The sequence below is a fragment of the Streptomyces sp. HUAS CB01 genome, assembly GCF_030406905.1.
Classification (GTDB): domain Bacteria; phylum Actinomycetota; class Actinomycetes; order Streptomycetales; family Streptomycetaceae; genus Streptomyces; species Streptomyces chengbuensis.
Genome location: NZ_CP129137.1, coordinates 1 through 56,059 on the forward strand (window position 1 = coordinate 1; position 56,059 = coordinate 56,059).

The window sequence follows — 56,059 nt, forward strand, 5'->3', positions numbered from 1 at the left end:
TGGAGGCCGCACGCATAACTGGGTGGTGCTGCGCCACCGTTTCGTAGCAGCAGCGCCACCGAACAGCGCCGTAGGATAATGACGTATCCATGAGGGAATCGGCTGGTTGTGCAGGGAAGGTCGCGCAGGAGCAACCACTGGGGAACGATCACGCGGGACGTGGCGGGGAATGGAGACGCGCTGGTACCGGCCTTGGAGGAGACGGCGACAACGCTGGTCGGCAGAGCTGACGAGCTGAGACGGCTCAGCTCGGTGATCGGCAGTCTAGGTCAGGACGGTGTTCCCTCAGTCGTGGACATCGCCGCAGACGCCGGTATGGGGAAGAGTCGGCTGCTGAGCGAGCTCTGTGCGTGGGCGCGGCGGGGCAGGTTGACCGTGCTGCGCGGCAGGGCCACAGAGTACGAGCAGCACACTCCCTTCCAGACGTTCACCGACGCGTTCGCCGACCTCGATCATGCTTTTCTCGGCCCGGATGCCGTGCCCGGGGTTGCGGAACCGGTGCTGCGCGGAGCCGACAGTGTGCAGGGCTCGGCGTGGGGTTCGGCCCGCGACCGGTTTGGCCTCTACAGGGCCGTCGCAGAAGTGCTGACCAGGCTCGGGGAGCGCAGCGGGGTGGTGATGGCCCTGGACGACCTGCACTGGGCGGATCCGGCGTCTTTGGAACTGTTGGACCATCTGATCCGTCACCCGGTGGGCGGCCGGGTGCTTCTGGTCGTGGCCCGACGACAACGGCAGACGCCGCACTCCCTTGCCGCCGCTCTGACCCGCGGCATCGACAGTGGGTCCGTACTTCGCATGGCGCTGCGACCGTTGCCCGAGCAGGCGTCGATCGAGGCGCTCGCCCCCGACCTGCCGCCCGGCGACGCGAAGGAGATCTATGAATCCAGCGAGGGTAACCCGCTGTACCTCCACTGCCTTCTGCACGCCTATCGTCATGGCGCGCCGTCGCGCGGCACCACCGTCCGGACCCACGACAACGCCTCGTCCGGAGTGCCGAGCGGACTGGGGTCCCTGCTCCTGGACGAGCTAACCGCGCTGACCACGACGCAGCGCCGTACCGTCGAAGCGGTGGCGGTCCTCGGCGACCATGCCACGCCGGTAATGCTGAACGTGACGACCGGACACACCACGCCCGAGGAACTCGACGACTGCGTCAGTGCACTGGCGCGGCGCGATCTGCTGCGCAAGGGGGCCGACGGCCGGTGGGCACTGCGCCACCCGCTGCTGCGGGCGATGGTGTACGAGAACACCGCCGAACCACGCCGCACCGAGATCCACCGCAGCGCAGCGGAGGAACTGGCCCGCGCAGGTGCCTCCGCCGCCGAGCGCGCTCATCACGTCGAGCGGTCGCTGGTCGGCTGGGATCCCGAATCGGCGGCCGTGCTGAGCGAGGCGGCCGCCCAGTTCGCCCACACGGCGCCCGCGACGGCCGCTCATCTGCTGGACGTCGTCCTGAGACTCATGCCTCAGACGCCCGCTTGCGCACAGCAGCGTAGAGAGTTGACACTGGCGCGCGCCAGAGCACTCGGTGTGGGCGGAAGCCTGCGGGAAAGCCGTGACCTGCTCCACACCCTGATCAGTAGTCCCGGGCGGAACGACGCATCGCTCTACAGCGATGCGATAGCGCTCTGCGCCATGATGGAACGCCATCTCGGACACTCCCCGGAAGCGACAGCCCTGCTTCAGCGGGAACTGACCCGCAGTCCCGGCCCTGAGCCCCGCCAGGCGGTCTCCTTAGGACTCGCGCTGGGCATGGCCGCCCTGAACACCGTCTCCTATCCCGACGTACGTGACGAGATCGAGCGAACACTCGCGGTGGCTCGCTCAAACGGCGACCTCATGGGAGAGATGGGGGCCTTGGCGCTGGGGTCGTTGGGAGAGGCGTACGAAGGCGAGACTGCGGCGGCCCGCCGGTTCGCCGATCTCGCCGCCGGCCTCGCAGACGGACTCACCGACCCCAACCTCACGGAACTGTGCGAGTCGCTGGTGTGGCTCGCCTGGGCGGAAGCCCTGCTCGAGCGCTATGCCGACGCGGAGCGGCATGCCGAACGGGGTCTGGACATCGCCCGCCGCAGCGGTCAGGTCCACGTCCTGCCCCACCTGCTGAGCAGCAAGGCCTTCGTGCACCTCAGCACCTGTCGGATGCCGTCCGCCCTGGAGTCTGCCGAGGAAGCGGAATCCATCGCACGAGCCATCGGCAGCAGTGATCTCCTGACCTTCACGCTGTGCTTCAAGGCGCTGATCCTGCTCGTCCGCCGCCCCCTGGGCGACACCAGCGCCCTGGCGACCGCCGAGGAAGCCGTGGCCGCGGCCGGAACAAGCAGGCACTGGTGGGCATCGCTGGCCGGGTGCATGCTCGGCCACACGGCGCTCGTGAGCGGCGACCCGAACCGGGCGCGGGAAGCGATCATGAAAGCGGGGGGTCCCGAACTGCTCAGGCTGCAACCCTCCATACGCCCCGGTCAACTAGACACCCTCGTCAGCACCGCCCTCGCGGTCGGCGACGTCGAACAGGCCGCGAGGTGGGCCGCACGAGCCGTTGAGGAAGCCGACCGAATGGGTCTCCACGGTCAGCGCGGGGCGGCTCTGCGCGCCGAGGCGGCGCTCGCCCAGCACCGCGGCGACGGCCGCGCGGCCGCAGACCTCTTCGAGCGCGCCGCGCAGGCGTATGCGCCGTCCGGTGCGACGCTCTGGGAGGCTTACTCCCTGCTGCTGGCGACCGTCCAGGCGCAGGCGACAGGCGACCATCCGCGCGCCGCCGCAATGTGGGAGCGCGCCCGCCGTATCGCCGATGCAGGCGGCGCGCGCCTGCTGTCCGACCTGGCCGAGCTCGTGCACCCCCAGCTCGAGGAACCCTTGCGCACACCCACCGAGCTCGACCAACTGACCGCACGGGAACGGGAAATCGCCGAACTCGTCGCCGAAGGACTGAGCAACCAGGCCATCGCGACGAAGCTGTACCTCAGCCGGCGTACGGTCGAAACTCACCTGTCGGCCGTCTACCGGAAGACCTCCGTGTCCTCCCGCTCGGCGCTGGCAGGCCTCATGACGCGTGCGGCCCTCGACCGCCGCACATGAACAACCCACCATGGTCGAGGTACGACACGTGGTTTGGCCGTGGCCTCCCGGGCTCAGGCCGTGGCCTCCTGGTAGTCGCCGAGGCAGCGGAAGACGCCCCCGGCCGCCCGGAACAGGTACATAGCGTCGGTGCAGCGGTCGGTGGACGCGTCGTAGCGCAGCCGCTCACCACGCCATGCTGCGCGTCGCCCGCCGATACGACCCACGCCAGCCGGGCAACGGGTAAACGAGCAGGCCGACAGGCGTGACCGAGCCTACTGACGGGACAAGGCGCCGGGCCTTCATTTGGATCACGAGGCTTCGGGGCTGCGGCGCCTGCCGGCGGAGCTCCGACGGGGCTTCATGAGGGTGAACGCACACCTACGTAGTCGGATTAAGTGGATTCACCGATACGCTCGGCCGTTGCTCTGCGAAAGGGTGAAGGCGTTGTGGGGGGCGGGTGATGCCGAGGCTCTCGTCGTGTGACGCTGGAGCCGGAGCCTTCGCGCTTCCCGCCGAAGTCAATCGAGCAAGTGAAATTTCCTCAACTAGCTTCGGGGAGACGGAATATGCGCATACCTGCCCTGTCTGTCGCTGTCGCGGTGGTGGCCGCGACGATAGCGGGAGGAGCGGCTCCGGCCGCTGCCGACACGTTGGTCAGCACGGTCAACCTGGAGGCCGGTGCCGGCCTCCACCACAATTCCGCGACTGTGACATACGAGCGTGTCGACGGCGCGGTGAACTCGGTCAAGATCATCTCGCTGCTTGCCTTCTCGAGCGAGCGCGACTGCGTCTGGGTGGAGTGGAACGACCCGAATGACGTGGGGGACGGTTGGGCCGCCCTCAACTCAGAGCCTCCGTGTTACGGCGGCAACTTGGGGGAGACGCTCAACAGGATCATCAAGGCGCCCAAGGGCCATCAACTCAAGGTGCGCCTGGCCGCCTACCATGACGGCGGGATCGAAGTGATCCACAAGGACATCGCAAAGCTTTAGCCGAACCGTGGCGACACCGGATGCGGAGGGCGTTCCGGTGTCGCCACGCCCGGACAACACATCTACAGTAGCCAACCCGATCAAGCTCGTACCTGCCACCGAGCAGGCGTCACCGTTTCGCTGGACGTCCTATTGATCCGAAACTCAAAGGGGTCTATTCGAGGGTGTAGCGGACGTGTGGGCCGCCGAAGTAGCCGCGGACGATGTGCGGCTGGCGTTGACGGCGGTGGAAGAACCGGCGGGTCTCGGCGGCGAGCTGGGCCTGGTCACGGGCTCGGCTGCGCATGGGCAGCCTGCGCTTGAGGTCGGCGTTGACCAGCTCGTCGGGGTTGAGCTCGGGCGAGTACGCGGGCAGGAAATGCAGTTCGATCCGGTCGGGGTGGTCGGCGAGCCAGGCGCGGACCTTGCGGGAGCGGTGAGCGGAGTGGCCGTCCACGACGAGGTGCACCTTGTGGTCGAAGTGGCCGACGAGCCGGTCCAGGAAGCGGCACATGACGTCGGCGTCGAAGGTCTCGGTGAACACCATGAAGTGCATCCGGCCCTTCGTGCCGATCGCGGACATCGCGTTCACCGAGAAGCGGTTGCCCGAGCGGCGCACGACCGGGGTGCACCCTTTGGCGCCCCAGGTGCGGCCGGTGACCTGGTCGGAACGGATGCCGACCTGGTCGGCGAAGAGGACCTCGCCGCCCTCGGCCTTCGCCTTCGCGCGGATCGCTGGCCACGTCTCCTCATGCCAGACCCGCACAGCCTCGGGATCCTGCTCGACGGCCCGCTTGTCCGGGCGCTGGAACCACAGGCCCCAGCGGCGCAGGTACTTGCCCACGCCCTGCTCGGTCAGCCGCACCCGGTACGGCTTCGCGATCAGATCCCCTACCCCGGCCCGCGTCCACAGCTGCCCCGCCAGCCCCAGATCACAGGGCCGGTGATCCAGTACGGCCTGCCGGACCGCCTGCTGCTCGACCGCTTTGAGAACCTGATACTCGCCGACCCGGCGCCCACGCGGCTGGGCCACGAGCGCCTCGCGCCCGCCGGCCAGCCACTTCGCCCACCAGTTGTCCACCACCTTGAGCGAGACCCGGAACACCGCCGCGACGTCCTCGCGAGTCCGGCCCGCCACCAAGGCGGCCACCGCCCGCAACCGAAGGGCCTCCTGCGCCGACGGAGACAACTGCCGGGCGTCCCCGACCAGTTCACTTACGCAGGGACCAACGACCCAGAACAGCTACCGTTTCGGATCAATAACTGGCGAATCGTCCGCTACGCGGACGATCTCGTGCTTCTGGTCGACGGCACACACGACGTTGAGGCGCTGCTCGAAGTCATCAGGTGATGTGTGCTCGGTCCCGGCGGTCGAAGAGGGAAGGTTGATAAGCCACCCCGACAGCCTCCCACCCACACGGCCACCACACCCACCGAACTTACGAAGAGATCAGTACTGCGAGTGGCCCGACTACGGGGCTGCTGCGCGGGAACGTTCGCGGGCGCCCCAGCACCCCGGGCCGTCCAGCGAGCTCGCCGCTCTGGGGAACGGTTCCCCGGCGAGTGCGGTCGGCCCGGAGCTGTCTGCGGGCGTGTATCAGCCGGAGGAATGTCAGCGCACTCGGATGCCTGCTCGGAAGACGGCCCGTACGTCCAGCAGGGCGGCGGGGTCTTTGACGGGATCGCCGTTGACGGCCAAAAGGTCGGCGTCAGCACCGCCGATGATCCGTCCCTTGCGGCCTTCGACGCGGCACAGTTGGGCGGCCAGGCTGGTCGCGGAGATCAGTGCGTCGATGGGGGTCACGCCCTCGCGGACCAGATCGGCGACGCCGTGCGGGAGGACGTTGTGGGGCTTGACGGGCCCGATGCCGGCGTCCGAGCCGATGACGACCTTGGCACCCACCTTCTGCAAGGTGCCGTAAGTACTGAAGATGGTCTGGCCCCGTGCGCCCATTCCCTTGGACCGATCGATGGGCACACTGGGGTCCAGGCCCGCTGTGACGCTCGCGAAGGTATTGCTCTCCACGATGGCCTCGATCAGAGCGGGGTCGGCCTTGACGCCGTCGGCGCTGAGGAAGGAGACGTGCTCGAGGCTGTCGACGCCCGCTTCGAGGGCGTCCCGGATGGCCTGGACGCCGTGGGCGTGGGCGGCCACGGGCAGCCCGAGGCGGTGTGCCTCGTCCACTACCGTACGCAGGTCTTCCAGGCCGTACTGCGAGGCGTGCGGCGGCACGGATTCAGGAGTCATCATGCCGCCACTGGCCATGATCTTGATGACTGCGCACCCGCGGGCGTGGCGTTCCCGCACGGCCGCACGCAACGCCTCGGTGCCTTCGACCTCTCCGCCGAAAAAGTGGCAATGCCCGCGCGGGGTGGTGAGCGGGGGACCGGCGGCCAGGATCTCGGGGCCCTGCTCCGGGTGCTCGGCCAATTCCTCCACGAGGGTCAGCGAGAGATAGTTGCGGTCGCCGAGATCGCGCACGGTGGTGATTCCGGCGTGCAGTGCGCTCCGGGCCGCGGCTCGCATTTGGGCCAGCAGGTCTGCGTCACTGGTTGCGGCCAGGGACGTCACGGGGTTCGGGCCGGCGTCGAAGGCGAGGTGGATGTGGGTGTCGATGAGGCCGGGCAGCAGGCAGGCCCGGGAGCCGAGATCGATGACCTCAGTGTTGTCGGCAGGCAGGGCGCCGCTGCGGTCCACGCGGACGATGCGGTCGCCTCTGACGTACACCGTGACAGGTCCGGACGAGGCGAACCCGTCGAACATCGAACCGGCGTGTATGGCAAAGGAATTCATCAGTAATTCTCCGATCGGAAAGCGTGTGTCACGCGGGACACCGAGATCTGGCCTGCTCAGGGCAGGTGCGGAAGATGCGTGTCGGCAGGGGCTGGTGGACTCCGGCCAGGCACCGGGGCGCCGGACACTGTCAGCGGTGCAGCAGCGAGTGGGGTGCACTCTCAGGACGGTGCCGGCGTCGGGTGCAGAGCCGTCGGGGCCTGGCTGCCGAGTGATGTGCTGGGATGCCGTGGGCGGCGGAGATGTCGTTCTGGCTGCGGGCGTCAAAAGGTGCGGCTCTGCAGGCCGTCACGGTTGCGGCGTCCGGGGGTGGCCCCGCGGCCGTCCGGGTCAGTCCATCGGGCTGTGGGCGGCGAGGGCCTGCGCGCGGGCGGCCGTGCCGTCACGACGGGTACGCCGCAGCTCGTACTGGGCCAGCAGGCGCTTCGAGGCCGTCAGGAAGGTCTTGTACGGTGGCGCAGCCAGGCCCGTGGACGTGTGGGGGCGTAGCGGGAGTCTTCGTCGGTGACGGTCAGCCGTCCGGTGAGCGTGCGCATGCCCAGCCGGACGCGCTGAGGCCGGAAGGCTTGGGCGAGGAACCCGGCTCTGCGCCCGCCCGGCGGCAACAGTCCAGGGGCCACGTCGAGCCGTAGCCTCGCGGCGTCGTGCCCGGGGACCGCCACCGGGACAATCACAGGGAGGCCGTCTGCACCGCGGTAGGCCGGCAGCCGGTGCGGCAGCCCGCCGATCTGCCGTGCGACCGCGGCGAGGCCGACGCGCGGGCCCATACCGTTCTTCGGGGGACTTCTGCTCGTTCGGTTCCTCGGGCCAGGCGGCGCCGGTGGCCGTCATCGGTCCGTGGGCCGCCGGATCGGGCCAGACGGCGACGCGCTCGACCTCGACGTCGATGAAGACGCGCTCCTGGTGGTTCTCGCGCAGCAGCCAGTCCCGTATCGGCCCGCGCCTTGTCTCCCCGAGGAAGGGCTCCGAGGCCCACATCAGCTCTGCCAGGCGCTCCGGTGACGGGCGCAGATCAACCGACGCGGTGCCCTGCGCGACCACGTACGAGCCACTTGCGGCGAAGCCGTGATCACGCGTGTGGTGGGCGACCGACACGTGCGGGTCCCGCAGAATGCGTTCCGGTTCCTTCGGGAGGCCGAGCGAGGTGGTGAAGCCGACCCGGCCCGCCTCCCGGTCCGCGAGGCCCACCGGCGCGACGCTGGTGACCACGGCGCCGTCGGCCGGGGTGACATTGGCGGCCGCGACCGTGAGGTCGCCCCTGATCACGGCGTCCGCCGCGTCCGGCCACCCAGGCGAGGCGGAGGTCATCAGTCGGCGACGCGCAGGATCCGCAGGTCGTCCGTCGCCTGACGGCGCATGACGGGGAGGAGCGGGCGTACCGGCTCCGGCATGCCTGCGAGCACCAGTTCCACCTCCGCGGGCGTCCCCACCTCGTCGAGGAAGCCGATCATCAGGTGTCCGGCCACGGGCGGCGTGGTCGCGATCACCCGCTGCGCGAAGTCCTGCCAGTCATCGGCGCTGATGTGGTCGCGGAGCGCGGGGAAGAGGATCGGCTCCTCGCGGTCCAGGTGGTCGTGCACCGTGTCGCGCACGGCGACGGCCGCGTCCTGCAGCGCGGCCCGGACTCCGTCCGTCACGCCGCCGACACCGAGGCCGGTACCGCCAGCTTCACCGGCCCCGTCCCCGACCTCGTCGCCGCTCATGTTCACCGCGGCAAGCTGGTCGAGCGCGGCGTCCAGGCGCTCGTGCTCGTCGCTCAGCGCGTCGAGGGCGTGTTCCGTGGCCGGCGCCGCCGCGACGATCCGCGGCCACAGGTCCTTGTCCTCGGTCTCGTGGTGATGGCGCAGGTTCGCGACGAGGAAGTCGCGCAGCTGCGCCAGTGCGGCGAGTGGCACCGAGGGGCGGGTGGCGGCCTCGGCCAGCAGGGTGGTGGCGACGCGGTGGACCTCATGGGCGAGCCGGGTCTCGATGACCGACGCAGATTCTGAAGCAGACTCCATATGCATGGAGACAACCATATTCATTGAAGTCCATTATCGTCAATATGGTGACTCCTTGTGCAGGAGGTACGATGCGCGGGTGACCACTCGGAAGTACCACTCCCCGCGCCGCACCGACGCGGCTGCTGCCACGCGCGAGGCCGTCCTGAGCAGCGCGCACACGCTCTTCCTGGCCCGCGGGTACGCCGGGGTCACCATCGGGGAGATCGCGGAGGCGGCGAAGGTCGCCGTCCCGACCGTGTACAGCAGCGTGGGGAACAAGCCGGGCATCCTGACGGCCCTCCTCGAGCCGGCCCTGACCGACCCGGCCATCGCCGACAACCTCGCCGCCGTCGAGGCCAGCGACGACCCGCGTACCGTGATCGAGCTGACCGCCGAGGGCACCCGGCTCACCCACGAACGCCACTGGGACCTCGTGTACGGGCTCTTCTATCGCAGCCCGCCGGGCGAACCCGCCGTGAAAGCGGTCCTGGACAGGGGGGCCGACGACTACGTCCAGGCGCTGACCCGCGTGGCCGACCGCCTCGTGGCTCTCGACGCACTCCGTTCCGACGTCTCCCACGCGGAGGCCGTCGACATCCTCTGGTTCCACCTCGGCCCGCACGCCTGGATGACACTCGTCGGCGAACGCGCCTGGCCGTTCGACCGCGCCCAGACCTGGACCGCCCACTCCGCCTGCTGGGCGCTGCTGAAGGACTACGGCTAAGGCCGGCCCTCAAGGCCATGAGAGGTACGGCGGCGACCGACTGGAGACCACCTCCACCGCGGCCGGATCGACCATCGGCGGAACCTAGGGCCGGTCGGGCGGCACCGCCGTTCCGGCCGGCCCGGCAATCGGCCGTCAGCGCTTGAGATGGACGGTGAAGTGCCGCTCCGTCTCACCGGCGGGAACGGTGCGAACGAAGCCCCGGGCGGTGCTGTAGTCACCCGAGCCACCGGTGATGCCGACATCGACATAGGACGGGGCAGGCAGATGAAGCAGAGCCTGTGCGGCGAACTGCCCCTCGGGCAGGGAGAAGGTGCCCAGACACTGCAGCGCGGCCGGGTCGACACTGGTGTATGTGCAGATCACACTGTGATCGCCGACCTTCTTGCCGTCACGGTAGAGGTCTTCGTGGATGACGCGCTGGTCTCCCGGGCTGATTCCGGTTTGCCCCAGATCGAGATCTGCGATCGACGTCTGCTTGCCGACCAGTTCGAAGACCTGTGTGCGCTTCTCGGCCGCGGGCGTACTGACGGGATTCGCCGTGTCGGCGGAAGCCAACGGGGCGATGGCGACCCCACAGACGAGTGCCGCGGACATTCCGGCGGCCGCACTCAGATAGCGCACCTTCGCGTTCTTGAGCTTATTCGTCACTCTTCTTCTCCGTTTCTTGGTATGTCGGTTCCGTGGCCAGTAAGGCGGGGAATTTGAATTCGGACATTGACACGCTCATCATCAGCCGAGCCGTGGCCTATGGAGGGTGTCCGTCGCAGGCGTGGCCCGCTTGACGGGTGGTGCGACGAGCGCCCCTTCCTCGGTGGCGCAGGTCAGAATCGGTCGACGTCGAGTACGGCCTGGGCGAATGCCCCAGGCGCTTCCTGCGGCACGTTGTGGCCGATGCCCTTGAGGGTCCGGTGGTCATAGGGACCCGTGAACTTGTCTCGGTATGCCACACCCTCGCCGGCCGGGGTGAAGGGGTCGACCTCCCCGTCGAGGGTGATGGTGGGCACCGCGATGTCGGGCGCGGTCGCGAGGCGCGCCTCGAGCTTGTCGTAGCGGGGGTCGCCCTGGGCCAGACCCAGCCGCCAGCGGTAGTTGTGAATCACGATGGGGACATAGTCGGGGTTGTCGAATGCCTCCGCTGTGCGGACGAAGGTGGCGTCGTCGAACTCCCATGTCGGGGAGACGTTGCGCCAGATGAGCTTCGTGAAATCGCGCCGGAACTTCTCAAAGCCCTGCACACCGCGTTCGGTCGCGAAGTAGTACTGGTACCACCATGCCCACTCGGCCGCCGGGGGCAGCGGAAGCTTGTTGTTCTCCCGGTTGGTGATGAGGTAGCCGGTCACGGACACCAGAGCCTTGCACCGGTGTGGCCAGAGCGCGGCGATGATGTCGGCGGTCCGCGACCCCCAGTCGAAGCCTCCGAACACGGCCTTCTTGATCCTCAGAGCGTCCATCAGGGCGATGATGTCGAGGGCAACCACCGACTGCTGCGCGTTGCGGAAGGTGTGGGGTGAGAGAAAGCTCGTGGTGCCGTGTCCGCGCAGGTAGGGAACGATGACTCGGTAGCCCTGGTCCGCAAGCAAGGGTGCGACGCCAACGTAGCTGTGGATGTCGTACGGCCATCCGTGCAGGAGGATGACGACCGGTCCGTGGGCCGGGCCGGCTTCGGCATATCCGATGGTCAGTTCGCCGGCCTTGACCTGCTTCACCGCCGGGAAGGTCCCGTCACCGGTACCGGGTGTCAGCAAGGTTGCCGCACTTTCGGCGCCCTTCCCGGATGGAAAGGCCGCCGCCGGGGGGCGGCCCAGCCCGATCAGTGACGCCGCAGCCGTTCCCGCTACGCCCGTGCCGATGACCTTGCCGAGAGTACGTCTATCGATCATCTGTGAACCGTTCTGTCCGTATCGGCTGACCGGGCGCTCCGCACCCGACCGAGGGCTCTCTGAGAGCCATCGTGGTGCTCTGACGCGTTCGCAGCCTCGGTGTCCGTCCGCAGGAATCCTGCGGGTTTCCCGCACCCCGGCTTCGGCACCCGCTCTTCAGCCCAAGCTGCCTCAGGACCCGACGGCGGCCAGTAGAGACTCCCCCCGTACGGATGACGTCACACTGAGTACACAAGTCGGCCGCCAGCGGGGAATCGAACTGGCCACGGTGGGGAGCCGCGGTGGCCGCCGGCGGGAAAACCAACCGGCCACTGCCACCGGATCGCTCCACCGATGCCCCGGGGGCACGACGGACGCGCCTCACGCAGTAGCTTTGCTTCCATGAATGCCGAGGGCGCTGTACAGCGTGTCGAGACCGTGTCACGCATCAGCGTGGTGATCGCTGACGATCACCCCGTCGTCCGAGCGGGCATGCGAGCACTGTTGTCCCAAGACGAGGCGTTCGAGATCGTCGCCGAAAGCTCCACCGTCCCGGACACCCTGCGAGCCGTGGCCCAGCACCAGCCATCCGTGCTGGTACTGGACCTCACCATGGCCGACCGAACCAGCCTGCCCTCGATCCCCGACCTGCTCGCGGCGTCACCCGGTACCCGGATCCTGATCCTCACAATGCAGGAGGATCCCGCGTTCGCCCGCGCGGCCCTGCGGATCGGGGCGGCCGGATATCTGCTGAAGGAAGCGGCGACGGAAGAACTGGTCGGTGCGGCACGCCAGGTCGCGAATGGGGCCACCTACCTCCAACCTGCGATGGGCGCCCGACTGGCGATCGCGGACGCCGCTGCTCCCGGCGCCGACGCAGATGCCACTTTGACGGCGCGCGAGCTTCAGGTTCTCTCGCTGCTCGCCCTGGGTCACACCAATCAGGAGATCGCGCGGCGCCTCCACGTCTCCATTCGGACAGTGGAGTCCCACCGCGCCAGGATTCGGGACAAGCTCGGGACCGAGACACGGGCGGAACTCACCGCCGCTGCTCGCGAGCGAGGGTTGCTGGGATGAACAACACACCGCGAGCCAACCCCGGCCCGGTCATGGAGGCCGCCGGAGCCGCTCTGCTCGCCATCGCCTTCGCGCTCGAGGTCCTCCAGCAGCAGCCTCACTGGGTAATGAGGTTCTCGCTCGGCGCAGCCGTCGTCCTGATCATCGCAGCGGCACTGAGCACTGCCGTCCGGCGGGCATGGCTGGCGGCCCTGAGCGGGCTCGCACTCATACTCGCCGTGGCGCAACTCGTTCGCATGACCAACGAGCCGCTCCTCAACGGCTTGAACATCGTGCCTCTCCTGCTGATCGGCTCCGCCGCCATGCTGGGCCGCAGTGCGGTATCGCGCCGCCACCGTCTCGCAAGGGAGCGAGTTCAAGCCCGCAGCGACGGCGAAGAACGAGAACGTCGGCGGTGGGCCCGGGAGTTGCACGACGAGACCCTTCAAGAACTGGTCGCCGTCCAGCTCGTTCTCTCCGCCGGCGCCAGCACTGGCCAGTCCAGCGCAATGAAAGAGGCCATCGACCAGGCACAGGGCCTGATCACGAACCAGATCACGTCCTTGCGGCATCTGATCGTGGAAATGCGGCCTCTCGCCCTCGACCAGCTCGGCCTCGCGGCGGCTCTTGAGACCCTGTGTCGACGCGCGAAGGAAACCTTCGGAATCGAAGCGGAACTGCGCGTCGGAGCGGACTGGAACCGACTCGAGGACGAAGCGTCGCCAGACGCCCAGGCCCATATTTACCGCATCGTGCAGGAAGCGGTGAACAACACGGTCAAGCACGCCCATGCCAGGCACCTTCTCGTGGAACTGGCCAGCGACGACCGCACGCTCCGCGTGACGATCAGGGACGACGGCCGGGGAATGGCCGAGAAGCCTTCCCGTCCCGTCAACCGATCCGCGCATCGTACGGTGGTCTCCACAGGCACCGGGCTGTCGGCCATGCGCGAGCGTGGCCACCTGTTGAACGGACACCTCAGCGTTGGCTCGATCCCCGGCGAGGGGACCTGCGTCACACTTCTGGTTCCCCGTCATACTCCGCGACGCTCCAGGCACTGGTGGCCCGGTCACCAGGACGCGTGACTCAGGAGGGTGCCAGGCGGTCGGCGAGGGGGCTACGTCGTCATGGAAGGTCGTCTCCCAGGGGAGGGTCTGTACGGTGAGCGGCCCTGTCTCACATTCGGTGGTGACGGAGAGTGCTGCTATCCGAGGAGGATGCGGTGGCGGAGCAGGGTGAAGCCTGCTCGTCCGTGCATCTGACGCGCGATCCGCTTGGTCTTGGTGTTGACGCCCTCGGTGGGGCCGTTGCTGTACGGAAGCGTGAGTGCGGCGTTGACGGCGTCACGGTCTCGTTCCAGCCCCCGTGTGAAGGCATGCAGATGGGGCAGGTCGGCTGCTCGGACTTGAGCGATCCAGCGTGTGAGCGCGTCGGCATTGTCGACGTGCGGCGTGAGGAGCGGGGCGAAGTCTTCGATGCCGGTGGCCAGTTGGGTCATTTCGGGGCAGGCGGCGGTGAGCTTGGCCAGGAGCTCGTGTTGCTCGACCTTGAGGTTGTCGAGCCTGGTCAGCACCATCCGGGCGAGCCTGCGCGGGGAGACGTGGCTGCGGTCGGCGTCCGCACGGCCCTGGTTGATGTACTTGTGCAGGAGATTCAGGCAGCCCGTGAAGCCGAGGGCCTTGATCTCCTCGGAGAGGTGCTTCACGGGGACGGAGGGGTCCTCGGCACGGCGTTTACGCAGGTGTTCACGGTAGGGGTCGACGAGGCTGGCACGGTACTTCGGGACGCGGAGCATGCGCTCGGGCCGATCGGCGCGGGCGTAGCGTTTGACGGTGTTCAGGGCCAGTTGCAGGCGGCGGGCGCATTCGAGCAGGCCCACGCCCTTCTTGAGCAGGCCGTGGACCTGGTGCCAGCGTTCGAGGGTGGTCTGGGCGCGGGGCCCGTCGTAGATCGGCGCGTCCAGCACGGTGGCCCAGCAGGTGCTGTGCGCCTTGACCTCGCTCAGGGCGGCTTCGCACAGGTTCTTCCACACATGCCACCGGTCCGCGACCTGCACCGCGTCGGGCAGGGCGCGCCGGATCGCCTCGGCGTAGGTCGCGGAGCCGTCACGGCACACGACCTCGACGCCTGGATGTTCGCGCAGCCATACTTCCAGAGTGTCGGCGGTGCGGTCGGGCAGCACATCGATCCGCTCGTGGGTCTCGGCGTCGATGATCACGGTGGCATAGCGGTGGCGCCGGCGCAGAGCGAAGTCGTCGACGCCGATCACCCGGGGCACCCGGCCGGTTGGCAGCGGGATCCGCGGCAGGGTGCGCAGGGCCGTGTGACGCGACAGGCTCACCGCGAGTATCGCCAGCAAACGTGTCCCCGCCCGGCCCGCTAACTCCTTGACCACGGCCTTGACTTGTCTGGTCAGGCGGACGGTTCGCCGCTGATATCGGTCCAGCACTCCGCACACTTGCTCGCGGAAGGTGTGGCGGCAGCCGCGCGTGGGACACACCAGACGCCGCACCCGCACACGGACCACCACCCGTCGTTCATCGACCGGCACGTCGGCCACCATCCTCCAGTGATAGCCGTGCACGCGTTCCGACGGGGCCCCGCACACCGGGCAGGCCGCAGTGTCCCGCGGTGTCCGTGCCCGCACCAGGATCCGCTCACCTTCGTCAGCCACATCCTCGATGACCAGCGGCGACAAGCCCGAAAACACCGTCTGGACAAGCTCGTTGAAATCCTTCACGTGAATGTCAACGAGCCCTCACGACGCTCCGTCACCACCGAATGTGAGACAGGGCCGCTCGTTTGACAGACCCGAGCGCCCGCGTTCCGTTTGAATTCTCCCGTGTACCGCCTGCTGCGGTTGCTCTTGCTTCCCACCTGGCACTACTTCCTCTGGAACCTCACGACCCAGTCTCCAGGTGTCCGCGATCAAGGGGAAGCTTCAGTGGGCCCTTCCAGCTCTACTGGTCCGGGTGTCGAGCGTCCGCCTGCTCCGTGCGGCCTGATGGGGTCACTGGAAGCTGAGACGGTGTGGGTGGGTGGGGTCGGTCGGGCAGGTGTGGATGCGCATCTGGCCACGGCCGAGATAGACCCCGACGGGATCGATGACTCCCGGGTCGTCGGCGGCGGCGCGGTCCTCGATGGGCAGCCAGCTCCGTGAGCTGCCGTCGCACTCCCATTTGTCGACGGTGAGCAGCGGCGGCATCGCCGTCCCGCACTGGGCGCAGTCGACGGGCGCTGGGTCGGTCAGGTGCCAGGAGGCGTAGCCGCCGACTTTCCAGCCGGGGGCGATGGAGAGATCGCTCATGTAGTCGATCTCGTCCGGTTGCTCAGCGCGGGCGGCGCTCATGGCCGCTTCGTACTCCTCGTAGGTGGCGTAGCTCGCCGGAGCTGAGGAGTCGTAGGCGTCCTCGCCGTCTTCCTCATCGAGGAGGCCCTCTTCCCACTCGGCGATCTCGTCCTGGAGGTCCTCACCCAACAGGCCGAGGTACTCGTGCTCCACGACCTGTTCCGGGTGGACGGCGCACGTGTTAGGGACGCATTCCTCACGGCCGGCGACCGGTGGTTCGGGCTGCGTCGTCAGTACGGTGCCGACATCCTCTGCCGACCGCCACCTGAGGACCACGTCGATCGTGCGGTCCGGGCCGTGCACCTCGAAGGGACACCAGAACACTTGGAGCAGGTCGCATCCCTCGGGCCCGACGAGGTCCGGCACGTCCCGCGCGTAGAGCTGGGCAACGGCCAGGAGCGGCAGCGGGTCGGCATCGCCCAGATCCCGAACGTGGAGACCGGAGGCCATGCCGTCCAGGACCAGCCGCTCCTCCTCGGTGTAGTCCCGTCCTCGCGCCTCCTCCTGGATGCGCCGCCGCAGGCGCACGTCGGACAGGAGGTGGCCCGTGCCCTTGGGGTGGACCGCGGTGCAGACCGGCCACGGTTCGTCGGCCGGCCACAGCAGCGGCCCGGCGAGCGAACTCTCATCCGGCTTGGGCGCGCCGGGGCGTGGGTGCAGCCGTGTCGCGGTCCGCCGGTGGGCGGCGAGTGCGGGGAAGACCGCCTCGATGTCGACGGGGCGCGGTGGCGTGGTGCGGGTCATGCGAGTCCTCCAAGGCTGTTCGGCGTCGATGCTATATGCCGGTTCGGACGTTGCCGGCGGGGTTCTCCAGGCTGTGGGAGAAGCTGAAGCCCTTGTTGCCGAACGCGGTGAATTCGATGCGGATCGGAATGGGGTTGGTACCTGCGTAGATCGGCTTGATGTGGTACTGGACCACCTCCTTGTTCTTGGTCACCTGATCGAAGATGACCTGCTCCACCTGGTCGCGTTGGTCCGGCGAGTTCGTCGGATTGTTGGTCTGCGTGACCAGGTTGTGCCAGGCGAGGCGGCCCTTGCCGGCGCCGCCCAGGCGGTCGGCGAGGAGGTGGCCGCGGGCTTCGTTGAAGGCGTTGCCGTCGCCGCGCCAGCCCGGTGGCTTGAGTCTGCCGGCCTCCGTACCCTTCTTCGCGTCGATGATCTCGGGCCGCAGGCAGGCGTGGACGCCGGTGGGACGGCCGAGATGGTCCAGCTTGCCGTACCGGATGGAGCCGTCCCAGTCGTAGGCGTCCATCTTGCATCGCTTGGGCGCGAGGCCCAGGGGGTCGGTCCATGCCCAGGGATTGCAGACGTAGGTCGAGGGGTTGGGGGCCGGAGCGAGACCGAGGGGGTCGGGGCTGGTGAATCGGGCGGTGTCGGGGTCGTAGTGGCGGAAGTAGTTGTAGTGGAGGCCGGTTTCGGGATCGGAGTACTGGCCGGGGAAGCGCAGGGGGGTGTAGGCGGTGGCCGAGGTGTTCCAGCCGGTGGTGCCCCAGCAGGTCGCCCGGCTGCGCCAGGCGGTCTCTCCCTCTGGTGAGACGAGCTCAGTGGGGGTGCCGACCAGGTCGGTGACGATGGCGAAGAAGCGGGCGTCGACCTCGTCGTCGCCCATCGGGCGGCGTTCGTACTGGGTCAGCGGGCGGTGGCCCTCGTACTCCCAGGTGAGGATGGTTCCCGCGGTCTCGTCGTACTGCTCGATGAGCAGCGGCCCGTCCCAGGTGAACCGGATGGTCTCCACGATCGTGGTGCCGTCGGCGGCCATGCGGTGCTTGGCGCTGCGCCGGCCGAGCGGGTCGTAGGTGTAGGTCCACAGGGTGCCGTCGGGCGTGGTGCAGGAGACCAGCCGGTCCTCGGCGTCGTAGGCGTAGCGCCAGATGTCGGGCTTGTGTGACAGGCGAGTGCGGCGACGGACGGTGACGCGGCCGGCGGAGTCGTGTTCGTAGTGGACGGTGCCGGCGGATATCAGACGCGTGCCCTCGTAAGAACGAGCACCGCGGGCCTCGGCGTGTCCGGCGGCCTCAGGCCAGTGGGCCGAAGTCTGGTTGCCGGCACCGTCGTAGGCGTAGTTCTCCGACCAGTCGGGCCCCTCGACGGCAAGCGGCCTGCCCACCGGGTCCAGAGTGATGTGGCGGTCGCGGACGGAGCGGCCGGAGCGCTCGGTGAGGGTGACGGGGTAGCCGTCGGGCCGGTAGCCGTAGGAGCGGGCGCTCAAGGGCTCTGGCGAACCGGTCGCGGTCAGCGTCTGCTCGACGGGCCTGCCGAGCCGGTCCCAGACGGTGGACAGGCTGGCGGCCGTCTCCCGGGCCCCCCAGGTCCGGGTGAGTTCGCGGCCCAGGCGGTCGTGGGTGAAGGCCAGTGCATGGCCGTCGATGGTCAGCGAGATCCGGTCCCCTGCAGCGTTGTAGGCGAGGCGGGTGACGGCGCCGGTCGGGGTGATACGGGCGGTGCGGCGGCCTGCCGCGTCGTAGGAGTGGCGCAGGGTGCGCCCGTCGACGGTTTCGGCGAGGGGACGGCCGAGGGCGTCACGTTCGATGGTGAGGGTGGAGGTGGCGGTGCGGGCCTCGACGAGCGCGCCGGCGCGGTCGTAGGCGTAGCGGGTGACAGCGCCGTCGGCGTCACGCTCCACCAGCCGGTCCAGGGCGTCCCAGGTGTATGAGACCGTCTGGCCCAGCGGTGTGGTGCGCCTGGTCAGCCGGTTCGCGGCGTCGTATTCGAAGGAGAGGGAGCGGTTGTCGAAGTCTGTCTCGGCGACCAGCCGGCCGGCCGGGTCGTAGCGGTAGTGCCAGTTCTGTCCGAGAGGGTTGGTCACCTCAAGGAGCCGCAGCTCGGTGTCGTAGCGCAGCTCGTGGCGGGCGCCGTCCGGCGCGATGTGGGCGAGTGGTTTGTCGAAGTGGCCGTACTCGGTGGCCCAGAGGTTGCCGGCGGCGTCGGTGTACGCCGTGCAGTTGCCCTCCGGGTCCCACGTCCATGTCTCGCGCGTACCGTCGGCGGCTGTCCGGGTGCGCAGCCGGTCGTCGTGGTCCCAGACGTATTCGTCGCGGCCGCCGAGGGGATCGGTGATGGTGAGGGGGCGGCCCCGGTGGTCACGTTCGACGCGGGTGGTCCCGCCCTCGACGTCGGTGATCTCCAGCGGGAGCCCGGCGCGGTCGGAGCGGATCCGTATCGTGGCGTTGAGCGGGTCGGTGACGGAGGCAACGGCGCCGGTGCGATCGTGGGTGAAGTGCGTGATCGTCCCGTCGGGGCCCACGGTGGAGGTGACGTTGCCTTGCTCGTCGAAGGTCTGCCGCCAGCTCGTGCCGTCGACGGCGGTCACTTCCAGGGGCTGGTTGCGCTCGTCGTATCGGGCGGTCGCCGTGCTGCCGTCGGGCAACCGCACCCGTATGAGGTTCCCGGCCTCGTCGTAGGTCAGTTCGGTGGTGTGGCCGAGGGGATCGGTTCGGGTGAGGGGGCGGTCGTGTGCGTCCCAGGTGAAGTGGGCGGTGTGGCCGAGAGGGTCGGTCTCGGCGACCACTTGGAGGCGGTCGTTGAGCACCATGACGGTGGTGGCACCGGTGGAGTCCGTGTAGCGGGTGATGCGGTGGCCGGTGCCGGGGTGGACGTCGTAGGCGAACCTCGAGGACAGGATGCCGTCGGGGCCGATGGTGCCCTCGACCCGCCCCTGGGCGTCGTACACGTACTGGAAGGTCGCACCGTTGCGGTCCGTCCAGGACGTGACGCGGCTGTCGGCGTCGTAGGTGAAACGCATGGCCGGCCCGTCGAGGCCGTCCGGACCGGTCAGCGTGACGAGGTCGCCGGCCGGGTCGTAGTCGTATCCCACCACCGTGACAGGGCCTTCCGGGCCGCGGACGGCCAGCCCCGTGACGCGCGAAGCGTCCGCGGTGAACTGCACGACGTAGCCACCCGAGTGTGTGACCGCGAGGGGTGCCCCGTCGGGACGCCGGGAGAAGGTGATCTGGTTGCCGTGGCGGTCTTCGATGTCCGAGAGCCAGTAGGCGGTGGACGTGCGGTAGGGACTGCCGGTGAAGAAGCGGACGCGGCCGTTGTGCGGATCGTGGATCTCGTACGAGGTCTCCTCGCCGTGCACGCCACCGTGGACGAGCGGGAGCTGGTCGCCCTCCAGGGGCAACACCTGTTCCCCGTTGGGCCCGGGCAGCCGGGGGTAGACCAGCAAGGAACCGTCCTCGCGTGCCCATATCGCACTGCCCACCCCGTCGAGCTCGATCCTCTCATCCAGGGTGGAGGCCCAACTACGGCCGAACCAGTGGCCGAAGCGGTAGGTCGAGACATGAGTACGACGCAGTACCAAGGGCAGCACCCCGGGCAGCGTCAGGTCGGTCTGCGGCAGCAGCATCTTGCCCGTGGCCACATCTACGGGGTCGTTCTTGCAGACCGTCTTGTCCAGGGAAACCGCATGGGATCGCGGGTCGTCAGTTGCGGAACGCACCGAGTCGGGCTTCGTTCGTGTGTCGTCGCCGCGGCGTCCGGCCGGTCCCGAGTGTCCCCGCTTGCCGTCGAGGCCTCCGTCGTCCTTGCCGTCGCGGGACTTGACGCGCTTGGCCGCGTCGTGGACGTCGGTGTCGGTGTCCTTGTGGGTCTTGGAGCTGCCCTTGATCGCGTCGGGGAGTTTCTTGCCGACGTGGTCGCTGAGGTCGTCCAGGGCTTTGCCCAGTTTCTCGACGACGCCGTCGATGGTGGTGTCCAGGACGGCCGTCAGGGAGTCCTTGCCCTTGGCGCGGCCGTGGTGCCCCTTCGCCTTGCTGATCTTGCCTTTGGTCTTGTCCTGCATGGAGACCTGGACGTTCGCCAGGTGCATGCCGGTGTTGCCGTGGGCGTCGTGGTCGATGCGGGGGCCGCCGCCTCGACCGCCGCCGCCGGCGGAGTTGAGCTGGAGGCCGTCTTTCCCCGCCTGCACGGTCTGGTCGGAGTTGTAGCCGTCCTGCACCCCGGCGACGTTCATCGCGGTCTGGATCGCCAGGTCGGCCACGATGTTCTCGATCGCCGCGACCGCGGGCTCGGTCAGCGTGGCGATGATCTCCGCCACGGCCGCCTCCGCCATCTCCTTCAGGATCCGCTTGAAGGCGATGCGGGTGGCCGCAATTTTCGCACCGGCCAGCAGGGTCGACAGGCCCGCGGTGACCGGCGCGAAGGCGAGGGTGATGCCCACCGTCGCGCACAGGTCGGCCAGTTCACCGACCGCGGCGATCTTGCGGGCGACGATGATGTCTGCCACCCGGTCCAGCGCGCCGGCTACCGTACGGGACGCCTTCGCCAAGTCCTTGTGCTTGGCCTGCACTTTGGACCAGTGCTTGTCCAGGGCCTTCAGCGACTCACTGTCCCCCGTGGACAGCAGCCGCTGGATGTGCCCGTGCGCGGTGTGCCCGTCACCGTCCGCGTCGTCAGCGAACTCCCGCAAGGAATCCGCCATGTCGCGGTACGCGTCCTCGTCCACGTTCGGCCAGCCGACGCCGATGACGTCGAGCATCGTGTCGACGCCCTCGGGAATCACGTAACCCACAGCGCAAAGCCCCCCGCTCACCACAGATCAACAGGCAAGATCAGCAGCATGCCATGCGCCGCTGACACCACCTCAGTCGGGGCGCAGGTCGATGCTTCATGTCCCGCCAGCCCCGCTCGACTTCGAGGAGCTGCTTGCAGCCGAGCGCAATGTCCTCCGCGGACAGGTCCGGGTCGGAGCATCGCAGCAGGTAGTTGCCGTCGAGGTGCTCCTCGGCCTTGATCTTCGCGGTGTCGATGCGGAGCTTGCTGGCCGGGGTCGTGCGGAGGTAGCGGTGAGGCCGGGCTTGTCGGCGATCTTGCCGCGGAGCTCGCCACGCTTGAAGTCGCTGAGCTTGTCGGTGTCTTCGATCAGGGTCGTGAGCGGGGAGACGAGCTGCTTGCGTAGGTGCTGGTCACGGGTGGCGGCTTCGGGGTTGTGGCAGATCACGAACCGTTCGGTTCCGGAGATCCGCACCTCCTGGACCCGCATGTTCTGGGCGATCTCGCCGTAGCAGCCCTGTCCAGTCCCGCATGTCGTCCTTGACCTGCCGGATCAGCTTCTGGTCACCGGTGTTGCCGGGCCAGGACCAGACGCGGACCGGGATCCCGTCCCTCGTGACGGCCATCCCGATCACGATCTGCGGCAGGTCGTCGCGGAGTCCTTGGACCTGCCGAAGGTAGGGAACCCGGCCTGATCCGCGGGCTCGCCGTTCTCTTCAGCGGGTGAGCGGTCGTCCGTCGGGAGGCGGCCCTTGTCGTCGCGGGCGACGGGTTCGTCGGCATCCTCTCGTTCGAAGCAGGTGCTGGTGGTGTCGAAGAACAGCAGGTCGACCTCGAGGTTGAGGAGGGTCGCGACCTCGTATGGGGCCGTACACCGGACGGCCGAGAAACGTCAGCCCATCGGTCATCGTCGAGACCGACTGATCTTCTCCATCACTGCCCCTTTGAGTCGTCCCGACCGTTTACTTGACACTCGCCCCTGCCCCGCAGCGCGACACGAAGGATTGCCCACACTCCGTCCGCTCAAGTTTAGTGAGCTGACCGGCTCTCAGCTTGACTCTGTCGGGGATCTTGGATTTTCCCAGTGCAGCAGCATGATCAGCGGGCATGCTCGGGGCTGTTTCGCAGGCCGATACAGTTGTCGAGGTGTCCGTTGTCGCTCCGTCCCCGTTCCGGTGAGCAAGTCCCGTCTCTGACCGCGCAGATCGCGCGGGCGAGCAACCCGGGCGGTACGACTGCAATGTGGGTAAGAGACCGCCTCGACGGGCTGTGGTGCGACAAGGACTTCGCCGGCTGGTACCCGCGCGACGGACGCCCCGGCATCTCGCCGGCCCAACTGGCCACCGTATGTGTGCTGCAGTTCCTGCTCGGTCTGTCGGACCGGCAGGCGGCCGAGGCGGTGCGCTGCCGCATCGATTTCAAGTACGCGCTGGCCATGGAGATGGACGATCCCGGCTTCCACCACAGCGTGCTGGCCGACTTCCGCGAGCGCCTCGCCCAGGACGACCGCGCCGACCGACTTCTCGATCTGGCGCCCGCCCGCCTGAAGGAAGCTGGCCTCGTGTGCGAGCGCACCTCACCCACGTCCTGGCCGCAGTGCGCGACCTGACCCGGCTGGAACTGGTCACCGAGGCAGTCCGCGCCGTCCTGGAGGAAGCGGCCCGCACCGCTGATCACCTGCTGACCGGCCTGGTCGACGAGGACTGGGGGCGCCGCTACGGCCGTCCGGTCCGTCTGGGCAAGAACCCCACCCGGCCCAAGACCAGAATCCTCGCCGCCGGCGACGACGCCTGCCGGCTGTTAGAGCACCTCCACCGGCAGGGATCGGGCTACCGGCCTGGCCCGCAGGCCGAGGCGCTGCGGCAGATCGTCGTGCAGAACTACTACCGTGACGCGGCAGGCTGCCTGCGCTGGCGGACCGCCGACGACGGTGGGCTACCGCCCTCCTCCTCGGCGATCGTCTCCCCTTACGAACAGGGACTCGATCTCCCGGTTCCCCATGGGCATGTCGGAGTCCGGGTAGGTCCTGCCATCTCTGAAGTCGTACGTGTCCCTCGATCTACGGGCCGAGAGGCCAAGGCGGGCGCGGGAGGTCGTCCGTCACTGACCGGGCTCCACGGCGGCCGCCTTCCGACGCAGTCGGCTGTACTCCGCCAGGAGCCGGGCGGATTCGTCGGGGTTTTCCGACTTCGCAGCGCGGGCTTCGAGATCCTGCAAGTGCGCTTCGAGGCGGGGATCGCGGGCGATGGCGTACTGGGTCCACCACAGGCGCAGGAACGCGGGCACTGGAGTGAGGTTGAACGCCTCCCCGATCGCGCGGCGCCAATGGGCCTCGAAGTCGGGCAGCAGATGCGGGGCGTGTTCCTGGATGGCCAGGCGCAGAGCCTGGGGGGTGCGTTCGGGCATCGGCGGCACCCGGCGCGGGTTCCCGCCGCCGGGTCCGTCGAAGTGCACGGGCTGCGCAGTCATGACGATCAGAGCTCCTGTGTCTGCGAGGCCGGGCCTCAGGCTGCGTCCTGGCCGCCGTTCGGCTGCTGGACTGCGACCTGCTGATAGTGCTCAAACCACTCGGCGGGCACCAGGTAGGCGAGAGTCCTGCCCTTGCGGGTGATCGCGGCCGCCTCACCGGCGATCCGGGTCCGGTCGAGGATTTCGCCCATCTGCTTGCGCAGGTCGATCGTCGTGTACGTTCTCGTCTCCATGCCCAGCACCTTACTCCAACTATCATAGTTGCGATAGTTGCGTACAACGACCCCGGCCACCTCCCCCGCCGACAAATGAACCGCTTCGGGTTCGGTAGGGACTCGATAATTTGAGAGGATCGAGTCATGGCACGTCCTTCCCCGGACCTGCTTGAGCTGTGCCGTCGTGCGGTGCGCATGGTCGCCGAGGTGCGGCCCGACTACGACACCGAGTGGGCCGCGATGAAAGCGGTCGCCGTGAAGCTCGGTATCGGCACGACCGAGACGCTGCGCAAGTGGGTCCGTCAGGACGAGATCGATGCCGGAACCCGGCCTGGGACGACGACGGAGGAGTCCGCGCAGATCAAGGCGATGAAGAAGGAGATCGCCGAGCTGAAGCGGGCCAACGAGATCCTGAAGGCCGCGGCGAGTTTCTTTCGCAGCCGAACTCGACCGGCCACACACACGCTCGTAGCGTTCATCGACGAGCACAAGGGCCGCTTCGGCGGAGTCGAGCCGATCTGCCGTGTTCTGACCGACCACGACTGCAAGATGAGGTTGATCCCCGGGAGTGGACACCGAGTTTCATGCGACGAGTGACAGCGTACGTGACGTGATCAGTTGCTGTTCGAACTCGACCGGTGTGAGGTAGCCGAGGGCGGAATGCCGACGGCGCCGGTTGTAGTACGACAGCCAGCGGAACAGCTCCAGCCGAGTCTGAGTCTTCGAAGTCCAGCGCCTGCCGTGGAGCAATTCGCGCTTGAGGCCCTGGAAGAACGACTCGGCGAGGGCATTGTCGTAGCTCGAGCCGACCCGGCCCATGCTGCGCCGGATGCCGTGGCGGCGGCATACCTCGGCGAAGGCGGCCGCGCTGTATTGGGCGCCCTTGTCGGTGTGGAAAACGACGCCGTGCACCCGACCTCCGCGGGCGGCCACAGCCATCTCGATCGCGTCGGTGACCAGCAAGGTGCGCATGTGGTCGGCGATTGACCAGCCCACCACCTTCCTCGAGCAGATGTCGATCACCGTAGCGAGATAAAGCCACGTCGCGCCGACGGCTATGTAAGTGATGTCGCCGCACCACCTGGTGTTCAGCGTGTCCGCGGTGAAGTCGCGCATCACCAGGTCAGGCGCGGGCGGCGCGGTCCTGTCCGCGATCGTCGTCCGCTTCTTCCTCCGCAGGTGACGGCCGACGATGTGGTTGATCCGCATCAGCCGGGTGACGCGCTTGCGGTTGATCCTGCGTCCCCTCGCACGCAGTTCAGCATGGACGCGCGGAGCCCCATACGCCCCTGGTGTTCGGCATGGATGGCGCGGATCTCGCTCACGGTCCGCTTCTCCTCGGCCCGGCGCTCGGCTCGGGCCTGCTCGGTGGCCAGGTGCCGGTAGTAGCCGGCGCGGGACACCCCGAGCACCCGGCAGATCCGCTTGACGCCGAAGTCGGCGCGGTTGTTGGAGATGAAGTCCCAGCGGCGGGGGCTCACTTCACCTCCCGAGCGAAATAGGCCGCTGCTCGGCGCAGGATCTCGCGCTCCAGCTGCCACTCCTGCTCGGCCTTGAGCAGCCGGGCGTTCTCGGCCCGTAGGCGGGCCAGCTCCTCCTCCGCGCTCACGCTGCCGTCACGGCCCACGGTTACGGCCTGGGCCTCGTCCTTGCGCACCCACGTCCGTAGCGACTCCGCGGTGATGCCGAGATCCGCCGCCACCGCCGCATACGTCCGCTTCCCGGCCGCGGCCCGGTAGAGCGCGACCGCGTCCTTCCTGAACTCCTCCGGATACGGAGACTTGCGTCCCACCTGAACATCCCTCCCTGGACCATCAAGATCCATTGTCAGGGTGTCCACTCCAAAGGATCATCCTCAGTCGACCACCTCGGCGAGTGTGCGGAGCCGAAGGCCGGCCGCGATGGTGCAGCCCTGCTGGGCCAGCAGCGGCCGTACTTCACTGATCGCACGCGTGATGGTGGAACGGTCCACGTCGAACCAGCAGGCCAGCACGTCATGGGTGGCGCCGTGGCGGAGGTGAACCAGCGTGGCCAGGAGCCGGTCGACAAAGACGAGTTTGTGTTTGGCACCAGCACCGACAGCTCGCCGACGCGGTCGCGAAGCGAGTGCTGCCTGGTGCCGTTCCTGCCACAACGGGCCGATCAGTCCTACGAGCTCGGCGATCACCTCAGGGTCCAGTCCGGTGATCTGTCGACTGCGGATGATCGCTGCACGCGTCCGGTTCCCCACCACACAGACCATGATCGATGATCAAGGTCTCGACGTGCCACCGCCAACCATGCACGAGCTCGTTAGGACCACTGCCGGGGCCTGTACGAACAGGGACGGGCTCCCGCCCCACTCACGCAGCTCTACGAACGGCATGCCGTGCACGCGCAGGTGGCGGACACAGGCCCCCGATGACGGATGGCCCTCGTGCATAGGAGGGAAAAATATCCGCGAAGGCGGCCGGTGAGCCCGGATAGTCTCTGTCTTCCTTGTCCACAAAGCCCGGGGGGGCGCATGCTTTCAGGTACACCAAGGCGCAAGGCGACAAGCACGGTGCTGGCCGTTGGCGCCCTCGTCATGTGTGGCTGCTCTTCACAGCAGGAAGCCGGTGCCTCGGCGCACCCCTCGAAGTCGACAGCGTCCGCCCCAGCCCATGCACGGCCGTTGACGACCATGCAACTGAAACAGCTCGCCTTCAAGGAGGGGGAGGTCCCCCAGGCCCGCGAAGGCGGGATACCTGTCACGGAACCCGAGCCGGAGGGAACGGGACGCTCCTTCCCGCCCGTGTCCGATCCCGCCTGCCAGACCATGATTGACATAAGCAGTGGTCAAGGTGCATCGGCCCGCATCTTCCAGATCTTCAACTGGAAGCGCGACATCTGGGGCGGCGGGTCCACTCTCGCGTCCTACGAGGACGGAAAAGCCGAGGAGGCCTTCGCGAAGCTCGAGCAAGCACTCGCCACATGCCGCTCCTTCGAGGGAGAGGGCTACGGGGGGAAGTTCAAGGCGACCGTGGTGGTAGAAGGCGCGCCGCAGGTCGGCGACGAGGCCGTGAGCTTCCGAGAGATCGTCCCCATGGGCCCGGAGTACCGCGGAGACCGCAATGAGCAGTACATCGTGGTGCGCGCCGGGAACACCATCGCGGCGTTCACTCGGCTCAACGTCGCCGGCAGCTCGTCCTTCCCGTCCGCACTGGTCAACCGGCAAGTGGATCGACTGAGCAACGCCCAGCACCACTGAACTCAGGCAGGAGGCAGCATGACCGGCCGACGGCTCCGCCATGTCACCGTCGGCCGGTCGTATGTCCGCCGGTCAGTCCGACCAGATGCCGGCTGACCCGGTAGCCGCTCGCTACGATTTGCACCGACTTCGCCGCCATCCGGCCTCGATCCGACCGGCGAGAAGCCGGTGCTCTTGTGCTCGCACAGGATGGGACCGGGCGGGCAGTTGGGATTATTGTTGAGCTTGTACCACGCCTCCTCCCAATCTCCGTCGGGGGTGTTGCGCTCGATCTCGGCTGCCCAGGTGAGGGAGCTGTCGATGCCGCGATGCTCACGGAGCCACCGGTTGAAGTCGTCTTCGGGCCAGAAGGCCCAGGGTTCGTCGATGCTGTGCACGGCGAGTGCTACCCGGTAGCCGATGAGCCTGGACTGCAGGTGCTGGAGTGAGCCGCCGGGCAGCCACATGCCGGGCCGGAGACGGATCTGGTCCAGGAAGTCGTACACGTCCGTGCAGCCCTGCCAGCGCTTGGCCGTGAGGGCCGGGAGATCTTCGGTCGACATGTTCCGACCCTACGGTGCGAACGGGTGCTGTCGTCGGCCGGAGGGGTGCGAGCGCAAGGCGATCACATGCGGTCGGTTGGGGGCATCTGCGGTCACCCTCTGCGATCTTGCTAGTGCGGGCCCTATGTTCGGCTGGGGCCTGGAGTGCCATCGGACCCTGGGTCGGCAAGTGAAGGTGGGGCCGGTATGACGCCACTGTTCGAGCGTCTGGATCCAAGGCGCCCTCCTCGTCGACGGCTCCCTCGCCTGCCCCGCCATGCCGGACGCACTGGCCCACGCGACCGCCGAGCTCGACGACAAAGCCGTACGCAGCATCGACGACAGCGGCGACCTCCGCCATCTGACCGCATCCCGGGAGCCGTACTTCCTCAGGCTCAAGCAGTCTGCGGACGAGCGGGGCGCGATCAGGCTCCAGTGCCCGGCCAGCGGGCCTTCGCCCGCCGTGTCGTGTCCCCGCTTCAACCAGGTCCACCGCGTCCCGGCACCGCGGCCGGCCTGGGTGGACCTCACCAACAAGCGAGCCACCGCCGCACACAGCGCGGCCAAACCCACCGTCCCCATCCCCAAGGCGAACGGCTGCGGCCGCTTCCCAAGGGCGAGCTGCCACGGATCTGTCAGAAGCCCACGATCACCGTCCGGCCCGGTGACCTCGGCAAGCTCGACATGTTCCGCCAGGACCGGCACTACCTCCACCCCACGTGGCAGGACGCCTACCGGCCCGAGCGGGCGAACATCGAGGGTCTCAACGGCAGGGCCAAGAGAAGAACGAGGCCGGCCGGGTCGCCACCACGTGAAGTGGCGACCCAGACTCACCTTCTGAGCCCCGGTCAGTCGACCAGCAGCACCAGCTTGCCCGTCGTCCGGCCGGTGTCGCCCAGATCGTGCGCCTTGGCGGCATCGGCCAGCGGGAAGGTCCCCGCGATCGTCGCCTTCAGCTTCCCCGACTCCACCAGCTCCGCGACCGCCTCCATCCCGGCCCGGTCGGCTTCCACCAGCATCCGCACCGCCCGCACGCCCAGCCGCTCGGCCTCCTCGTAGAACTCCGGCGGGCCGACCGGCAGGACCGACACCACGATCCCGCCGGGCCGCAGCACCCGCAGCGACCGCACCGACGTCTCACCGCCGAGCGTGTCCAGGACGACGTCGACGTCCCGGACGGCCTCCGTCACGTCGGTGGACCGGTAGTCGATCGTCTCGTCCACGCCGATCTCCCGCAGGAAGTCGTGCTTGCCCGCGCTCGCCGTACCGATCACGTACGCGCCGCGCGCCTTGGCGATCTGCACGGCGACGTGCCCCAGCCCGCCGGCCGCCGCATGGACCAGCACCCGCTGCCCGGGCCGCACATCGGCGTACTCCGTCAGCGCCTGCCACGCGGTCAGCGACACCAGCGGCAGCGCGCCCGCCTGGACGTGGTCGATCGAGGCCGGCTTGTGCGTCAGGGCGCGCGCCGGGACGGTGACGTACTCGGCGTGCGAGCCGTGGCCGAACGGGTAGGGCAGCATGCCGAAGACCTCGTCGCCGGGCTTGAAGGCGGCCACGCCGATCCCGGTCTCGGCGACCTCGCCGGAGAGGTCCCAGCCCAGGACGAACGGCGGCTCGCCCAGGAGACCGCCGGTGGCCCGGTGCTTCCAGTCGGTGGGGTTGACCCCGGCGGCCCGCACCCGGACCAGCACCTCGTTCGGGCGCGGCGCGGGCCGCCCGACCCGCACTTCCCTCAGAACCTCGGGACCGCCGAGGACGCCCTGGCTGATGGCTCGCATCGTGTTCGCATCGTTCATGGTCACCCAGCCTGCCAAGGTCCGCCCGGCCCGGAAACGGCATGATTGCCAACACTCGATAGGATCGTGCCATGAGTGGCAAGCGGGAACCGGAGCGCGTGGCCGTCCTGGCGCTCGACGGCGTCTACCCCTTCGAGCTGGGCATCCCCAGCCGCATCCTCGGCGCCGCCGACGGCCGCTACGAGGTGCTGACCTGCACCGTCGACGGCCGGCCGGTGCGCACCAACGCCGACTTCACGATCGGCGTCGCGCACGGCCCGGAGATCCTCGACACGGCGGACACGGTGGTGGTCACCTCCATGCCGCCCGACTACATCCCGCCGCGGCTGCCCGACGAGGTCACGGCCGCCCTCGCCCGCATCCGCCCGGACGCGCGCATCGTCTCCATCTGCACCGCCGCCTTCATCCTCGCCGAGGCCGGGCTCCTCGACGGCCGCAAGGCCACCACTCACTGGCAGGCGGCCGACGAGTTCCGGTGCCGGTACCCGAAGGTCGAGCTCGACCCGGACGTCCTGTTCGTCGACGACGGCCGCATCCTCACCTCGGCCGGAGCCGCCTCCGGCGTCGACATCTGCCTGCACATCGTCCGCACCGACCACGGCAGCGACCTGGCGAACACCGTCGCCCGCCGCTGTGTTGTGCCTCCGTTCCGCGACGGAGGCCAGGCGCAGTACATCGAGCAGCCGGTGCCCGTCAGCGGCGCCGCGAGCACCGCCGCCACCCGCGCCTGGGCCCTGGAGCGCCTCGATGAGCCCCTCACCCTCTCCGACCTCGCCGGGCACGCCCGGATGAGCCTGCGCACCTTCGCCCGCCGCTTCAACGACGAGGTGGGCCTCAGCCCCGGCCGCTGGCTGATCCAGCAGCGCCTCGCCCGCGCCCGGCACCTGCTGGAGTCCAGCGACCTGCCGGTGGACCGGATCGCCGCCGAGGTCGGCTTCGCGACCGGCGCCTCCCTGCGGCAGCACCTGCAGGCGGCGATCGGGGTGTCCCCGCAGGCGTACCGGCGGACCTTTCAGAAGGCCCGCTGACCTTGTTCACGTCCAGTGCGATCGCGAGGCCGCCCGGTCTTCCCAAGGTCCGCACAACACCGCGAACCGGTGTCCACCTTCCGAGGTGACCCTCCGTAATGGTGTACGCGCAGACCGAGGTGTGCAAGGATCTCATCGCCCTGCAGCTGAAGGAGGGCGCTCCGCTGCCGTTCGAGGCGGAGGCGCTCGCGGTCGAGGGCGCGGAGAGCGAACGGCCGCGCGTGCGTATCCGCTGCGAGGGGGACGAGGGCGTACTGGAGTGCGGCTACGTGGTCGGATGCGACGGCTTCTGGGGCGTGGCCCGCAAGGCGGTGCCGGCCTCCCTCTCCCATGAGTTCGAGCGGCGTACCCGTTCGGGTGGCTCGGCGTCCTCGCCGACGTACCGCCGTCGCACGACGACGCCCGGCACGACCGCGGATTCGCCCTGCTGTCCATGCGGTCGCCGTCCGTGTCCCGCCTCTACCTCCAGGTGCCGGACGGCACCGACGCCGGGGCATGGGACGACGACGAGATCTGGGCGGAGCTGGAGCGGCGGATCGAGACCGCCGACGGATGGCGGCTGCGGCGCGGGCCCATCACCCAGAAGTCGGTGACGCCGATGCGGTCCTTCGTGTGTGCCGGTGGCGCGTTCGATCGCGGTGGCCGCTGCCTCGAACGAGCCGCGCGCCGCCTCGATCGCGGCGAGCTTTTTGAGCTCGTGCGAGTGCCGCCCGACCGGCAGATCCAGTTCGGCATCGGTCCTCCACGCTGCCGAACCGCGTGGACAGCAGCCGCTTGTACCCGCCTCGGCGGCGCGCCGCACCCTCCGCGAGGTCCCGGCCCGACAGGTGGATGTTCGTTATGACCCACCACAAGCGTCCTTCGTTCACACTCTCGGACACCACGTTCCACTTCGTCGCCGGCAATCCGGCCACGGTCCTTGAGCTGGCGCGGGAGGCGGCTCGGGGCAAGAATGTCCGACTCGGCGGCGGGGTCACCACCATCCGGCAGTTCCTGGATGCCGACCTCGTCGACACCATGCATGTGGCGGTCTCACCGGTGAAGCTCGGATCCGGACTGCGGCTCTGGGACTCCCCCGATGAGCTCCTCGACCGGTTCCACCTTGAGGTCGCGCCCAGCCCGAGCGGTGTGACGCACCACCTGTTCTGGCGAAAGTGACACGAGGAGTCCGCGACGTGCCCTCTTTGGAGTGAATGCGCTGCTCCGTCCGCTCGGCGACGGCAGGGTTTGTGCGTCGATCACGGTCCTGTCGGGAGGCCGGGATGGGGTTGTCGCGAACGGAGCTGTTCGCCGCGCTCCCGGCGGGACAAACTTCTCGATCCGGAGATGTCACAGCGGGCACTCGCGGAGAAGTACGACGCGTGCACCGACGGACTGTGCGGCAGGTGACCTCTGCGGTCCCGCCGCAGAGGAAGAAGCCAGCGCCCTGGACCACGGTTTCGGACCCGGCCAAGGGCTGGATCGACGCGATACTGCGGGAGGATGCGACCGCGACGCGCAAGCAGAAGTACACCGCCCGCCGGATCCATCAGCGTCTGGCGCAGGAGTACGGCTTCTACCAGGCGTCGTACTCCACGGTCTGCAACTACTTCCTGGCCAGACGTCCGCAGGTCGAGGCGGAGGTGTTGGAGGGATGCCGGCATCTGACCGGCATGGTTCCCCAGGTCCACCTGCCCGGCGAGGAAGCCGAGGAGGACTGTAAAACGTTCGGGTCTCTTCCGTAGTCGGTGGTGACGGAGGGTGTGGTCAGGCCAGGAGGATGCGGTGGCGGAGGAGGGGGAAGCTCGCGCGGCCGTACAGGAGATCGACACCTGCAGCTTGTGCTCGTCGCGCAGCCGCTGGTGGATCGTCGAGACGGTCACCGTCCCGAGCAGGGTCTTGATGTAATCCCGGTGCTGATCGATGTCCGCCAGGTCACCTGCCTGAGCCGTCTGTCGATGAGCCCGGGGAACCACTCCTTGATCAGCTTCGACCAGTCGGCCTCGCTCATCGGCGGCCCGCCCGGGCTGATCCCGGCGGCTTCCGCCGGGGCAAATTACTTCCTGACCGTCTTGCGGTCCACCCCCAACGACGCAGCCAGCTCGCTCTTCGAGCGACCCGCGTACCAGTGGACGTAGATCTCGGTGATGTCGACCACGACGAACGTTCTCCTCGCCATCCGGGCTGCCCATCGGCCATCCGAACCACGGGACGAGGAACACGAGCAGCTCCGCGACGACCAGGTCCCTCGACCCCGACCTCCGCGCCACCCATGGCCAATTAGGAGAATTCAGGATGGGGAATTACATGACACTCAAGCCGCCCAACCTGGGGAAAAACTTGATCGTCGACACCCGTCAAATCTACAACTCCAACGGCTCACGCCAGGTGGAAGAGCTAGGGCCGTTGCGCAGGGTTGAGCTGACGGCCGACGTCAAGTCGGGCACCACCACGTTGGTCTCGGCCGGTACATCAGTCACGGCGCGATCCCGGACGCTCTTCGAGCACGACGGCGGACGGCCCACCGATGGCACCGCCACGGTCAAGGACCAGGTCACGCGGACCACCATCGGCGTCCAACTGCGCGAGCATCCGACCGCCCTCGGCGACACCAGCGTCACCGAGACCGTCTACGACTGGGCCAAGGGCCTTCCGATCAAGACCATCCAGGACCCGGACTGGGACTTTCGAGCAGCCTTAACGGCAGCAGAGCATCTCCCGCATGTGCACCCGCGTCTCACGCGCACCACAGCCGCACACGGGCTGGAGCGGGTCCGCCCCGCCGACCAGCCGTGACGCTGGAGGCGCAGACCAGGGCGGTCAGCCGAGGGGGTCAGGGGACTGGCGGTGACCGACGACCCCGGCACCAGGCCACCGCCTCCGCGACGGAGCTGCGGCCACACCATCAACCGCAAGCCCGCAGCACCCTTGCCGCCCTGCGGGCCCGGGAGCGCGGCCACACCGCGCATGAGGGGGAAGCGAGGACGCCGCGTGTCCGCATGCCCATGTCGAGGTGCTGCCGTCCCGCAGAGGTTTGCGTGGGCGGGAAGGGCGTCGCCGGGGACGGCGGGTAAGCGATGCGAGGCCCTTCTTCCATGCACCCGCGCCGGTCGACTCACCGGAACAGGCCCTTGTTCGAACCCTTCCGGCCACACGGACGGATAGAAGAACGGCCAGTAAGAGGTCGTCTCATTTGGCCTGTTCGATAGTCTGCGGTCGTGGGGATCGTGGAGCGTCTGGTGCCGGATGAGTTGTGGGAGTTGTTCGAGCGGGTGGTGCCGCCTGCTCCGACGCGGCCGCAGGGTGGCGGCCGACGACGGTACGGGGACCGCGAGGTGCTGGCGGCGATCGTCTTCGTGGCCACGTCGGGCTGTACATGGCGGCAGTTGCCGCCATCGTTCGGCCCGTCCGGGCCGACGGCCCATCGCCGGTTCACCGAGTGGAGCAAGGCGCGGGTGTGGGCCAAGCTCCATCGCCTGGTGCTGGACGAGCTCGGCGCGCGGGGCGAGCTGGATTGGAGCCGGTGTGCGATCGACTCGGTGAACATGCGGGCCCTGAAAGGGGGGACCTGACAGGTCCGAATCCTGTCGACCGGGGCAAGAAGGGTTCGAAAGTACACTTGATCACCGAGCGGACCGGTCTGCCCCTCTCCATCGGCATCTCCGGCGCCAACCTGCACGACAGCCAGGCCCTCGAACCCCTCGTCCGAGGCATCCCGCCGATCCGCTCCCGACGCGGGCCCCGCAGGCGCCGACCGGGCAAGCTCCATGCCGACAAGGGCTACGACTACGACCACCTGCGCCGATGGTTACGCGGACGGGGCATCACCCATCGCATCGCCCGCAAGGGCATCGAGTCGTCCACGCGGCTCGGCCGCCACCGCTGGACCGTCGAACGGACGATGGCCTGGCTCGCCGGCTGCCGCCGCCTCCACCGACGCTACGAGCGCAAGGCCGACCACTTCCTCGCCTTCACCAGCATTGCCTGCACCCTCATCTGCTATCGCAGACTCACCAAATGAGACGACGTCTAAGGCGACCGGTCTTCCTGTGGCCTGGCCCCGCACCGGAGAGGTATCGCCCGGGGGCGACCGAGACGCACGGCACCTTCACATTTGTGCAGATGGCGGGGTGAGAGAGGGGGCAGGTTGCCAGAGGGCGACCCATGCGGGATCGTTGCCGGAGGGAAACAATTTCTTTCGAGTTGATGAGGTGAGGGATTCGCCCAGCGGGTCCTCGACATTTGGTTTCCACTCAAGCGCAGACGGTCGCGGACGCGGAGCCGGACTTCCCGTGGGGCCGTGCCCCATACCCAGTCCTGGTCGCTGACGCGGAGGGCACTCTCGTACAGCGCAACGACGCCGCACAGGCCCTTCTGCCCGCAGCCTGCCCCGGGTCTCGTCTGGCCGACGTGGTCCCGGCCTGGCTTGTCGCGGCCCACCAGGCGATGTGCCTGGCCGGCACGCGGACCGCGCAGGAGCCGGACGTACCGCTGTCCGGGGCGATCGAAGCGCGCCAATTCGAGGCGCACCCCCGTGTTCGGGACGACCGCACGGTCGCCTGGTGGCTGGTGGACGACACCGACCACCAGCTCGCCCGTGAAGCCCTGCGCACGGAGCGGGAGCGGACCGCGTTCCTCGCGAAGGCGTCCAGCATCCTGCTCTCTTCCCTCAATCTGGGGCGCTGCATGGACGTGACCGCGCATATGGCTGCCGAGAATCTCGCCGATGCGGCCTTGGCCATCGCACCGGCCCGCGGTGACCGCTTGCCCGTGGTGACCTGCTTGCGTGGTGGTGCGCCCGACACGGCGCAGGAAGTGGTCGATCCTGACGAGGTGCCCGGTCTTGGCGAAGCCCTGCGCGGATTCCCGCCGGTGCCCTCCCGGTGGATCGATCCGTCGGCGGCGCCGCACTGGATGATTCCCGAAGGTTTCGGTCCTATCGGGGCGATAGTGATCACTCCGCTGCCCGGGCACGGTGTCCCGGCCGGTGCGCTGGTCCTGCTGCGCAAGGAGGGCAGCGCCGCCTTCACGGAAGAGGAAGAAGTCTTCGCACGCCTTTTCGCCGCACGTTCCGGGGCGGCGATGTCGGCCGCCCGTCTGTACGCGGAGCAGACGGCCATCACCGAGGTGCTCATGCGGGAACTGCTGCCCCCGTCCCTGCACCAGATCTCCGGAGTGGACTTCGCCGGCAGTTACCGCCCGTCTGCGGATCACGAGCGGATCGGCGGCGATTTCTACGACGTACATCCCGCTGCTGTGGAGGGCGAGCCCTCGCTGGTGACGCTGGGCGATGTGTGCGGGAAGGGCCTGGAGGCCGCCGTCCTCACGGGCAAGATCCGCAACACCCTGCACGCCCTGCTTCCGATGGCGGACGACCACCAGCGGATGCTCACCCTGCTCAACACGGCGCTGCTCAACTCTCACCACACCCGGTTCGCGACACTGGTCCTGGCCTCTGCGGCCCGCAAGGGCAACGAGGTCCACGTGCGGCTCACCAGTGCCGGCCATCCGAACCCTCTGATCATCCGTGCAAACGGCACCGTGAAGAAGGCCGACACCCGCGGCACCCTGGTCGGGGCCCTGCCGAGCGTGCGCGCACGAACCACGACCGTCACGCTCGCTCCCGGGGAGTCCTGCATCCTGTACACCGACGGAATCACCGAGGCCAAGGGCGGCCCGCTCGGCGACACCCTCTTCGGTGAAGAACGCCTCATGCGCGCCCTCGCCGGATGCGCCGGAATGCCTGCCGAGGGCATCGTGGAGCACGTCCAGATGCTCGCCTCCCAGTGGCTCGGCAAGCGCCGTCACGACGACATGGCCGTCGTCGCCATCTCCGCACCCCGCACCCATCACTTGAGCGCGGTGAACGGCCACACTCGGGGCAGGTACACCTCATGAGCACGAGGACCCCGCCCCGCCTCCCGCACAGCGCCCGTCTACGTGAGTTGGCCGACCAGTTGTGGACCCATGTGGCGGCCGGAGACGAGTACACCGCCACCGAGGTCGTCCTGCGCGCCCTTGATGACGGCATCGACCCGGAGTCCGTCCTCCTGGACGTGATCGCGGCGGTCCAGGACAAAGTCGGCGAGGAATGGGCCGCGAACCGCATCAGCGTCGCCCAGGAGCATGCCACGACCTCCATCAACGAACGCGCCGTCGCCGCACTCGCCCTGCACCCCGCCGCCCGAACAACTCCCCACCAGGGCCGGATCACGGTGGCCTGCGTTGACGGGGAATGGCACGCTCTGCCCGCCCGGCTGGTGGCCGAGGTGCTGAAGCTGCGCGGCTGGCAGGTGGACTACCTCGGGGCGCAGGTCCCCGCACCCCACCTCATCTCCCACCTGCACACCACAAAGGCCGACTCGGTCGCCCTGTCCAGCTCGATCGCCACCAGGCTCCCCACCGCGCACGCGGCGATCACCGCCTGCCAGGCCGTCGGGGTCCCCGTCTTGGTCGGCGGCGCCGCGTTCGGCCCCGAGGGCCGCTACGCACAGTTGCTCGGCGCCCAAGCGTGGGCCCCGGACGCCCGGACCGCTGCCGACCGACTCGCCGAGGGTCCGCTGCCGCTCCCGCAGGCCGACCACCAGCCAATCGATGATCTGCCGCACCTGACCGACCAGGAATACACGATGGTCGTCCGCAACAGTGACTCCCTGGTGCGGACCGTCTTCCTCGCCCTTCAGGACGCGTTTCCCGCCATGCGCACCTACGACGCCCTGCAGCGCGAGCGCACGGCAGAAGACCTCGCACACATCGTGGAGTTCCTCGCCACCTCCCTCTACATCGACGACGAAGACCTCTTCACCTGGTTCATCAACTGGACGGCAAAGATCCTCCAAGCGCGGGGGGTGCCCGCGCAGTCCCTGCCACCGGCCCTAAACCTCTTCGCCCGTGAGCTCAAGGACTTCCCCCGGGCGTCCCACACCCTCCAGCGCGGCATCGATGCCCTGACCACCGACCACTCCACCACCACCGGAACCCCCGCATGACACTGCCCCCCGCACTCTACCTGGCCACGGTCGACACCGGCGACACGGTCCGCATAGAAATCACCGGTGATCTCGACCACGACAACGCCGAACTCCTCCTGACCGAGATCACGGCACGACTCGAGGCCCGGCCGCATCTGAAAGACCTGCACCTGCGCTGCGCGGAGATCGGCGCCGTCGACTCCCTGGGACTGTCCATCCTGCTGATGATCGGCCGTCGCACCGCCGCGGCCGGCGCGCGTCTGCACCTGGACGACCGGCCCGCCAATCTGAACCGGCTCCTCGACCTCACCGGTACGCTCGACCACTTCACGGCGACGGCCCCCACAGGCGCCGCGACCTCGCACCAGAACACCACAGAACCCCCGACGACCACAGGGACGGCACAAGCGGCCCGCCCCACCGGACCGGACGGCACCACCTGAGCCACGCCCGCCGACCACCCCACACCCACCGCGGCCTGGATCGAGGGACCCACCGAACAGACCGCGGCGTGGGACGTCAGCGCCGTTCTCAGCACCGTCGCCGACGCCGCCGGCGGCGACCTGCCGAGCCAGCTCCTGAACCAGCTCCCCGCGGTCCACGACCTCCTCTTCGGCCGCCCCAGCCCACCTGACCCGTACACGCCCCCTGCTTCGGCACCCACCCTGACTCCACGAAAGGCCACTGTGATCACCGGCGCGCGCACCGCTTCAGCACGAGCGGCTGTACGGGAGCGCGTACGAGCAGATGCGGGAACAGTTCCGCTACGAAGGCGCCTACCCCACCCGCGAGAAGGCCGAGGAAGCGGTCCGCCTCGTCCTCGCAGGGCTGGGACGCCAGCTGGCCGGCGACGAACGGGTCGACCTGGCCGCACGCGTCCTCACCGCCCGGATCCCCGACACCCAACCCCTGGCCGGCTGGGCATTCGTCAAAGACCTCGCCGCCTGCACCGGCGCCTCCCTGGGCCACCATCCGCTGGGACACCGGCCGTCTTCTCCGCCGTCGCCGCCGGCGCCGACCTTCTCACTCGCATCCTCCACGAGCTTCCCATTGGCTGGGCCCTGCTCTTCGGCCTCGCCGAACTCACCCACGCCGCATAGACGGCTTCGGTTCACCGTTTGGGGTGCTTGTGAGGCGCGGGGCGGGTGGGGACCATCGAAAAGGCTGCACACCGCGGCTCGTATCACTCGTCGAGAAGGATTTCCGCTGATGGCAACAGGCACTGTGAAGTGGTTCAACTCGGAGAAGGGCTTCGGCTTCATCCAGCAGGACGACGGTGGCCCGGACGTGTTCGTCCACTTCTCCGCCATCCAGACGACCGGCTTCAAGGAGCTGGCCGAGGAAGCGAAGGTGGAGTACGACGTCACCCAGGGCCCCAAGGGACCGCAGGCCGAGCACGTAGTACCCATCGGCTGACAGGTGAGCTGCGCCCACCCGCGACCCCCGCTGCGGTTCGGCGCAGTCAAACGTGTCCCGAAAGCCGGTGCATCGTTGATGTGGCAACGCGTGCAGCTTCGTTCTCCGACGAAAGCGCGCCGAGGGCCCCTGGAATTCACCCCCGGCCGGGGGCCCTCACCCCTTTCTCAGCCTCGTGCCAGGCGCACGTTGCCGGCCCATGCCCGGCGGCCAGGCCCGCAGCCGAGCACCTGACGTGCCGAGGTTGGCGAGGGGAGGATACGCGGCGCATCCTCACCGGGTCGGGGGCCGGCGGCCGGGCCGGTCGGTGTCGGGCGGGTGCTGCCGGCGCGGCGGCGAGGTCGGCGGCAGGAGGGTGGCGCGTTCGGCGGCGGTGCGGGCCCGCAGTTGTTTCAGGCGGCGTTCGATGCGGGCGTGGGTGTAGAGGTCGATCGCGTCGGTGAGGTGGTCCCAGTCCTCGCCGCCCAGGCCCGCCGGGCACGGGCCGAGGACGTCAGGGCCCGCGAGGTGGTGGCGGCGCCGGTAGTCGCCGATGGCGGTCAGCAGCCGGGGTAGGTGCGCTGCTCGTCCTCGTCGTCACCGGGGGCGGTGATCTCCTCCATCGACGCATCCGGCCGAGGCTCGCCGGCGAGCACGGCCGTCAGGGCCCGCCGCGCGAGACGCGCGTCCAGCGCGCCGTGGGACAAGGGTGCGATGCCGAAAGGGTCGCGCAGAGCGGGATGGTCGGGCAGTGGGCCGCCGGGCGGTGGCGCATCGAGGTGGCCGAGAGCCGCCTCGGTCACGCCGGAAGCGGGGGCATCGGCCGGCGGGAGTACAGCGGGCGGCGTCCGGTCAAGGCCCGCATCCGGGCGTCCAGGCCGTCCCAGGCCGCCGCGGTGACGGGGTCGGCGGGACGCGGACCCAGCCCGGGCACGCCGGTGAGGGTGTGGCGGGTGCGCCACAGTTCCACCAGAGCGGCAGTGGTGGCCCACGCGTGACGGCGCCGAGGAGCGCTGGTCGGCGGCGGAGTCCCGAGCGGGGCGCCCAGGCGGGCGGAGGAGCCAAGACCCCACCGCCCCCAGCCGCCGAGCTCACCCGCAGCCCGGGGACTGGACTTCACCGGCACGCCCGAGAGGTGGCGGAGCTGATCACTGACTGGTGGGACTGCAAGGCGGCCGACGGCTTCACCCTCATGCCCCACCTACTGCCGCCCAGCTCGACATATTCATCGATCACGTCCTGCCGATCTGCGGAAGGGCGAGATGGCGCACACCGGGGATGCGGGGACGACGCTGCGCGAACACGCCGGCCTGCCCGACTGACACCACCGCCGGGTCAGCGATGTGCGGCTCTCTCGTGAGGCGTTGCGCCGCAGATCGTCGCGTGGATCCCGGACTTCGGGCTCCCTCACATTTCAACCTAATGGATGAGCTGCTATATTACCCGTTAGGCACGGAAGTGCTCGGGCGCCGGAAGGAGGATTCCCCCGGCCCCTTTCGGCGCCCTCCCCCAAACCGCGGACCCTTCCGCAAGGAGATGTCGTGATCCGCTTCGATTCGGTGACCAAGGGGTACCCCGATGGCACTCTGGCCGTTGACAACCTCAGCCTGGATGCACCCTCGGGGCAGATCTCGGTACTCGTCGGACCCTCCGGCTGTGGCAAGACCACGTCCTTGCGCATGGTCAACCGCATGATCGAGCCGACCTCAGGCCGCGTTCTGCTCGACGGCCGGGACACCGCGTCCATCGAGTCGGCCGAGTTGCGCCGAGGCATCGGCTACGTCATCCAGCAGGCGGGACTGTTCCCGCACAAAACGGTGCTCGACAACATCGCCACCGTCCCGCTGCTGCTTGGACGCAGCAAGCGCGAAGCCCGTAACCGGGCCGCGGAGCTCCTCGAACTCGTGGGACTGCCCCAGACACTTGCAGGCCGCTATCCGGTCCAGTTGTCCGGAGGCCAGCAGCAGCGCGTCGGCGTCGCCCGTGCCCTGGCAGCGGACCCGCCGGTCATGCTCATGGACGAACCGTTCAGCGCCGTGGATCCCGTCGTCCGCGAGCAGCTCCAGAACGAGTTCCTTCGCATCCAGGCCGAACTGAGCAAGACGATCATCTTTGTCACGCACGACATCGACGAAGCCATCAAACTCGGCGACAAGATCGCGGTCATGCGGGTCGGCGGCACTCTCGCGCAGTTCTCCCCGCCCGCCGAACTGCTGTCGCGTCCCAGGGACGAGTTCGTCGCCGGTTTCGTGGGCCGCGACCGCGGCTACCGCGCCCTTTCCTTCGCCAGCACAGGACCGCTTCCCCTTGCCGAAGAGCCCACCGTGCGCCTGGGAGACCCGCTGTCGGCTGCGCGTGAACGTGAGAAGGACGGGTGGATTCTGGTCGTCGGCCAGGACGACGCCCCCCTCGGGTGGCTGGCAGCGGGTGGGCTCACCGACGAGCAGGCCAAGGGCTCCGCGGGAACCGATCTCCTCAACCTCGGGGGGACACTGGCCACGAAGGCCGGGACCCTGCGCGAAGCACTGGATGCAGCCCTGTCCTCTCCCAGTGGCCGCGGTGTGATCGTCCACGAGGACGGGCGATTTGCAGGTACCGTCACCGCCTCTCAGGTGCTGGCCCGAATCGAGACTCGTGCAACCCGCCTACGGGAAGGGGCGATCAGGTCCGCAACAGGGGTCTGTTCATGAACGAGCTGTGGACCTACCTGGAAGCCAACTGGACCCAGATCCGGGGCTGGACGCTGACCACCCTGTGGCTGGCAGCCGTACCGGTCGTGGCCGGCCTCGTGCTTGCTCTGCCCTGCGGATGGCTCGCCCACCGCTATCGGTGGGCCCACGGTCCCTTCGTCTCCGCCATGAGCATCGTGTACACGGTCCCGTCCCTGGTCATGTTCCTTGTCCTGCCCGAACTGCTGGGCACCAAGATCCTTGATCCTGTCAACGTCGTCGCCGCACTGACGCTGTACACCTTCGCGCTGCTGGTGCGGACCGTGGCCGACGGGCTGGCCTCAGTGCCCGCACACACCCTGGCAACGGCCGCGGCGATGGGGCACACGGCAAGGCAGCGGCTGCTCTCCGTGCAACTGCCCCTGGCCGTACCGGTGATCGGGGCCGGGGTGCGGGTGGCTGCCGTATCCAACGCCAGCCTCGTCTCGGTCGCATCGGTGGTCGGAACCTCCCAGCTGGGCCAGTTGTTCATCGCAGGAAACAACGTCGGTTCGCTCGCCCCGATCATTCTCGGGCTGGTCTTCTTCGTGACCATCGCCCTGGCCTTCGACCTGATCATCGTCATCACCACCCGGCTTCTCACTCCCTGGCACAGGGCAGTAGCCTCATGAAACTCGCAGCAGACAACGGCCTTCCAGGCCTCGGCCGGGTGGTGATCTGGTTCAACGACCCCGGTAACTGGTGGGGGTCAACCGGGCTGCTGGCGCACGTACGTGAGCATCTCGTCTACACATTCGTCGTGGTGTGCACGGCCGCTCTTATCGCCGTACCTGTCGGTCTGGTCATCGGCCACACCGGACGTGGAACCACCCTGATCGCCGGCACCTCCAACGCCTTTCGCGCCGTGCCCGCCCTCGGACTCCTCATCTTCCTCATCGTCGTGCTCTCACCGCGCATCCACATCCGGCAAGGGCTGGGCAGCACGATCCCGGCGGGCAGCGTCCCCTACCTCATTCCCGCGCTGCTGGTCCTGGTCATCCTGGCCATTCCGCCTATCCTGACCAGCACGTACGCCGGAGTGCAGTCACTGGAGCCGGCGGCCCGCGAGGCCGCCGCAGGAACCGGTATGACTCCCCTTCAGGTGATTCTCAAGGTGGAGATGCCGTGCTCGTTGCCGCTCATCATGTCCGGACTGCGTAGCGCGAGTCTGCAGGTCATCGCCACGCTGACGGTCGCCGCCTATGCGCCGCTGGTCGGTGGTCTGGGGCGGCTCATCGTCGACGGGCACCAGAACCTCAGGGACCTCCGCTACGGCTATCCCGCCATGGTGGCCGGTGGTGTCAGCGTCGCCGTGCTGGCCCTGGCTGTCGACGCCCTGCTCAACCTCGCTCAACGCCTGCTCACATCTCCCGGGATCGCTCTGTCCGGCACCCGGCAACGCACCAATCCCATGAACAGCCAGAACCCGGTCCAGAACGCCGGGTGACTCGCTGACGGCACTCACAAGGTCCGGAACCCTAAAGGAATCATCATGCGACGCATCCTCTCCGCCGGCTTCGCATTCGGCGTTCTCGCAGCAGTGAGCGCCTGCGGTGCGACCGGCAGTTCATCTCAGCCGGATTCAGCCGGCACATCCGGAGCACCGACCTCGACCACCATCAAGGCCCTGCCCGCCAAGGCCGGTTCCGTCACCATCGGCTCCGCCGCGTTCCCCGAGGCGGAACTCCTCGCCCACCTCTACGCGGGAGCCATGAAGGCCAACGGAGTGAAGGCCGACGTCCACGCCAACATCGGTGAGCGCACCGCCTACATGGCCGCCCTCAAGGACGGATCCATCGGCGCAGTGCCCGAATACAGCGGCGCCCTGCTCAACTACCTCTCCCCCGGTAACACGGCCCGCTCTTCCGAGGATGTCTACGCGGAACTCCAGCAAACAGCCAGGAACCAGAACCTGGCGGTCGTCAACTACGCGCCCGCCCAGGACGCCGACACGATCACCGTCACCAGGAAGACCGCCGACAAGTACCACCTGACCACCATCGGCGACCTCAAGCCCGTTGCGAACAGACTCCGGCTCGGTGCCCCTGCTCCGATGCGAACCGAGTCCTATGGTGTGCCCGCGCTCAAAAAGGTGTACGGCGTCGTCTTCAAGCAGTTCGTGTCGCTCTCACCCAGCGGGACCGTCATACAGACCGCGCTGCGCAACGGCACGGTCGATGCGGCCAACATCTTCTCCACCGACCCGGCGATCTCCCGCTTCGATTTGGTCTCGCTCAAGGACCCTCAGCACATCTTCGCCGCACAGAACATCGTTCCCGTCTTCAAGCAGGACGTCCTTACTCAGCCAATGGCCGATGCCTGCGACGCCGTCTCCGCCAAGCTCGACACGGACACCCTGCGCACACTGGTCGCCGAAGTCGTGGACGGCGGTGACCCGTCCACGGTCGCCTCGAACTGGCTGAAGCAGAACGATCTCGCCAAGACCTTGAACTGACATCCGCGCACCGGCCCCCGAGGCTGCTATGTCGTGTCAAGCCGCTTGAGCGAGTTCTTCGACGTTGCCGAGTCGGTTCCGGTCGGGGCGCTCAAGGATCTTGAAGATCTGTCGGCAGATCACCCGTTTGAGGCACCGCTGCGCGTCACGGGAGGTCTTCCCCTCGGCGATCTTGCGTGCGACATACGTCTTCGTAGAGGGATCGAGACGCATCCGGATCAGGGTGATCGTGTGCATGGCCCGGTTGAGCTGCCCGTCGCCGCTGCGGTTGAGACGGTGTCGGTTGGTCAGCCCGGACGAGGCAGGGATCGGCGAAACACCGGCGAAGGCCGCGAAGGCGGCTTCCGAACGGAATCGTCCCTGGTGAGACCAGCTGACCAAGATCTGGGCGGCGGTGATCGGTCCGACCCCGAGCAAGCCGAGTAGCTCGGGGGCATGCCGCCGCACCAGGGCGAGGATCTCGTTCTCGAGTTCCTTGGCCTCGGCCTGCAGGGCCTGGATGCGCTGGGCCGTGGACCACATGACCTGCACCGTCATCCGGTGCCCCAGATCCTCGGCCGGGCGGTCGCGGAACTGAGCGCAGTAGGCGATCTGGGCGGGGCGCTTGAGCTTCCGCAACTCGGCGCGGAGCCCGTCCGGAGCAGAGACGATCAGGGCCTTGAGCTGGTTGATCGCGGCGGTGGAAGCGAGGACCGCGCCGTGACGGGTGGCAAGCAGCATCCGCAATGCCTCGCGTTCGCCGCGGAGGCGAGCTGGATCAGATGTCCGTGGCCAAAGCCTCCTTGGCGGCCCGGATGGCGTCGAGCATGTCGGTCTTACGGCCCCCGCGGTTGGCCGCTCGTTTCGGGCGGCAGACCTCGACGACCCTGCTCACCGGCCTGGTCCAGGAAGACCGCGAGGCCGGCGCCGTAGCTGCCGACTCCTTCCAGCGCCCAGCAACGGCGGCCGGGAACCTGCTGGCGGGCGAAGTCCAGCAGGCACTGGTAGCCGCGGGCGTTGGCCGGGGAATCGGTGCTGGCCAGGACGGCGCCGATGGGGCTCACGGCGGCTGCGGCGAGGGTGTCGCGGTGGGTGTCGACGCCGATGACGCCATCAACTTGTTCTGCAAGCATGGTCATGCGGTTGTTCTCCTCCGGGCGAACGACCGTAGCGGCGTCGGCCTGGGTGGAGTCACCACGTGGCGGAACTGTGATGAGTCACGCCGGAAGGCGGACAAGCTGCTGATCAAGCCCACGGGTGGGCCGGGCCGACGCCCGCGTCCGGCAGACATCTCGGGGGAACGGCAGTCCCTGACGGGACGCCAGTTATGTTTCGAATCATGCCGGATCACGAGCGCCGAGCCTGGCAGCAACCCATCCCGGGCCGCAGAAGAACTCTCACAGTTGTGTTTTTCGCGGTCCTGCAATGGGGCCGCTGGCCTCCGGGCCCGGCATGGCTGTTGCCCCCTGTCGAGTGGATGACCTGGGGGGTGGTGTCACCGGGCCCGAGGGGTGCCGTCGGAGACGCTGATGAGTGCCTCTGTGTGTCAAGCGGCCGCAGGGAGAGTGGTGTGGCGGTCGCGTTTGAAGATGCGGTAGACGACGTTCGACAGGGGGTGCGTCAATTTAACCGCTGATCTTGGTTGTTGAGTGGTTGCTCGGGGTCAGGCGGCCCTCAAAGGCGATCTGGAACGCGTTCAGGAGCGCCTTCCAGCGCATGGTCACCTCTTGCGGCTCTTGCCCGTCGGGTCGAGGCTCATCAGCGCCATGTAGATGCACTTGAGGGCGACGGCCTCGTTGGGGAAGTGTCCGCGGGCGCGGACGGCCTTGCGGATGCGGGCGTTCACGCTCTCGATCGCGTTCGTGCTGCAGAGCCGTGGGGAACCGATCACCGGATGCGTCCGGGCGAGGAGTTCACCGTGGTGACCAGGACGGAGCCGGAGGAGTCGCCGTTCAACGTGGTCGTGCACGATCAGGGCATCACGGTGTGGGTGAACTCGGGGAGCGTCGCGGATGTCTTCGACCAGCTCGGCAGCCCGGTTCCCTGTGGTCATCAGCGGCCGGCTGAGGATGGTTCCTGAGTCCGTCAGCTCCGGAGCCAGATGGCGAGGGCTGCCGCTGTCGCAGTGCCGAGGAAAACATGGCCCAGGAGCATCCCTTCGAGCCGGGCCGCTTCGGCCTCGACTCCCGCCCGGTGCTGGACGTCGCGTTCGCCTTCGTGGAAGCCCACGCTGCTCATCGTCGCCCCTGTCGGGTCTTGTCTGCCGTGCGCCTTGCGGCGGCCGGCCGGTGCGTCACGTGCCACCGGCTCGGTCGGTGTGCGTTCGTTGGTAGTGGCGGGCGACCCGTGTGCGGTTGCCGCAGATGTTGCTGGTGCACCACTTGCGCCGCTTGTTCTCGGCAAGGAAGAACATCGAACAGGCCGGGTTGGCACAGCGACGCAGGAGCCCGAGCCGTTCTGGGTCGGCGAGCAGCCCGATCGCCTCTGCGGCGATGGCTGCCAATGCCGCATTCCCACCGTGTTCGGTGTGCCAGCGTTCCTCCCTGCGGATACCACCTGCCGTCATGACCAGCCGAGGGCTCATGGGGGCCGAGGCGGCTGCCGCGTTGATGTCGTCCAGCGAGGTGGGCCGGGCGTCCCGGCCCTCCAGATGAGCGTCCATGACGTCCCGGATCGCCGCGCGCAGTCGGCGCATGGCCGCGGCGTCGGGGACAGGCCCGGGCGGCAGGCTTCCGGACTGCAGGGCCCACCATGTGGCGGAAGCGTCTTGGGTGCCAATGAGATCTGTGGCTGGTTCGGTGACCGTGATCAGCGTGTCGGCCAGGTCCAGCGCAACGAGGGGCTCACCCCCCATGGGGAAGCCCGCCTCCTGTAGTTCACCTATATCAACTCGAACACCCACGATGCAACTATACCCATTAGTCTCTCCGAGGAGCACCTTGACACAGTCGATAGATGTGTCGACTGAGCAGGGATGCAGGTGACTGACTCCTTGCGGAACAGATCTAATGGTTCTACCTTTACTTTACGCATTAGCTGCGGGTTCGGCTCGACAGAGTCTGGATCACCTTGGATCCGGCTGACGCCGACGCAGTTCGCCCCGCGTTCGATGAAAGGAACCGGCCATGGGACTGTCATGGCAGCAGGGACCGCTCTCCTCCACCGCGCTCGGAAGGTTCCTCACCCCCGAGCCTCTGCCGGAAAGGCTGCTCTTCGCGGAGCGGCTGCGCCGCAGGATGAAGGTGAAGTACAGCGGGGAATGGATCGCGGACAGCGAGGACGTCGTGCTGCTGTACGAGCCGGGACGCTATCCGGTCGCCTACTTCCCGCTCTCGTCGGTACGCCCGGACGTCCTCGAGGCCAGCGCACGCACCACCCAGCACCGTGAGCTCGGTGAGACGTCCTGGTTCACAGTGGACGCCGCGGGCCATCGCACTGAACGCGCGGCGTGGCAGCTCACGGGGCTGCCCCCGTACGCCAGTGAGCTGGAGGGGCGGGTCGCGTTCGCATGGAGGGCCATGGACGCCTTCTACGAGGAGGACGATCGGATTCTCGGGCACGCGTCGGACCCCTATCACCGCATCGACATCCGCGACACCTCCCGCACCCTGGAGGTGCGCTCGGGGGACACGGTGATCGCGCGGACCACCCGGCCGGTGGTGCTCTACGAGTCCGGGTTCGCACCGCGGTGGTACGTGCCGCGCGAGGACATCCAGAGGAAGGAACTGACGTCGGTCGAGAGCCAGACGTTCTGCCCCTACAAGGGGCTGGCCAGCTACTACGACATCGGCGAGTCCAAGAAGGCGGCCTGGTCCTACCGTGAGGCCTACACCGAGGTCGGGCGGATCGACGACCTTGTCTCCTTCGAGCCCGACAAGGTCGAGGTCTACCTGGACGGTGAGCGGCTGCACCTCGAGCCGGGCCAGCACGCCGCAGTACCCCATGGGGTAGACCGGAGCCTGGGAACCGATGAGGTCTTCTCCCGCTGAAACCGGGTCCGCCACGGGCAGCAGAGGCCGCCCGACGATGGCGGACGGGTCTGCCGTTCGGCGGTCGTTCGCGATTCGGTGAGTGAGCCTCCAGGATTTTCATGTCCCGAATCTCCGCGTACGGCGCACGGGGCTCTGGTGTCGTGCGGACCAATCGGAGGAGCCCGTGGTGACGGGTTCTTTGCAGGGTGAGACGGTCCTCGTCGTCGGGCGTGGGAGCGGCATCGCTCGGGCGATTGTCGACGCAGCCGTGGCCGAGGGGCGCATGTGGTCGCCGCAGGTCGCAACCGGGTGGCACTCGAGGCCGCGTACACGGACACGACTGTCTCCGTGAAGTATGTCGACGTTACGGACGACACCTCCATCGCGGCTCCGGCCGACGAGGTGGGCAGCGTCCATCACGTGGTGTCTACCGTGTCGGCGAGGGCCCGCGGCGCCGTCGGAGAGCTGAGCCCAGAGGCGATCCCGCTGTCCTTCCACACGAAGGTCGTGGGTCCGATCATGCCGGCCCAAACGCTTCGCTCCGAAGATGCCGAGGACGGGTCGTTCGTGCTGCTTTCTGGGGTGGCCACTCTCGAGCCGGATCCCGGTTTTCTCACGGTGGCGGCGACCAACGGTTCGGTGAACGCAGCGACCCGTTCGCTGGCCGTTTACTGATCTTGAATGCGTGATGTCGTCATGCAGGTTGGCGCCGGAGGGCCGGTGCCGGTGAGGCAGCCGTCGAGGATGTCGGGGCGGTACTGGAGCGGGCGGAGGCCGCGCCGGACGGCGGTGATCAGCTCGTCGGGGCAGGCGAATGCACGGTTGGCTGTGGTGGTGCGTCGCAGCACGGACCAGATGCCGGGTTGAGGTCGGGTGCGTAGGGCGGCAGTTGGTAGACGGTGAGCCAGTCGCCGTCGGCGATGTAGCGGCGCATTCCGGCAGTCAGGTGGGTGGTGAAGTCGATCCGGGGCGCGGTGCCGGTCTCGTCGACCGGTCCGTTTCCCCGGACCGCTTCCCGCACCCGGCGTGCCCGTTTCCGAGCACCGGGGCCGCAGGTCGTGAGCGATGACCGGGGTCTCGTCGCCCTGCCAGAACCGCTCGGCCGCCTCCATCCTCAACTTCTCTCGGAAGGCCCGCCGTTCGTCGGTCAGTCCGCCCCCCTGCCCATACCTCAGGCCATCGGCATACCGCAGGGATCATGAACCGTCAGCCCCGCCGACACCACGCTTTGAAGGTCAGTAGACTGTTGTCGTGTTTGATAGCCAGCGCACCCTCGCGTTCGTCAATACGCGCTTGGACCGGCCAACCGGACTGATCGACCAGCTCGCCAACCGTGACGCTGCGGCCGGATGGCTCTCCGGAGAGCTTGGCTACGACTCTCCGATCTCGGGACGCGACCATGCGGCGCTGCTTGAACTGCGTGACAGTGCCCGCTGGATCCTGCGCGCCCGCAGTGCAGGTCTCACCCCACCACCCCAGGACCTGGACGTTGTCAACGCTGCGAGCGTGGCGGCTCCGAGGGCAGAGCAACTCGACGGCGACTGGAACAGTGCGGTCCACTTCGCTGCCAGCGGATCACCGGACGCGAACAATCTGACCGAGTTGCTGGCCGGCTTGGCCAGCGCGGTCGTGAATCTCGCCGCAGCATCAGAGAACCTCGTCGAGTGCGCCGCGGACGACTGCGTGGTGCTGTTCTTGCGTACCGACCCTCGCAGACGCTGGCATTCGAAGCGCTGCGGAAACCGCGTGCGGGCCGCACGTAGCTTCGCTCGTCACCGCAGCGGCGGGCCTCCGTGACCACCGCCCACGGCGGCCCGGACTCGTCACTCAAGGGGTCTGCGGGCACCGTGGCGGGCAGTAACGATCCGGACCGAAGCAGTGCGTCGCCTGCTGGCATCCAACATCTGGTCCGGCCAGGTCTTGGCTGCGGGCGACTGCAACGGGGCCGCGCTTGAGCGCTCTGGCACGGTATGACCCCGATTGGGCGGTGACGCGAGAAGCAAACGGCAGCGTGTCGGTCAGTGCGGCGTGACCTTGTTCTTCTGGCGTTCGTCGTGGCGGCGGGCTTTCAACCGGTTGCCACAGCTGGACATCGAGCACCATCGCGCACTGTTGTTCTTCGACCGGTCGAGAAGGAACAAGGTGCACTCGTCATTCCCGCAGGCTCTCAGCCGGTTCGAAGCCGTGCGCCTGACGCCGTCCCATTCGATCACGGCACGAGCGGCGAGCTCACGGTCGGCCGGAGCACTCAGGCGCCAGGTGAGCCGTTATCGTCCAGCACGGGACGATAACTGACCCCTCGCCACCCCTAACCTGTCAAGTGGTAATATACGGTTAGTGCTGCGAGAGTGTGCGCTCGCCCTCAGGTGCGCCGCGGGGTGCGCGGAGAGTGGTTCTCCCGGGCGGCCGTCGACGGCTCCCGCGCTCGGGCGTTAGACCCCGTTTCTGATGGCGTGATCGCTCGTTGAGCGGTGCATGACGGATCTGGTGAAGCGGTTGGTACCGGACGAGTTGTGGCCGCATCTCGGGGGAACCCCAGTGCTCAGCGCCTGCGTGCACATGCTTCCCTGGAAACAGCCGAAGCCGCCGTCGACCCCCCGGTGGTGACCGCCGGGACAGCGACGTCCTGGCAGGTGTCCGAGCTCGGGGTTCACCCCCCGTTCTCCGGATCAGGAGCGCTGTGCGGTGCCTGGTTCTGCCGACGCGCGGTGTCACTGGGAATCGCGCGCATCGGCGTGTCCAGGAGCGCGCTGATCGCGGCCGCGGTCTCCTCGTTGCGCGGCAGCCACACCTGGAGCCAGTGGTTGCCGTCCCCCACGTGGAGAATCTCGACCGTGATGTGCAGGATCCCAGCTTCCGGGTGGAAGATCTGCTTGATGTCCGGCTGCTGGGACGCGACTGAGTGGGCGGCCCACCGGGTCACGAACTCGGGAGCCACGCTGAGCTCGTGGACCAGCGCCCGGAAGTCGTCGTCGTCGCCCCAGTACGGTTGGCCGGACCGCAGAAAGCCGACCAGCTCGTCCGCCGCTGCTGCCCAGTCGTCGCCGGTGAAGACCCGCCGCGAGGCGGACGTCAGAAAGTGGTTGCGCAGCAGGTTGGGCGGGTTGCTGTCCAGCGCTCCCAACGGCCTGCCCAGCCTCTCCCACGACGCATTCCAGGCCACAATGTTGCAGATCGGCCCCAGCAGACAGGCCGGCGTGGGATCCAGGAGATCCAGCAACACAGGCAACGTCGGGCGCGGCACATCGTTGACCGGGCGGGGACTGGGGAACAGCGCGGAGGTGTGCCGCTTCATGGCCAGCAGCGCAAGGTGTCGTTTGTCGTCGTCAGACATCTGCAGCGCCTGGGCAAGCGCGGCGAGCACGGCGACCGACGGATTGGTGTCCCTGCCCTGCTCCAGGCGCTCCAGGTATTCCATGCTCAGGCCGGCGAGCATGGCGAGCTCTGCTCTCCTCAGACCAGGGACCCGCCGCCGGCCGGAAGACGGCAACCCAACCTGCTCGGGTTTCACCTGTTCCCGGCGCGATCGTAGGAATGTTGCCAACTCACTTTCGGGGTACACACGCTCATGGTGCCCTACAGGCAGCCTCGGATGGTCTCCCTGTGAGTACTATCCTTGACCACCTCGGCAGGCTGGTCCACAGGCCGGAAGGCGCCCCGGGGCGAGAGTGGACGGCAGCCACGCCTTACCTCGCGCTCCCTGTCGACCCTGCGTCCAGCCCATCGACCACGCTGGCCGCCGTCGGATGACAACCGGAGCACCGTCGCGTTCAGCTTCGAGGGCGGGATGCGAGTCCGCGCTCGAACAGGGCCGGCGCGAGAACGAAGTGGACCACCACCCGCGAGGGCAGTAGCCGCAGGCGCCGCAGCCGGGTGACCACCACGCACAGGTCGCGGCGGCCTTGGTCGATGCGCCTGCGCTGGTTAGTTTTCCCAGTCCACGGCAAAAGAGCGCGAGTCGAAGAAGTACTCCCGCGACCAGCATATCTTCCCGTATTTCACGCGGAACATCGACATCATATCGAGCGCATGTATCAGCTTGCCGTCCTTGTCCATGACATTGTCTGTCCTGTGCAACAGAACAACGTCTCCGCTGTCCTGGATATGATGTATGTCCACACGAAATCGTTCCGCCCCCATGGTTTCACGGGCGCGGTGCAGGTTCTCCAGCATCGCGTCGAGGCTTTCCACGGGGTGGTCGATGGTTGTGATGGACTGCCAGCTGACATTCGAGTGGATCAGTCGCTTGAACATGACGATGGCGTCGTCGTAGGTGGGCCCGAAGTTTGCACAGAAGTCTCGGACTACTTCCGAGGGCGATGCGTGACTCACAAATTCTTCCTTGGCGTAAGAGGGTGCTCGGTACTGGTTGAGGCTGCCGCGGGGGGTTTCGGGCGGAGGTATTGCCCTACTTTGTTCGGGTCGACGGTTAGCCGGTGGGTCATGGAGTTGACCATGGCCCAGATGCCGCAGACTGCACCGCCGCTACGAGCGCAAGGCCGAGCACTTCCTCGCCTTCGTCGGCATTGCCGCAGCCCTCACCGGCTACCGCCGACTCACCAACTGAAACGGTGTCTAAGACCGTGTCCTATGTGGTGAGGCGGATGAGTGGTCGTTTGTAGCAGCAGAGGGCGGCGGCGAGGCCGAGGAAGGCCAGGTAGTTGCGGGGTGGCGTTCGTAGCGGTGGTTGAGTCTGTGGTAGCCGGTAAGCCAGGACATGGTGCGTTCGATGACCCATCTGCGGCGGCCGAGTCGTTTGCTGGATTCGGCGCCTTTGCGGGCGATCCGGACTGCGATGCGTTTGCCGCGTATCCATTTTCGCAGTTCAGGTATGTCGTAGGCCTTGTCGGCGTGGAGTTTGCGGGGGCTTGTAGTGCCAGCCGCGGTCGGGGTCGTGTCTCGTTTGGAGACCGGCCACCATGGGCTTCAGTCCGCGGCTGTCGTGCGTGTTGGCTGCGGAGATGCCGACGACCAGGGGCAGTGCGTTCGCGTCCGACAGGACGTGCATCTTGGAACCCGCTATGCCCCGGTCCACGGGGCTCGGACCTGTGAGTTCGCCCCCCTTTCTTGGCCCGGACGTACGCAGAGTCGAGGACCGTGCGGGTCAGGTCCAGCAGGCCGCACTCGTCGATCCGGTCGAGGACCGCCTCGTGCAAACGTCCCCAGACGCCGGCCCTGGACCAGATCACGAACCGACGATGGGCGGTGGACTTGGAGATGCCGAAGCACGGCGGCAGTGCCCGCCATGCACAACCGCTGACCAGCACATAGACGATCGCGGCGAACAGCGTCTCGTCCGATGTGTCCTGCGTCCCGCCGCCCTGCGACCGCACCTTCGACGGCGGGATCAGCGGCTTCGCGATCTCCCACAACCCGTCCGGAACAATCCAACTCCACGTACCCCGCCCCATGAACCATCCAACAAGCACCAGCCACATAGGACACGGTCTAAATCTCGCCCAGCAGGACCTTCCATTCACGCACCTTGAAGGTGGCGTGGCCGGAGCGGATGACGGGACTGTCTCGGTAGAGCTTTTCCGCCTGCTCAAGAGAGTCGCAGCGCAGGACGGCCATCCCTCCCTCGCCGTCGTCGAACGGACCTGCGAGAACCAAGGCGGTTTTGTTGTACAGCCGGTGCACGAAAGCTGCCTGGGCCGCACTCACCTCCTGGTCCATGGAGGTTCCGGTGAAATCGAGGGTCACCACAAAATGCTTCACTTCACACTCCGGTGATGTTGTTCAGTGCCATCCGCCGGAGCGGTGCCATCCACCGCTCCGGCCAAAGAGGGTTTTTCAGTTGCTGGGTGCTGCGGAGAACCGCGGAGTGAGCCACTCGACGATGGGACGCAGGGCTTGTTCGCGCTGCGGGAGGGGCAGACCGAAGTGGTCGGCTTCGACGAAGTGCATCGCCTTGTCCTCGGCCGGGCTGGCGTGGAACTGGGTTTGGTTGTCGTCGGGGAAGGCGAGGCTGTCGGAGGTGAAGTTGACCACGAACAGCGGTACGTGGATCGACTCGACCGACTCGAGCAGCTTGGCCCGTGTCGACAGCCCGGACCAGGTGCTCAGCCACGCTCGTGGTGTGACCACGCGACCGAACCCGCCTGGCGCGTAGTTGGTCTCCTCCGGCCGGGGCCCGAGAATGGATCCGGGCTTCCGGGTGGACTTCCAGGCGTGCAGGCTCAGGTCCAGGAACGCCGGGTCGGCCTCGGTCCGGTGGACGACCATGTAGCTGCCCACCACCGCGCGGCGCGTTATGCGACTGCGCTCCTCCAGGGGCAGGTCCGCGAACCCCGGATCTTGCATCCTTTGCCGGTTACGCTTCTGGTCGGCGATCAGACTGCGGGCCAGGGCATCGAGCCGGGCCACCCGTGCCCGCTGCGCCGCCCGGTAACGCTCCAGGAACCCCTCCGAGTACTTGCTCGGCTCCGGAAGCTCGCGGTATCCGTTGGCTGCGTTGTACATGTCAAGTTCTGGATCCGTTGCCAGCGGATCATCCTCGTCGACGACGGAGGGGTCAATGCTGGTGAGCATGAACGGCCCCTGACCGGGATGCGCCGCGAGCAGGACGAACCCGTCGGCGCTGGGCATCTCCACCGCGTTGAGGTCCAGCGGTTCCCCGCCCGCGGTGTCCATCAGCCTGTCCGGGGGTGTCCTGGTCGCCTGCTGCTGGTAGAACGCCAGGAGCGATGCGCCGCCGCTGTTTCCGAGGAACACGATGTTCTCGAAGCCCAGCTTGTTCTTCAGATGGCTGAGTCCCGCCGCGAGGTCGAGCAGCAGTCTCTCGTGCTCGCAGTCGATGTCGTTGTGCAAGGACCGGGTCTGGTGGGAGTAGAAGGCATAGCCGGCCTCCAGGAGAGCCGGAGCGGCGTAATGCCGGCTATTGTCGCCGCGCGGATGCGACACGACCACGACTGTCCGCTCGCCACCCCGAGTGTAGAGGACGCCCCGGGAGGCGACACCGTCGAAGGCGGCGACCGGGATGACCGTCGTCTCGGTCCTCTCCGGCAGGGCGGAGAAATCGGCGATGCCGACGCCCACGGTACTGATCTTTTTCTGCTGTTCAGCCATGTACTATCACCAGGAATTCCCGTCGCTTGACGCTCTTACTGACCGGACTACTTCTTGCCTTTGAGGTAGTGCTGCTGACGCTTGCTGGCCAGGGCCTCCTGCGTGGCGAGCAGCGGGCGCGCCGTGTCCACGAAGATGAACTCCATGTCGATGTAGTCGCCCGGCTTCACCGTCTTGCGGATCTGTTCCATGATTTCCTCGGGCAGGCCGTGGTGCAGGCCCCGTGGCAGGAAAGAAAGGCTGGCCGCTGGGGCCTCCAGACCGAGAGCGGTCCCCCCGTGGACGAACACAAACTCGTCCATGTCCACGTTGCGGTGGTACGCCGGTACCGGCTCCACGCCCGGAGCCGCCTCGATGGGACGGGGAAGCAGATTGCCCACGATGTAACTCCGCGTGGCGAAAATGCTGTGTGCGGTCGGCTGGAGATGGATGCGGTCGCTCGTGATCGGCCGGAAGTCCCGGATGTTGATCTTGAAGGGGAACAGGTCGCCCTTCCAGCCCACGGCGTCGATCGGGTCGAAGTCGTAGAACACAGTGGAGTATTGGCCGTCGTACTTGAGCCGAACGGGCCACTCACCGGTCTCGTTGCGGCCGTCACCGAGCTCGTCCAGCTCCGGTGAGGGCACGTACAGCAGGGCCGGGTCGAACGGAGCACGGCGGCCGATCGGACCGATGTCGGCGAAGCCGATCTCCTCGGCCGATTCGACGATCAGGAAGTAGTTGACCGGACCGGCGGGGCGGATCCGGTAGCTCACGCCCTTCGGCAGCAGCACGTAGTCGCCGGGCTCGTAGGGGATCGGGCCGAACTCGGTGTAGAAGACACCGGTGCCCTCGTGCACGAAGTAGAGCTCATCCCCGTCGGCGTTGCGCGCCGTGTAGGTCATGTTCTCGCTGCGCCGGCTCACCCAGATGGACACGTCCGGGTTGTAGAACAGCTTCAGCTGGCCGCCATCGGCGAACGCAAGGTCGGTGGGCTCGAGC

The 56,059-nt window shown here is 67.9% G+C and carries 50 protein-coding genes and 11 pseudogenes (1 of these 61 cut by a window edge); 29 read left to right on the plus strand and 32 right to left on the minus strand.

Features of this window, described 5'->3' with window-relative positions; translation table 11 throughout:
* The first annotated feature begins 159 nt into the window (after positions 1–159).
* Positions 160–3,078: a helix-turn-helix transcriptional regulator gene (locus tag QRN89_RS00005; protein WP_435833227.1), complete on the plus strand. Its 2,919-nt coding sequence runs from the start codon at positions 160–162 to the stop codon at positions 3,076–3,078.
* Positions 3,079–3,131: 53 nt separating this feature from the next.
* On the opposite strand, the gene QRN89_RS00010 is transcribed toward QRN89_RS00005, so the two are convergent.
* Entirely contained in the window at positions 3,132–3,284 is a 153-nt protein-coding gene (locus tag QRN89_RS00010) for a hypothetical protein (RefSeq protein ID WP_167746168.1), read from the minus strand.
* Between the two features lie 342 nt (positions 3,285–3,626).
* On the opposite strand from QRN89_RS00010, the gene QRN89_RS00015 reads away from it, so the two are divergent.
* Positions 3,627–4,052, plus strand: coding sequence for a hypothetical protein (locus tag QRN89_RS00015; protein WP_143041584.1), 426 nt, complete (start codon positions 3,627–3,629; stop codon positions 4,050–4,052).
* 154 nt (positions 4,053–4,206) lie between these two features.
* Here QRN89_RS00015 and QRN89_RS00020 read toward each other — a convergent pair whose 3' ends face one another.
* From QRN89_RS00020 to QRN89_RS00030, 3 genes are all read right to left on the minus strand, one after another.
* A complete protein-coding gene (locus QRN89_RS00020) occupies positions 4,207–5,181 on the minus strand; it encodes an IS630 family transposase (RefSeq protein WP_435833228.1) in 975 nt (324 codons plus the stop codon).
* Positions 5,182–5,643: 462 nt separating this feature from the next.
* Positions 5,644–6,825, minus strand: a complete 1,182-nt coding sequence (locus tag QRN89_RS00025) for a metal-dependent hydrolase family protein (RefSeq protein ID WP_093662124.1) — start codon at positions 6,823–6,825, stop codon at positions 5,644–5,646.
* Between the two features lie 1,307 nt (positions 6,826–8,132).
* Positions 8,133–8,831, minus strand: coding sequence for a hemerythrin domain-containing protein (locus QRN89_RS00030; protein WP_290347286.1), 699 nt, complete (start codon positions 8,829–8,831; stop codon positions 8,133–8,135).
* A 73-nt stretch (positions 8,832–8,904) separates the two neighbouring features.
* Here QRN89_RS00030 and QRN89_RS00035 point away from each other — a divergent pair, with 73 nt between their 5' ends.
* The gene (locus tag QRN89_RS00035; RefSeq protein ID WP_290347287.1) at positions 8,905–9,531 is read left to right on the plus strand and encodes a TetR/AcrR family transcriptional regulator; all 627 of its coding nucleotides are present in this window, start codon (positions 8,905–8,907) and stop codon (positions 9,529–9,531) included.
* Between the two features lie 135 nt (positions 9,532–9,666).
* On the opposite strand, the gene QRN89_RS00040 is transcribed toward QRN89_RS00035, so the two are convergent.
* Both QRN89_RS00040 and QRN89_RS00045 read right to left on the minus strand, forming a co-directional pair.
* On the minus strand, positions 9,667–10,182 hold the full coding sequence (locus QRN89_RS00040; protein ID WP_093662130.1) for an allene oxide cyclase barrel-like domain-containing protein: 516 nt from the start codon (positions 10,180–10,182) through the stop codon (positions 9,667–9,669).
* A gap of 173 nt (positions 10,183–10,355) precedes the next feature.
* On the minus strand, positions 10,356–11,414 hold the full coding sequence (locus tag QRN89_RS00045) for an alpha/beta fold hydrolase (protein WP_290347288.1): 1,059 nt from the start codon (positions 11,412–11,414) through the stop codon (positions 10,356–10,358).
* A 381-nt stretch (positions 11,415–11,795) separates the two neighbouring features.
* Here QRN89_RS00045 and QRN89_RS00050 point away from each other — a divergent pair, with 381 nt between their 5' ends.
* Positions 11,796–12,470 carry a response regulator transcription factor gene (locus QRN89_RS00050; protein WP_290347289.1) on the plus strand — a complete coding sequence of 225 codons (675 nt, stop codon included), beginning with the start codon at positions 11,796–11,798 and terminating at the stop codon, positions 12,468–12,470.
* A complete protein-coding gene (locus QRN89_RS00055) occupies positions 12,467–13,534 on the plus strand; it encodes a sensor histidine kinase (RefSeq protein WP_093662134.1) in 1,068 nt (355 codons plus the stop codon). Before QRN89_RS00050 ends, QRN89_RS00055 begins: the two co-directional genes overlap by 4 nt.
* A 119-nt stretch (positions 13,535–13,653) precedes the next feature.
* Here QRN89_RS00055 and QRN89_RS00060 read toward each other — a convergent pair whose 3' ends face one another.
* The 4 genes and pseudogenes from QRN89_RS00060 to QRN89_RS35745 all read right to left on the minus strand — a co-directional run.
* Positions 13,654–15,189, minus strand: a complete 1,536-nt coding sequence (locus QRN89_RS00060) for an ISL3 family transposase (RefSeq protein ID WP_435833229.1) — start codon at positions 15,187–15,189, stop codon at positions 13,654–13,656.
* Between the two features lie 270 nt (positions 15,190–15,459).
* Positions 15,460–16,542, minus strand: coding sequence for a hypothetical protein (locus QRN89_RS00065; RefSeq protein ID WP_290347290.1), 1,083 nt, complete (start codon positions 16,540–16,542; stop codon positions 15,460–15,462).
* Positions 16,543–16,573: 31 nt separating this feature from the next.
* A complete protein-coding gene (locus QRN89_RS00070) occupies positions 16,574–21,310 on the minus strand; it encodes a DUF6531 domain-containing protein (RefSeq protein ID WP_290347291.1) in 4,737 nt (1,578 codons plus the stop codon).
* 70 nt (positions 21,311–21,380) lie between these two features.
* A pseudogene (locus QRN89_RS35745) lies at positions 21,381–22,153 on the minus strand (transposase); the annotation flags it as partial.
* Between the two features lie 378 nt (positions 22,154–22,531).
* Here QRN89_RS35745 and QRN89_RS00075 point away from each other — a divergent pair.
* Positions 22,532–22,900 (plus strand): transposase, encoded by a 369-nt coding sequence (locus tag QRN89_RS00075; protein WP_290347292.1) that lies wholly within the window; start codon positions 22,532–22,534, stop codon positions 22,898–22,900.
* Positions 22,901–23,391: 491 nt separating this feature from the next.
* Here QRN89_RS00075 and QRN89_RS00080 read toward each other — a convergent pair whose 3' ends face one another.
* Positions 23,392–23,760, minus strand: a complete 369-nt coding sequence (locus QRN89_RS00080; protein WP_290347293.1) for a DUF6247 family protein — start codon at positions 23,758–23,760, stop codon at positions 23,392–23,394.
* A gap of 35 nt (positions 23,761–23,795) precedes the next feature.
* Positions 23,796–23,993 (minus strand): type II toxin-antitoxin system Phd/YefM family antitoxin, encoded by a 198-nt coding sequence (locus tag QRN89_RS00085; protein ID WP_290347294.1) that lies wholly within the window; start codon positions 23,991–23,993, stop codon positions 23,796–23,798.
* A gap of 126 nt (positions 23,994–24,119) precedes the next feature.
* On the opposite strand from QRN89_RS00085, the gene QRN89_RS00090 reads away from it, so the two are divergent.
* Positions 24,120–24,572, plus strand: a complete 453-nt coding sequence (locus tag QRN89_RS00090) for a transposase (protein WP_290347295.1) — start codon at positions 24,120–24,122, stop codon at positions 24,570–24,572.
* Here QRN89_RS00090 and QRN89_RS00095 read toward each other — a convergent pair.
* Positions 24,558–25,767, minus strand: a pseudogene (locus tag QRN89_RS00095) (IS3 family transposase). The gene QRN89_RS00090 and the pseudogene QRN89_RS00095 sit on opposite strands and share 15 nt — an antisense overlap.
* A gap of 63 nt (positions 25,768–25,830) precedes the next feature.
* Positions 25,831–26,208, minus strand: coding sequence for a helix-turn-helix domain-containing protein (locus QRN89_RS00100; protein ID WP_390702249.1), 378 nt, complete (start codon positions 26,206–26,208; stop codon positions 25,831–25,833).
* Positions 26,209–26,637: 429 nt separating this feature from the next.
* On the opposite strand from QRN89_RS00100, the gene QRN89_RS00105 reads away from it, so the two are divergent.
* Positions 26,638–27,204, plus strand: a complete 567-nt coding sequence (locus QRN89_RS00105; protein WP_290353518.1) for a hypothetical protein — start codon at positions 26,638–26,640, stop codon at positions 27,202–27,204.
* 2 nt (positions 27,205–27,206) lie between these two features.
* Here QRN89_RS00105 and QRN89_RS00110 read toward each other — a convergent pair whose 3' ends face one another.
* Complete coding sequence (locus tag QRN89_RS00110; protein WP_290347296.1) at positions 27,207–27,746, minus strand: hypothetical protein; 540 nt, start codon at positions 27,744–27,746, stop codon at positions 27,207–27,209.
* Positions 27,747–28,573: 827 nt separating this feature from the next.
* Entirely contained in the window at positions 28,574–29,524 is a 951-nt protein-coding gene (locus QRN89_RS00115; RefSeq protein ID WP_290347297.1) for an NADP-dependent oxidoreductase, read from the minus strand.
* Between the two features lie 71 nt (positions 29,525–29,595).
* Between QRN89_RS00115 and QRN89_RS00120 the strand changes: the two genes are divergently transcribed.
* From QRN89_RS00120 to QRN89_RS00135, 4 genes and pseudogenes are all read left to right on the plus strand, one after another.
* Positions 29,596–30,552 (plus strand): GlxA family transcriptional regulator, encoded by a 957-nt coding sequence (locus QRN89_RS00120; RefSeq protein ID WP_290347298.1) that lies wholly within the window; start codon positions 29,596–29,598, stop codon positions 30,550–30,552.
* 92 nt (positions 30,553–30,644) lie between these two features.
* A pseudogene (locus QRN89_RS00125) lies at positions 30,645–31,165 on the plus strand (FAD-dependent monooxygenase); the annotation flags it as partial.
* Between the two features lie 218 nt (positions 31,166–31,383).
* A pseudogene (locus QRN89_RS00130) lies at positions 31,384–31,710 on the plus strand (dihydrofolate reductase family protein); the annotation flags it as partial.
* A 227-nt stretch (positions 31,711–31,937) separates the two neighbouring features.
* On the plus strand, positions 31,938–32,276 hold the full coding sequence (locus QRN89_RS00135; protein WP_290347299.1) for a hypothetical protein: 339 nt from the start codon (positions 31,938–31,940) through the stop codon (positions 32,274–32,276).
* A gap of 311 nt (positions 32,277–32,587) precedes the next feature.
* Here QRN89_RS00135 and QRN89_RS00140 read toward each other — a convergent pair whose 3' ends face one another.
* Entirely contained in the window at positions 32,588–32,710 is a 123-nt protein-coding gene (locus QRN89_RS00140) for a hypothetical protein (RefSeq protein WP_290347300.1), read from the minus strand.
* 128 nt (positions 32,711–32,838) lie between these two features.
* Between QRN89_RS00140 and QRN89_RS00145 the strand changes: the two genes are divergently transcribed.
* From QRN89_RS00145 to QRN89_RS00180, 8 genes and pseudogenes are all read left to right on the plus strand, one after another.
* Positions 32,839–33,327 (plus strand): hypothetical protein, encoded by a 489-nt coding sequence (locus tag QRN89_RS00145; protein ID WP_435833230.1) that lies wholly within the window; start codon positions 32,839–32,841, stop codon positions 33,325–33,327.
* A 428-nt stretch (positions 33,328–33,755) separates the two neighbouring features.
* A protein-coding gene (locus QRN89_RS00150; protein ID WP_435833291.1) for an IS5 family transposase occupies positions 33,756–34,552 on the plus strand; the annotation gives its coding sequence in 2 pieces (ribosomal slippage) (positions 33,756–34,086 and positions 34,086–34,552; 798 coding nt in all).
* A gap of 425 nt (positions 34,553–34,977) precedes the next feature.
* Entirely contained in the window at positions 34,978–36,429 is a 1,452-nt protein-coding gene (locus QRN89_RS00155; RefSeq protein WP_290353520.1) for a PP2C family protein-serine/threonine phosphatase, read from the plus strand.
* Entirely contained in the window at positions 36,426–37,520 is a 1,095-nt protein-coding gene (locus QRN89_RS00160) for a cobalamin B12-binding domain-containing protein (RefSeq protein WP_290347301.1), read from the plus strand. The genes QRN89_RS00155 and QRN89_RS00160 overlap by 4 nt, the downstream gene beginning before the upstream one ends.
* On the plus strand, positions 37,517–37,945 hold the full coding sequence (locus QRN89_RS00165) for an STAS domain-containing protein (protein ID WP_290347302.1): 429 nt from the start codon (positions 37,517–37,519) through the stop codon (positions 37,943–37,945). The genes QRN89_RS00160 and QRN89_RS00165 overlap by 4 nt, the downstream gene beginning before the upstream one ends.
* Before the next feature lie 27 nt (positions 37,946–37,972).
* Positions 37,973–38,131: pseudogene (locus tag QRN89_RS00170) on the plus strand (DUF2267 domain-containing protein); the annotation flags it as partial.
* A gap of 118 nt (positions 38,132–38,249) precedes the next feature.
* Positions 38,250–38,602: pseudogene (locus QRN89_RS00175) on the plus strand (DUF2267 domain-containing protein).
* A gap of 109 nt (positions 38,603–38,711) precedes the next feature.
* Positions 38,712–38,918 (plus strand): cold-shock protein, encoded by a 207-nt coding sequence (locus tag QRN89_RS00180; protein ID WP_290347303.1) that lies wholly within the window; start codon positions 38,712–38,714, stop codon positions 38,916–38,918.
* Between the two features lie 539 nt (positions 38,919–39,457).
* Here QRN89_RS00180 and QRN89_RS00185 read toward each other — a convergent pair.
* Both QRN89_RS00185 and QRN89_RS00190 read right to left on the minus strand, forming a co-directional pair.
* Positions 39,458–39,700 (minus strand): hypothetical protein, encoded by a 243-nt coding sequence (locus tag QRN89_RS00185; RefSeq protein WP_290347304.1) that lies wholly within the window; start codon positions 39,698–39,700, stop codon positions 39,458–39,460.
* Positions 39,697–39,867, minus strand: coding sequence for a hypothetical protein (locus tag QRN89_RS00190; protein ID WP_290347305.1), 171 nt, complete (start codon positions 39,865–39,867; stop codon positions 39,697–39,699). The genes QRN89_RS00185 and QRN89_RS00190 overlap by 4 nt, the downstream gene beginning before the upstream one ends.
* Before the next feature lie 571 nt (positions 39,868–40,438).
* Between QRN89_RS00190 and QRN89_RS00195 the strand changes: the two genes are divergently transcribed.
* The 4 genes from QRN89_RS00195 to QRN89_RS00210 are packed head-to-tail and all read left to right on the plus strand — an operon-like array spanning position 40,439 to position 44,060.
* Entirely contained in the window at positions 40,439–41,587 is a 1,149-nt protein-coding gene (locus tag QRN89_RS00195; RefSeq protein ID WP_290347306.1) for an ABC transporter ATP-binding protein, read from the plus strand.
* Positions 41,584–42,237 carry an ABC transporter permease gene (locus QRN89_RS00200; protein ID WP_290347307.1) on the plus strand — a complete coding sequence of 218 codons (654 nt, stop codon included), beginning with the start codon at positions 41,584–41,586 and terminating at the stop codon, positions 42,235–42,237. Before QRN89_RS00195 ends, QRN89_RS00200 begins: the two co-directional genes overlap by 4 nt.
* Complete coding sequence (locus QRN89_RS00205; RefSeq protein ID WP_290347308.1) at positions 42,234–43,052, plus strand: ABC transporter permease; 819 nt, start codon at positions 42,234–42,236, stop codon at positions 43,050–43,052. The genes QRN89_RS00200 and QRN89_RS00205 overlap by 4 nt, the downstream gene beginning before the upstream one ends.
* A 45-nt stretch (positions 43,053–43,097) precedes the next feature.
* The gene (locus QRN89_RS00210; RefSeq protein WP_290347309.1) at positions 43,098–44,060 is read left to right on the plus strand and encodes an ABC transporter substrate-binding protein; all 963 of its coding nucleotides are present in this window, start codon (positions 43,098–43,100) and stop codon (positions 44,058–44,060) included.
* 36 nt (positions 44,061–44,096) lie between these two features.
* Here the strand turns inward: QRN89_RS00210 and QRN89_RS00215 are convergent, their stop codons facing one another.
* The 3 genes and pseudogenes from QRN89_RS00215 to QRN89_RS00225 all read right to left on the minus strand — a co-directional run.
* Positions 44,097–44,780 carry a transposase gene (locus QRN89_RS00215; protein WP_290347310.1) on the minus strand — a complete coding sequence of 228 codons (684 nt, stop codon included), beginning with the start codon at positions 44,778–44,780 and terminating at the stop codon, positions 44,097–44,099.
* Between the two features lie 95 nt (positions 44,781–44,875).
* A complete protein-coding gene (locus QRN89_RS00220; protein WP_290347311.1) occupies positions 44,876–45,178 on the minus strand; it encodes a hypothetical protein in 303 nt (100 codons plus the stop codon).
* A 486-nt stretch (positions 45,179–45,664) separates the two neighbouring features.
* Positions 45,665–45,912 (minus strand): annotated as a pseudogene (locus tag QRN89_RS00225) (transposase); the annotation flags it as partial.
* Positions 45,913–45,957: 45 nt separating this feature from the next.
* Here QRN89_RS00225 and QRN89_RS00230 point away from each other — a divergent pair.
* Positions 45,958–46,119, plus strand: a complete 162-nt coding sequence (locus tag QRN89_RS00230) for a hypothetical protein (protein ID WP_290347312.1) — start codon at positions 45,958–45,960, stop codon at positions 46,117–46,119.
* 5 nt (positions 46,120–46,124) lie between these two features.
* Here QRN89_RS00230 and QRN89_RS00235 read toward each other — a convergent pair whose 3' ends face one another.
* A complete protein-coding gene (locus tag QRN89_RS00235) occupies positions 46,125–46,277 on the minus strand; it encodes a hypothetical protein (RefSeq protein WP_290347313.1) in 153 nt (50 codons plus the stop codon).
* A gap of 55 nt (positions 46,278–46,332) precedes the next feature.
* The gene (locus QRN89_RS00240) at positions 46,333–46,941 is read right to left on the minus strand and encodes an ABATE domain-containing protein (protein WP_290347314.1); all 609 of its coding nucleotides are present in this window, start codon (positions 46,939–46,941) and stop codon (positions 46,333–46,335) included.
* A gap of 223 nt (positions 46,942–47,164) precedes the next feature.
* Here QRN89_RS00240 and QRN89_RS00245 point away from each other — a divergent pair, with 223 nt between their 5' ends.
* Both QRN89_RS00245 and QRN89_RS00250 read left to right on the plus strand, forming a co-directional pair.
* Entirely contained in the window at positions 47,165–48,028 is an 864-nt protein-coding gene (locus QRN89_RS00245; RefSeq protein ID WP_290347315.1) for a DUF427 domain-containing protein, read from the plus strand.
* A 255-nt stretch (positions 48,029–48,283) separates the two neighbouring features.
* Positions 48,284–48,685: pseudogene (locus QRN89_RS00250) on the plus strand (SDR family oxidoreductase); the annotation flags it as partial.
* 374 nt (positions 48,686–49,059) lie between these two features.
* Here the strand turns inward: QRN89_RS00250 and QRN89_RS35750 are convergent.
* Positions 49,060–49,185: pseudogene (locus QRN89_RS35750) on the minus strand (IS630 family transposase); the annotation flags it as partial.
* A gap of 76 nt (positions 49,186–49,261) precedes the next feature.
* Here QRN89_RS35750 and QRN89_RS00260 point away from each other — a divergent pair.
* Positions 49,262–49,807: a CGNR zinc finger domain-containing protein gene (locus QRN89_RS00260; protein WP_290347316.1), complete on the plus strand. Its 546-nt coding sequence runs from the start codon at positions 49,262–49,264 to the stop codon at positions 49,805–49,807.
* 221 nt (positions 49,808–50,028) lie between these two features.
* Here QRN89_RS00260 and QRN89_RS00265 read toward each other — a convergent pair whose 3' ends face one another.
* From QRN89_RS00265 to QRN89_RS00275, 3 genes are all read right to left on the minus strand, one after another.
* A complete protein-coding gene (locus tag QRN89_RS00265) occupies positions 50,029–50,223 on the minus strand; it encodes a CGNR zinc finger domain-containing protein (RefSeq protein ID WP_356948594.1) in 195 nt (64 codons plus the stop codon).
* Positions 50,224–50,660: 437 nt separating this feature from the next.
* Entirely contained in the window at positions 50,661–51,572 is a 912-nt protein-coding gene (locus QRN89_RS00270; RefSeq protein WP_290347317.1) for a helix-turn-helix transcriptional regulator, read from the minus strand.
* A 362-nt stretch (positions 51,573–51,934) separates the two neighbouring features.
* On the minus strand, positions 51,935–52,342 hold the full coding sequence (locus QRN89_RS00275; protein WP_290347318.1) for a nuclear transport factor 2 family protein: 408 nt from the start codon (positions 52,340–52,342) through the stop codon (positions 51,935–51,937).
* A gap of 133 nt (positions 52,343–52,475) precedes the next feature.
* On the opposite strand from QRN89_RS00275, the pseudogene QRN89_RS00280 reads away from it, so the two are divergent.
* Positions 52,476–52,577, plus strand: a pseudogene (locus tag QRN89_RS00280) (IS5/IS1182 family transposase); the annotation flags it as partial.
* 21 nt (positions 52,578–52,598) lie between these two features.
* Here the strand turns inward: QRN89_RS00280 and QRN89_RS00285 are convergent.
* The 4 genes and pseudogenes from QRN89_RS00285 to QRN89_RS00300 form a co-directional block, all read right to left on the minus strand.
* Positions 52,599–53,421: pseudogene (locus tag QRN89_RS00285) on the minus strand (IS5 family transposase).
* A 37-nt stretch (positions 53,422–53,458) separates the two neighbouring features.
* Entirely contained in the window at positions 53,459–53,728 is a 270-nt protein-coding gene (locus QRN89_RS00290) for a YciI family protein (protein ID WP_290347319.1), read from the minus strand.
* Between the two features lie 75 nt (positions 53,729–53,803).
* Positions 53,804–55,078: an alpha/beta fold hydrolase gene (locus QRN89_RS00295; protein WP_143041590.1), complete on the minus strand. Its 1,275-nt coding sequence runs from the start codon at positions 55,076–55,078 to the stop codon at positions 53,804–53,806.
* Between the two features lie 47 nt (positions 55,079–55,125).
* Positions 55,126–56,059, minus strand: partial view of a homogentisate 1,2-dioxygenase gene (locus tag QRN89_RS00300; protein WP_244529905.1) — the 3' portion only. It continues 152 nt past the right edge of the window; 934 of the gene's 1,086 nt are visible here — the last part of the coding sequence; its start codon lies beyond the right edge, outside the window — the gene reads right to left on this strand; it ends in the stop codon at positions 55,126–55,128.

Bases quoted from the DNA above. Each gene is read 5' to 3' on its own strand.
- QRN89_RS00015 (WP_143041584.1), top strand. From the start codon at position 3,627: ATGCGCATACCTGCCCTGTCTGTCGCTGTCGCGGTGGTGGCCGCGACG.
- QRN89_RS00025 (WP_093662124.1), bottom strand. From the start codon at position 6,825: ATGAATTCCTTTGCCATACACGCCGGTTCGATGTTCGACGGGTTCGCC.
- QRN89_RS00030 (WP_290347286.1), bottom strand. From the start codon at position 8,831: ATGCATATGGAGTCTGCTTCAGAATCTGCGTCGGTCATCGAGACCCGG.
- QRN89_RS00045 (WP_290347288.1), bottom strand. From the start codon at position 11,414: ATGATCGATAGACGTACTCTCGGCAAGGTCATCGGCACGGGCGTAGCG.
- QRN89_RS00050 (WP_290347289.1), top strand. From the start codon at position 11,796: ATGAATGCCGAGGGCGCTGTACAGCGTGTCGAGACCGTGTCACGCATC.
- QRN89_RS00055 (WP_093662134.1), top strand. From the start codon at position 12,467: ATGAACAACACACCGCGAGCCAACCCCGGCCCGGTCATGGAGGCCGCC.
- QRN89_RS00065 (WP_290347290.1), bottom strand. From the start codon at position 16,542: ATGACCCGCACCACGCCACCGCGCCCCGTCGACATCGAGGCGGTCTTC.
- QRN89_RS00075 (WP_290347292.1), top strand. From the start codon at position 22,532: ATGTGGGTAAGAGACCGCCTCGACGGGCTGTGGTGCGACAAGGACTTC.
- QRN89_RS00080 (WP_290347293.1), bottom strand. From the start codon at position 23,760: ATGACTGCGCAGCCCGTGCACTTCGACGGACCCGGCGGCGGGAACCCG.
- QRN89_RS00085 (WP_290347294.1), bottom strand. From the start codon at position 23,993: ATGGAGACGAGAACGTACACGACGATCGACCTGCGCAAGCAGATGGGC.
- QRN89_RS00090 (WP_290347295.1), top strand. From the start codon at position 24,120: ATGGCACGTCCTTCCCCGGACCTGCTTGAGCTGTGCCGTCGTGCGGTG.
- QRN89_RS00105 (WP_290353518.1), top strand. From the start codon at position 26,638: ATGCAACTGAAACAGCTCGCCTTCAAGGAGGGGGAGGTCCCCCAGGCC.
- QRN89_RS00110 (WP_290347296.1), bottom strand. From the start codon at position 27,746: ATGTCGACCGAAGATCTCCCGGCCCTCACGGCCAAGCGCTGGCAGGGC.
- QRN89_RS00115 (WP_290347297.1), bottom strand. From the start codon at position 29,524: ATGAACGATGCGAACACGATGCGAGCCATCAGCCAGGGCGTCCTCGGC.
- QRN89_RS00120 (WP_290347298.1), top strand. From the start codon at position 29,596: ATGAGTGGCAAGCGGGAACCGGAGCGCGTGGCCGTCCTGGCGCTCGAC.
- QRN89_RS00140 (WP_290347300.1), bottom strand. From the start codon at position 32,710: ATGGCGAGGAGAACGTTCGTCGTGGTCGACATCACCGAGATCTACGTC.
- QRN89_RS00145 (WP_435833230.1), top strand. From the start codon at position 32,839: ATGACACTCAAGCCGCCCAACCTGGGGAAAAACTTGATCGTCGACACC.
- QRN89_RS00155 (WP_290353520.1), top strand. From the start codon at position 34,978: ATGTGCCTGGCCGGCACGCGGACCGCGCAGGAGCCGGACGTACCGCTG.
- QRN89_RS00160 (WP_290347301.1), top strand. From the start codon at position 36,426: ATGAGCACGAGGACCCCGCCCCGCCTCCCGCACAGCGCCCGTCTACGT.
- QRN89_RS00165 (WP_290347302.1), top strand. From the start codon at position 37,517: ATGACACTGCCCCCCGCACTCTACCTGGCCACGGTCGACACCGGCGAC.
- QRN89_RS00180 (WP_290347303.1), top strand. From the start codon at position 38,712: ATGGCAACAGGCACTGTGAAGTGGTTCAACTCGGAGAAGGGCTTCGGC.
- QRN89_RS00200 (WP_290347307.1), top strand. From the start codon at position 41,584: ATGAACGAGCTGTGGACCTACCTGGAAGCCAACTGGACCCAGATCCGG.
- QRN89_RS00205 (WP_290347308.1), top strand. From the start codon at position 42,234: ATGAAACTCGCAGCAGACAACGGCCTTCCAGGCCTCGGCCGGGTGGTG.
- QRN89_RS00210 (WP_290347309.1), top strand. From the start codon at position 43,098: ATGCGACGCATCCTCTCCGCCGGCTTCGCATTCGGCGTTCTCGCAGCA.
- QRN89_RS00215 (WP_290347310.1), bottom strand. From the start codon at position 44,780: ATGCTGCTTGCCACCCGTCACGGCGCGGTCCTCGCTTCCACCGCCGCG.
- QRN89_RS00220 (WP_290347311.1), bottom strand. From the start codon at position 45,178: ATGACCATGCTTGCAGAACAAGTTGATGGCGTCATCGGCGTCGACACC.
- QRN89_RS00235 (WP_290347313.1), bottom strand. From the start codon at position 46,277: ATGAGCAGCGTGGGCTTCCACGAAGGCGAACGCGACGTCCAGCACCGG.
- QRN89_RS00245 (WP_290347315.1), top strand. From the start codon at position 47,165: ATGGGACTGTCATGGCAGCAGGGACCGCTCTCCTCCACCGCGCTCGGA.
- QRN89_RS00295 (WP_143041590.1), bottom strand. From the start codon at position 55,078: ATGGCTGAACAGCAGAAAAAGATCAGTACCGTGGGCGTCGGCATCGCC.